General features: G+C 44.5%; 46 protein-coding genes and 1 riboswitch. Of the genes, 6 read left to right on the forward strand and 40 right to left on the reverse strand.

All coding sequences use genetic code 11. The annotated features are described in order from the left end of the window. Positions 1-235 precede the first annotated feature (235 nt). From IFO66_RS16060 to metA, 19 genes are all read right to left on the reverse strand, one after another. Complete coding sequence (locus tag IFO66_RS16060; RefSeq protein ID WP_192026138.1) at positions 236-2,695, reverse strand: S-layer homology domain-containing protein; 2,460 nt, start codon at positions 2,693-2,695, stop codon at positions 236-238. A gap of 341 nt (positions 2,696-3,036) precedes the next feature. Beyond that, entirely contained in the window at positions 3,037-4,131 is a 1,095-nt protein-coding gene (serC, locus tag IFO66_RS16065; protein WP_192026139.1) for a 3-phosphoserine/phosphohydroxythreonine transaminase, read from the reverse strand. A 330-nt stretch (positions 4,132-4,461) separates the two neighbouring features. Beyond that, positions 4,462-5,886, reverse strand: coding sequence for a type I glutamate--ammonia ligase (gene glnA / locus IFO66_RS16070; protein ID WP_192026140.1), 1,425 nt, complete (start codon positions 5,884-5,886; stop codon positions 4,462-4,464). 332 nt (positions 5,887-6,218) lie between these two features. Continuing rightward, a complete protein-coding gene (gene aroF, locus IFO66_RS16075; RefSeq protein WP_192026176.1) occupies positions 6,219-7,268 on the reverse strand; it encodes a 3-deoxy-7-phosphoheptulonate synthase in 1,050 nt (349 codons plus the stop codon). Positions 7,269-7,479: 211 nt separating this feature from the next. Further along, positions 7,480-8,448 carry a 4-hydroxy-3-methylbut-2-enyl diphosphate reductase gene (locus IFO66_RS16080; RefSeq protein WP_192026141.1) on the reverse strand — a complete coding sequence of 323 codons (969 nt, stop codon included), beginning with the start codon at positions 8,446-8,448 and terminating at the stop codon, positions 7,480-7,482. A gap of 69 nt (positions 8,449-8,517) precedes the next feature. Beyond that, positions 8,518-10,023, reverse strand: coding sequence for a sensor histidine kinase (locus tag IFO66_RS16085; RefSeq protein ID WP_192026142.1), 1,506 nt, complete (start codon positions 10,021-10,023; stop codon positions 8,518-8,520). Positions 10,024-10,026: 3 nt separating this feature from the next. After that, positions 10,027-10,710 carry a response regulator transcription factor gene (locus IFO66_RS16090; protein ID WP_028593010.1) on the reverse strand — a complete coding sequence of 228 codons (684 nt, stop codon included), beginning with the start codon at positions 10,708-10,710 and terminating at the stop codon, positions 10,027-10,029. A 226-nt stretch (positions 10,711-10,936) separates the two neighbouring features. Then, the gene (locus tag IFO66_RS16095; RefSeq protein ID WP_192026143.1) at positions 10,937-12,562 is read right to left on the reverse strand and encodes a S1C family serine protease; all 1,626 of its coding nucleotides are present in this window, start codon (positions 12,560-12,562) and stop codon (positions 10,937-10,939) included. Positions 12,563-12,809: 247 nt separating this feature from the next. Further along, positions 12,810-13,454 carry a response regulator gene (locus IFO66_RS16100; RefSeq protein ID WP_192026144.1) on the reverse strand — a complete coding sequence of 215 codons (645 nt, stop codon included), beginning with the start codon at positions 13,452-13,454 and terminating at the stop codon, positions 12,810-12,812. Beyond that, positions 13,423-14,502, reverse strand: coding sequence for a HAMP domain-containing sensor histidine kinase (locus IFO66_RS16105; RefSeq protein WP_192026145.1), 1,080 nt, complete (start codon positions 14,500-14,502; stop codon positions 13,423-13,425). The genes IFO66_RS16100 and IFO66_RS16105 overlap by 32 nt, the downstream gene beginning before the upstream one ends. A gap of 3 nt (positions 14,503-14,505) precedes the next feature. Beyond that, positions 14,506-15,603: a cell wall-active antibiotics response protein LiaF gene (liaF, locus tag IFO66_RS16110; RefSeq protein WP_192026146.1), complete on the reverse strand. Its 1,098-nt coding sequence runs from the start codon at positions 15,601-15,603 to the stop codon at positions 14,506-14,508. Positions 15,604-15,834: 231 nt separating this feature from the next. Then, the gene (locus tag IFO66_RS16115; RefSeq protein ID WP_192026147.1) at positions 15,835-16,005 is read right to left on the reverse strand and encodes a hypothetical protein; all 171 of its coding nucleotides are present in this window, start codon (positions 16,003-16,005) and stop codon (positions 15,835-15,837) included. A 137-nt stretch (positions 16,006-16,142) separates the two neighbouring features. Continuing rightward, positions 16,143-16,916 (reverse strand): 3D domain-containing protein, encoded by a 774-nt coding sequence (locus tag IFO66_RS16120; protein WP_337913208.1) that lies wholly within the window; start codon positions 16,914-16,916, stop codon positions 16,143-16,145. A gap of 191 nt (positions 16,917-17,107) precedes the next feature. Continuing rightward, positions 17,108-19,072: a threonine--tRNA ligase gene (gene thrS, locus IFO66_RS16125; protein ID WP_028593014.1), complete on the reverse strand. Its 1,965-nt coding sequence runs from the start codon at positions 19,070-19,072 to the stop codon at positions 17,108-17,110. Between the two features lie 450 nt (positions 19,073-19,522). Continuing rightward, positions 19,523-20,449, reverse strand: a complete 927-nt coding sequence (gene ytxC, locus IFO66_RS16130) for a putative sporulation protein YtxC (protein ID WP_192026148.1) — start codon at positions 20,447-20,449, stop codon at positions 19,523-19,525. Positions 20,450-20,600: 151 nt separating this feature from the next. Further along, positions 20,601-21,743 (reverse strand): cyclic dehypoxanthinyl futalosine synthase, encoded by a 1,143-nt coding sequence (mqnC, locus tag IFO66_RS16135; RefSeq protein WP_192026149.1) that lies wholly within the window; start codon positions 21,741-21,743, stop codon positions 20,601-20,603. Between the two features lie 257 nt (positions 21,744-22,000). Continuing rightward, positions 22,001-23,158 carry a trans-sulfuration enzyme family protein gene (locus IFO66_RS16140; protein WP_192026150.1) on the reverse strand — a complete coding sequence of 386 codons (1,158 nt, stop codon included), beginning with the start codon at positions 23,156-23,158 and terminating at the stop codon, positions 22,001-22,003. A 2-nt stretch (positions 23,159-23,160) separates the two neighbouring features. Then, positions 23,161-24,396 (reverse strand): aminotransferase class I/II-fold pyridoxal phosphate-dependent enzyme, encoded by a 1,236-nt coding sequence (locus tag IFO66_RS16145; RefSeq protein ID WP_192026151.1) that lies wholly within the window; start codon positions 24,394-24,396, stop codon positions 23,161-23,163. Then, the gene (gene metA / locus IFO66_RS16150; RefSeq protein WP_192026152.1) at positions 24,393-25,337 is read right to left on the reverse strand and encodes a homoserine O-acetyltransferase MetA; all 945 of its coding nucleotides are present in this window, start codon (positions 25,335-25,337) and stop codon (positions 24,393-24,395) included. Before metA ends, IFO66_RS16145 begins: the two co-directional genes overlap by 4 nt. A 148-nt stretch (positions 25,338-25,485) precedes the next feature. Continuing rightward, a riboswitch (SAM riboswitch) is annotated at positions 25,486-25,619 on the reverse strand. A gap of 558 nt (positions 25,620-26,177) precedes the next feature. Here metA and corA point away from each other — a divergent pair. Next, on the forward strand, positions 26,178-27,113 hold the full coding sequence (gene corA / locus IFO66_RS16155; protein WP_192026178.1) for a magnesium/cobalt transporter CorA: 936 nt from the start codon (positions 26,178-26,180) through the stop codon (positions 27,111-27,113). 69 nt (positions 27,114-27,182) lie between these two features. Here corA and IFO66_RS16160 read toward each other — a convergent pair whose 3' ends face one another. Continuing rightward, positions 27,183-28,253, reverse strand: a complete 1,071-nt coding sequence (locus IFO66_RS16160) for an HRDC domain-containing protein (protein WP_192026153.1) — start codon at positions 28,251-28,253, stop codon at positions 27,183-27,185. Positions 28,254-28,508: 255 nt separating this feature from the next. Between IFO66_RS16160 and IFO66_RS16165 the strand changes: the two genes are divergently transcribed. Further along, positions 28,509-28,805 (forward strand): DUF3055 domain-containing protein, encoded by a 297-nt coding sequence (locus IFO66_RS16165; protein ID WP_192026154.1) that lies wholly within the window; start codon positions 28,509-28,511, stop codon positions 28,803-28,805. A gap of 135 nt (positions 28,806-28,940) precedes the next feature. On the opposite strand, the gene IFO66_RS16170 is transcribed toward IFO66_RS16165, so the two are convergent. The 12 genes from IFO66_RS16170 to IFO66_RS16225 all read right to left on the reverse strand — a co-directional run bounded on the left by IFO66_RS16170 (position 28,941) and on the right by IFO66_RS16225 (position 37,758). Next, positions 28,941-30,137, reverse strand: a complete 1,197-nt coding sequence (locus IFO66_RS16170; RefSeq protein WP_225445820.1) for a phosphodiester glycosidase family protein — start codon at positions 30,135-30,137, stop codon at positions 28,941-28,943. 89 nt (positions 30,138-30,226) lie between these two features. Beyond that, positions 30,227-31,123, reverse strand: a complete 897-nt coding sequence (locus IFO66_RS16175) for a 5'-3' exonuclease (RefSeq protein ID WP_192026155.1) — start codon at positions 31,121-31,123, stop codon at positions 30,227-30,229. A 124-nt stretch (positions 31,124-31,247) separates the two neighbouring features. Beyond that, the gene (locus IFO66_RS16180) at positions 31,248-31,604 is read right to left on the reverse strand and encodes an arsenate reductase family protein (protein WP_192026156.1); all 357 of its coding nucleotides are present in this window, start codon (positions 31,602-31,604) and stop codon (positions 31,248-31,250) included. A gap of 72 nt (positions 31,605-31,676) precedes the next feature. Further along, positions 31,677-32,681, reverse strand: a complete 1,005-nt coding sequence (locus IFO66_RS16185; RefSeq protein WP_337913213.1) for an RluA family pseudouridine synthase — start codon at positions 32,679-32,681, stop codon at positions 31,677-31,679. Continuing rightward, on the reverse strand, positions 32,674-33,267 hold the full coding sequence (locus tag IFO66_RS16190) for a cob(I)yrinic acid a,c-diamide adenosyltransferase (RefSeq protein ID WP_192026157.1): 594 nt from the start codon (positions 33,265-33,267) through the stop codon (positions 32,674-32,676). Before IFO66_RS16190 ends, IFO66_RS16185 begins: the two co-directional genes overlap by 8 nt. A gap of 77 nt (positions 33,268-33,344) precedes the next feature. After that, positions 33,345-33,911 carry a bifunctional adenosylcobinamide kinase/adenosylcobinamide-phosphate guanylyltransferase gene (locus IFO66_RS16195; RefSeq protein WP_192026158.1) on the reverse strand — a complete coding sequence of 189 codons (567 nt, stop codon included), beginning with the start codon at positions 33,909-33,911 and terminating at the stop codon, positions 33,345-33,347. A gap of 95 nt (positions 33,912-34,006) precedes the next feature. Beyond that, entirely contained in the window at positions 34,007-34,567 is a 561-nt protein-coding gene (locus tag IFO66_RS16200; RefSeq protein ID WP_192026159.1) for a hypothetical protein, read from the reverse strand. Positions 34,568-34,663: 96 nt separating this feature from the next. Continuing rightward, positions 34,664-34,933, reverse strand: coding sequence for an aspartyl-phosphate phosphatase Spo0E family protein (locus tag IFO66_RS16205; protein ID WP_225445821.1), 270 nt, complete (start codon positions 34,931-34,933; stop codon positions 34,664-34,666). Between the two features lie 141 nt (positions 34,934-35,074). Next, the gene (locus IFO66_RS16210) at positions 35,075-36,283 is read right to left on the reverse strand and encodes an aminotransferase class I/II-fold pyridoxal phosphate-dependent enzyme (RefSeq protein ID WP_273015534.1); all 1,209 of its coding nucleotides are present in this window, start codon (positions 36,281-36,283) and stop codon (positions 35,075-35,077) included. Between the two features lie 11 nt (positions 36,284-36,294). Continuing rightward, positions 36,295-36,795, reverse strand: a complete 501-nt coding sequence (locus IFO66_RS16215) for an Lrp/AsnC family transcriptional regulator (RefSeq protein WP_192026161.1) — start codon at positions 36,793-36,795, stop codon at positions 36,295-36,297. A gap of 216 nt (positions 36,796-37,011) precedes the next feature. Beyond that, positions 37,012-37,437 carry a spore coat protein gene (locus IFO66_RS16220; RefSeq protein ID WP_192026162.1) on the reverse strand — a complete coding sequence of 142 codons (426 nt, stop codon included), beginning with the start codon at positions 37,435-37,437 and terminating at the stop codon, positions 37,012-37,014. Positions 37,438-37,515: 78 nt separating this feature from the next. Then, positions 37,516-37,758 (reverse strand): hypothetical protein, encoded by a 243-nt coding sequence (locus tag IFO66_RS16225; protein WP_192026163.1) that lies wholly within the window; start codon positions 37,756-37,758, stop codon positions 37,516-37,518. Positions 37,759-37,842: 84 nt separating this feature from the next. Here IFO66_RS16225 and IFO66_RS16230 point away from each other — a divergent pair, with 84 nt between their 5' ends. Further along, positions 37,843-39,081 (forward strand): NAD(P)/FAD-dependent oxidoreductase, encoded by a 1,239-nt coding sequence (locus IFO66_RS16230; protein ID WP_192026164.1) that lies wholly within the window; start codon positions 37,843-37,845, stop codon positions 39,079-39,081. 51 nt (positions 39,082-39,132) lie between these two features. On the opposite strand, the gene IFO66_RS16235 is transcribed toward IFO66_RS16230, so the two are convergent. The 4 genes from IFO66_RS16235 to IFO66_RS16250 form a co-directional block, all read right to left on the reverse strand. Beyond that, on the reverse strand, positions 39,133-40,329 hold the full coding sequence (locus IFO66_RS16235; protein ID WP_192026165.1) for an MFS transporter: 1,197 nt from the start codon (positions 40,327-40,329) through the stop codon (positions 39,133-39,135). Positions 40,330-40,418: 89 nt separating this feature from the next. Further along, complete coding sequence (locus IFO66_RS16240; RefSeq protein WP_192026166.1) at positions 40,419-40,976, reverse strand: hypothetical protein; 558 nt, start codon at positions 40,974-40,976, stop codon at positions 40,419-40,421. A gap of 207 nt (positions 40,977-41,183) precedes the next feature. After that, a complete protein-coding gene (locus IFO66_RS16245; RefSeq protein WP_192026167.1) occupies positions 41,184-41,606 on the reverse strand; it encodes a DUF350 domain-containing protein in 423 nt (140 codons plus the stop codon). 37 nt (positions 41,607-41,643) lie between these two features. Next, entirely contained in the window at positions 41,644-44,004 is a 2,361-nt protein-coding gene (locus tag IFO66_RS16250) for an endonuclease MutS2 (RefSeq protein ID WP_192026168.1), read from the reverse strand. A gap of 153 nt (positions 44,005-44,157) precedes the next feature. On the opposite strand from IFO66_RS16250, the gene IFO66_RS16255 reads away from it, so the two are divergent. Together IFO66_RS16255 and IFO66_RS16260 are read left to right on the forward strand one after the other, a co-directional pair. Then, positions 44,158-44,520 (forward strand): phage holin family protein, encoded by a 363-nt coding sequence (locus IFO66_RS16255; RefSeq protein ID WP_028593036.1) that lies wholly within the window; start codon positions 44,158-44,160, stop codon positions 44,518-44,520. A 209-nt stretch (positions 44,521-44,729) separates the two neighbouring features. Then, positions 44,730-45,089 carry a cupredoxin domain-containing protein gene (locus IFO66_RS16260; protein ID WP_192026169.1) on the forward strand — a complete coding sequence of 120 codons (360 nt, stop codon included), beginning with the start codon at positions 44,730-44,732 and terminating at the stop codon, positions 45,087-45,089. Between the two features lie 100 nt (positions 45,090-45,189). Here the strand turns inward: IFO66_RS16260 and IFO66_RS16265 are convergent, their stop codons facing one another. The 4 genes from IFO66_RS16265 to pheS all read right to left on the reverse strand — a co-directional run bounded on the left by IFO66_RS16265 (position 45,190) and on the right by pheS (position 53,044). Further along, on the reverse strand, positions 45,190-45,810 hold the full coding sequence (locus tag IFO66_RS16265; RefSeq protein WP_192026170.1) for a CvpA family protein: 621 nt from the start codon (positions 45,808-45,810) through the stop codon (positions 45,190-45,192). A gap of 25 nt (positions 45,811-45,835) precedes the next feature. Then, positions 45,836-49,207, reverse strand: coding sequence for a cell division protein ZapA (gene zapA, locus IFO66_RS16270; RefSeq protein ID WP_192026171.1), 3,372 nt, complete (start codon positions 49,205-49,207; stop codon positions 45,836-45,838). A gap of 334 nt (positions 49,208-49,541) precedes the next feature. Then, positions 49,542-51,980 carry a phenylalanine--tRNA ligase subunit beta gene (pheT, locus tag IFO66_RS16275; RefSeq protein ID WP_192026172.1) on the reverse strand — a complete coding sequence of 813 codons (2,439 nt, stop codon included), beginning with the start codon at positions 51,978-51,980 and terminating at the stop codon, positions 49,542-49,544. A 32-nt stretch (positions 51,981-52,012) separates the two neighbouring features. Continuing rightward, a complete protein-coding gene (pheS, locus tag IFO66_RS16280) occupies positions 52,013-53,044 on the reverse strand; it encodes a phenylalanine--tRNA ligase subunit alpha (protein ID WP_192026173.1) in 1,032 nt (343 codons plus the stop codon). A 634-nt stretch (positions 53,045-53,678) separates the two neighbouring features. Here pheS and IFO66_RS16285 point away from each other — a divergent pair. Then, entirely contained in the window at positions 53,679-55,013 is a 1,335-nt protein-coding gene (locus tag IFO66_RS16285; protein WP_225445822.1) for an NCS2 family permease, read from the forward strand. Positions 55,014-55,145 lie beyond the last annotated feature (132 nt).

Here is a 55,145-nt window from a genome sequence, read left to right on the forward strand (position 1 = left end):
ACGATACTCAAATATAAACAATGACTCGTGAGATTTCTTTTCCTCTACATCCATTCCTGACTCATCGTATCCAGTTATACCCAAATTATACTTCCATTTTTTATAATTCACAAGCATTTTCTAAAAAAACTTGCATTTCGAATAATTATCAATTCCTTAAGGCATTCCAGATACGCCATTAAAAAAGCCACCTCTTCATCTATTCAGACAGAGAGGCGGCCTCTTCAACTCAACCTTATTTATTTAATAAACGATACAAAATAACTGCGGACTCTGCACGATTCGTAGAATCGTTTGGTTTCAACTTGCCTTTGTCGCCCACGAGAATACCTTTCTCAACCGCTAGTGCTACATCTGCTTTGAGAGAAGGATGAATCGACTTGTAATCTTTGTACTGCTTCAATACTTGGTCTGGGTTCGCAACATCTTGCCAACCATTTTTCTGCTGCAACAAGCGTACTGCGATAGCTGCGAATTCCGCACGGCTAATCTTCGTATCTGGTCTGAACGTACCGTTCGGGTAACCGCTCAAGATACCTTGATCCGCTGCTGCACGAATGTACTTCGCATACCATTTCGAACTACTTACATCCGTAAATGTTTTTGAACCTTCCTTCTCCTTCAGGTCAAAACCAAGTACGAACATTTTTGCCACTTCACCACGTGTAGTTGGTGATTTAGGTGCAAAGCGATTACTACCTACACCTTCCATAATGCCCAACGCAGAGATAAAGTCGATCTTCGGACCAGCCCATGCACGGACTTTGCTAATATCGTTGTAAGATACACTGCGTCCTGTGATTGCAAGCTCTTCATTACCACTCTTAAGTGCATACTCGTAGCTGCCATTAACAGGCTTCACAGCAGTACCACCCACAGCCGCTACAACCAATGCACGGCTAGGCAGCTTGAACGATGTACTCAATGGAAGTGTCGCTTTTACAGCACCGCTAGGCAATGTCTTACCGTCTTTCAATACAAACTCGTATTTATATACATCGGAAGCAACAATCGGGCTATTATTGAAGCGATTCTCTTGTCTCGATGTCGTTTTCCATTCTACATCTTGTTGTAAGGAAGCTACATTCGAAGTCGTGCGCAAGCTGTTCGTCAATACGGATACGTCTGCTGCTTGCTTGGACTTGAAGTGCTCTTGCAATGATTTACTTAAAGATACATGGTACTTCTTCACATCATGTGTTCCCGCGTCCAAAGTAAGAGCGAATGACGGAATCGTAATATCGGACTTCACATTTTTGAACAATCCAGCCCACTTCTTGAACTGAGTTTCTACTTCATTTACATAGTTCTTCAGATCGCTGTCTGTCAGCTTCAATGTTGCCACTCCGTCTTTCACAACGACAAAGCGCTTCACATTAAGCTTCGTTACTTCAGCAAACGACTTGTTCAGCAGCGCATTTAATTCGTCTAGTACACGATTTTTCTCTTCTGTGGAAACAGCGCTAGTAAGACGCGACTTAAGTGCAGCCAATTGCTTCTCAAGCTCTTTAAAGTAGTTGTTATAATCGATGAGGACGCCATCCGAGATGCTACCGCCTCCGCCACCTGGGAAGTAGCCGCCGCCAGGGTTATTACCATTGTTAGATCCAGGAGCAATGTAACGAACAGGAATTTGTACGTTGCTGAACAATACTTCATTTCCACTAAAGCTTCCCGTTTTTCTAATATAAGCAGTAACAACAGCAACACCATCTTTGTTACCAGTAGTTTTCAGCGTACCGCCTTCTAACTTAACACCAGTACTCTTATTCTCGTCGAGATCCAACTCAAGATAGCGGTTGTAATCAGAATATGTGACAGTAGTTACACCGCTATACACATCTGTATACACACTTTCCGTCACATTTCCGTATACAGCCCCATATACACTAAGCACAACATTTGTGCCTTCTTTTGTATCATTTCCAATTAGGTTCGCATGTGCACGCACTGCTGCTACAGCCAATGATTCAACAGCTTTATTATAAGTGGACACTTTAGCAGCCAATTGCTTATCTGCTTCGTTTACAGTGCTCCAATCCAACTTGTACGTATTTGCGATCGCATTGAACTTGTCGGATTCCTTAATTGCGGATTGAACAACTTTCTGCAACTTCGCATTGAAATTCTTACCGATATCTGCTGGATTTCTGAGCAATTCTGCGATTTCTTTACTTTGGAACTCTTTTAAGAAGTTGCCCTTAACTTTCGCTGCCAGATCCTCGTAATCTGCCTTGCTCAACCCGGTTGTTATACCTGCGTCTAGGGCTGCTTGCTGCAACACCTTGTCATATGTAGTACTCAAAGCACCCAAAGCCTGTGGATCACCAAGCGCAAACAACTTCAACTGCTTGTAGATGCCAAATACATTTTCTTTCGTTAGGTCACCCTTGTCCCGATATTTTTCAGGGATGCTATTCCAGATCGGGTCAACAACTCCTTGATACGTTGCATACGTAACAGAAGTTACAGTACTATTATAAGTCGCCTTCACAACAGAAGCCTCTTCAGCGCTCAGTGCAGCATGAATTTGCTTATTTTTATTTTCCAGCCAAATAATTGGCGACTTGGATTCCTGCGCAGCTTGAACTTTGCTAAGTACCTCAGCAGTCGACAATGCATTAACAGGAATACCTGCGAGTGAACCAACTACTAAGCTCGCAGCTAAGGCTGTACTTACGATTTTTTTCTTCATGAAACCTTTTCCCTCCACGATTGTTATTTATGGATAACTTATTGCAATAATAAGTTTCCAACGATCCTATAAGTGAATCAGCCACAATCTAGATGTCAAAGTGCTTAAAATGAAGGCTTTTTCACCATTCCAGAATATACCTCAAAATGTTTATATTCATCTTTTCATATAAAGTTTCTCTTATTATCCAAATTAGCGGAAACTTTTTATGTTCCTTACTAGATTGACATCCATTTTTTACACGTATTACAGGAAAATGAAACAAAAATAAAAAAGAAGAAATCCAACGTCTAACTATAAGACGCAGATTTCTTCCATTTAGTTGCAAGTCTGAGTAAAAATTATCCGTTTTTAAGTCTAAAGTCTTCCATAAACTGTACTAAAGCCTCACAACTAGAGCGTGGAACCGCGTTGTAAATAGAGGCCCGAAGCCCCCCTACACTACGATGCCCTTTCAACCCTACGAAGCCAGCTTGCTCCGCTTGAGCAGCAAATGCCTTCTCCAACTCTTCGGTGGCAAGACGGAAGGTAACGTTCATAATTGAACGACTAGCTTGCTCTGCACAACCACGATAGAAGCCATCACTGTTATCAATCGCGTTATAAATAAGCTGCGCTTTATATTCATTGGCCACTTGAACCGCACTCAAGCCACCTTGCTCTTTAAGCCATTCCAATACAAGCTTCACCATATAAATAGAGAAAGATGGAGGTGTGTTGTACAACGAATTGTTTTTGTAAGCTGTGCTGTAACGCATCATAGTTGGTATTGTCTTTGGACTATTAGCTATGAGCTCTTCCTTCGCAATGACAACGGTAACGCCAGATGGACCAAGATTTTTCTGTGCACCCGCATAAATCATCCCAAACTGAGATACATCGATAGGACGACACAATATATCACTGGACATATCTACGATGAGCGGCACATCACCTGTATTAGGGTAAGCATGGAACTGAGTACCTTCAATCGTTTCGTTGGATGTGAGATGCAAATAAGCAGCTTGTTCTGGCAATTGTAGATCAGATAAGGATGGAATACTCATAAATTTATCCGCTTCAGATGACGAAACAACTTGTATTTCTCCCACCAACTGTGCTTCTTGGATCGCCTTCGTTGCCCAGCTACCAGTGTTCACATACGCACCGACTTTGCCCGTGGCGAGTAAATTAAGCGGAATCATCGCAAATTGGGTACTTGCTCCACCTTGCATGAACAGCACATCATATCCCGCAGGAATATTAAGCAGTTCCTTCATTAAAGACTTCGCTTCATTGTGCACACCTTCATACACGCCGCCGCGATGTGACATTTCCATAATCGACATGCCTGTGCCTGCAAATTCGACGAATTCCGTCTGCGCACGCTCCAGCACTTCAAGCGGCAATGCTGCTGGTCCAGCATTGAAGTTATAAGCTCGTTGACGTTGATCCATATGTCCTCCACCTTTTCCCCATTATAGCTTCCGAAATATTATTGTAATGATATCAGGTAATGACATCTCCTTCAACCACATATTTTACGAAAAATAGAATGAATCCATATCTATATTGTTCGGTTATAAGCAAATATCGCGAATGATTTCTCTATAACTTCGTTCTGCAGACTACTTATTTCCGAAATAAAAGAACCCCTCCTTGAGATTGTCGCTACGAACGGCATTTTCACTCAAAGAGGGGTATATTGTGTACATTTTGAAAACTTATTCGAATGATTCCAACTTCATAAAACGCCCAGCTCTGTACTAAGCCAAACTACCTATTTATTAGCAATCGAAGTAGAGGCTGTACTCTTGCGGATGAATACGAATCGCTACTGACTTCGCTTCACCACGTTTGAAGTTGATATAGTTATTGATGAAGTCTTTGGAGAATACGCCACCATCGAGCAAGAACTCGTGATCAGCTTCAAGTGCCGCAAGCGCTTCTTCCATTGTACCTGGTACGCTGCGAATCTCATGCTTCTCCGCATCAGACAATTCGTAAATGTTTTTATCAAATGGACCATAGCCAAGTGCACGCGGATCCAACTTACGCTTAATTCCATCCAAGCCAGCCATCAACATAGCTGCGAATGCCAAGTATGGGTTAGCTGTGGAGTCAGGCGTACGGAACTCGATACGGCAGCCTTTTGGCGTTACCGCTGCAACTGGAATACGGATCGCAGCAGAACGGTTACCTTTAGAGAATACCAAGTTAACTGGTGCCTCATAACCAGGAACGAGGCGCTTAAAGGAGTTCGTTGACGGATTCGTAATCGCAAGCAATGCTGGTGCATGGTGCAAAATACCGCCGATATAGTGCAACGCCATTTCGCTCAAGTTTGCATAACCGCCTTTTTCATAGAACAACGGTGTGTCACCATCAAAGATCGATTGGTGAACGTGCATGCCGCTACCGTTATCACCGAACAATGGCTTAGGCATAAATGTTGCTACTTTGCCGAATTGACGAGCCGTATTGTGAACGATGTATTTGTATGTCAACAAGTTATCAGCTGTTTTTCTTAATGTATCGAAGCGGAAGTTGATCTCGCCTTGACCTGCTGTTGCAACCTCATGGTGATGACGCTCAACACGAAGGCCAGCATCTTGCAACAAGCGGCAAATTTCACTGCGCAAGTCTTGTTGTGTGTCAACAGGAGCTACAGGCACATAACCGCCTTTTGTAGGAATCTTGAAGCCAAGGTTACCGCCTTCTTCTTTGCGGTTCGTGTTCCATGCAGCTTCTTCGGAATCAACAAAGAACGAAGAGCTGTTCATGGAAGTCTCGTAGCGTACATCATCGAAAATAAAGAACTCGGACTCAGGAGCGAAGTAAGCTGCAGTGCCAACACCAGCTGTTTGCAAAAATTGTTCTGCTTTCTCTGCAATACTGCGCGGGTCACGATCATAACGTTCGCCATCTGGTGTATGAATGTTACACATAATGATAAGCGTAGCATGGGAAGTGAACGGATCAACATAACAGCTATCTGTATCAGGCATCATAACCATATCGGATTCCTCGATACCGCGGAAGCCTGGAATCGAAGAACCATCAAAAGCAACACCATTTACGAACGTTTCAGCATCTACTTCTGTTGCAGGCAAGCTAATATGGTGTGCACGACCACTTAAGTCCACAAAACGGAAATCTACAAACTCAATAGCTTTTTCCTTCATTAATTCCAATACACGGTTGACTGACATCTCAATTCCTCCCCAATTCCGAACATTAATATAGTTTATTAGTTAAATTGTTCATTTCGTTTTTGATATTGAAGTTATTATAGAGCCACGCAATATCGTCCGTCAATACTCATGTCAGGTATTTTTTTATTTTATGTAAGGTTTCCTAACACCCTTATTTAGGAAGTATTTAACCACCGTATAATTCTATCTTGAAAACGCCTTATACCTCCCACATTCCGCATTCTTATCAAGCAAAAAAACGACCCATTTACAGGTCGTTTTTTGTCATTCTTTAGTCATCAAATTACGTGCCATACGCTCGAACTAAATGATTATTCAAACCATCCAACCTACACGAAGTAAGCAGCCTCTTGCTTCTCTGTGTTAAATGTACTTCCGCACAAAGGAGCAAGCTGCTCCAGTTCACGAAGCAAACGAGCAAACTGATCCGGGAACAAAGATTGAACGCCGTCTCCCGTCATCGAGTTGTCGGGATCTGTATGCATTTCGATAATGAGACCATCTGCCCCAGCTGCTACAGACGCCTTCGTCATAGGCTCTACCAACTCACGGCGACCTGTTCCATGGCTCGGATCAGAGATAACAGGTAAGTGAGTCAGCTGTTTCATAACCGGAATAGCAGCCAAATCCAATGTATTGCGCGTGTAAGATTCAAATGTGCGAATACCACGCTCGCATAACATAACGTTCGGATTGCCGCCTGCCAAGATGTATTCCGCAGCATTCAACCACTCATCATACGTTGCACTGAGACCTCTCTTCAACAGCACAGCGCGATTGCATTCGCCAAGCTTGCGCAGCAAATCGAAGTTCTGCATGTTGCGCGTTCCGACTTGCAAAATATCCGCATATTGCGCGCAAACATCTACATATTCGGGTGACATAACTTCGGTAATGGTGAGCAAGCCATGTTTCTTGCCCGTTTCCGCCATCATCTCCAACCCTTCCACACCAATGCCTTGGAAGCTGTATGGACCTGTACGCGGTTTAAATGCTCCGCCACGAAGCACTTGGCCACCCGCAGCCTTTACAAGACGAGCAATCTCATCTATTTGTTCTGGAGACTCAACCGCGCATGGGCCGCCCATTACGACAAGCTCTCCGCCTCCGATACGTACATCGCCAATTTCAATAACCGTGTCTGCTGGATGGAAGTCTCTACTTGCCATCTTGTATGACTTTGTAATCTTCACGACTTGCTCTACACCTTTCATCTGACGCAACTGTTCTGCTGTCTTCGGATCTACTCCACCTACGAGCCCGATTACCGTTTGCTCTGTGCCTCGCGACAAATGAGCTTGCAGTCCTTTGCTTTCAATAAATGTAATAATCTCTTCTATTCGTTCATCTGAAATACGATTGGATACAACAACGATCATGGGGCTCACCTTCGATTCTACGTTATTTTCTTCCATACTTAAACGCTTGTTCGCGTTTACGCTTTTATCCATTAAAGATATTCTATGTTGATATTCCATTTTCGTCAAGGGTAAAACCACCATTTCACATTGTTGTCATATTATTATCCAAATATAAAATAACCGCCTTAGAATAAATTCTAAGGCGATTATCGTATGGTTGTTCCATTGTTTAGTTCGTTGTTTCAACTTTATTAATAGTCTTCGCACGCGCTGGCGGAAGGAGCTTCTGCATATTTACCGTACGCTCAAGTGGCCATGTAGATTCATCATCTTTGTCGTACTGCTCCAAATAGGCCACAACTTCCTTCGTTATCGGAGTTGGGGTGGAAGCTCCAGACGTTATACCGACTATTTCTACACCTTCCAGCCATTCCTGCTTAAACTCAGACAAATCCGAAATCCGATATGCACGTGTACCAGCGATTTCTTCAGATACTTGTGCAAGACGGTTAGAGTTGTTACTGCGCGGATCACCTACAACGATAACAAGATCACACTGCGATGCCTGCTCAGCTACAGCCTGCTGACGCACCTGTGTCGCCATACAGATTTCGTTATGAATTTCCGCATGTGGATAGCGCTGTATAAGCTTATTCATAATATGCTTAATATCCCATTGGCTCATCGTCGTCTGATTCGTAATGATGATGCGCTCCGCATTAACCATCAGTTGGTCAATTTCCTCTTCATTCTCGATAAGATGAACGTGTTCAGGAGCGACACCGATAGCACCTTCCGGCTCAGGATGCCCTTTTTTACCGATATAAATGACTTCATAGCCCTGTTCCGTCATTTCCTTAATCAGCGTATGGGTACGTGTTACATCCGGACAAGTAGCATCTACTGTCGTCAATCCTTTTTCACGCGCTCTACGGCGCACTTCAGGAGATACACCATGCGCCGTGAAAATAATCGTCCCAGACTCAACTTGATCTAGAATTTCCAAGCGATTCGCGCCATCCAACGTAATAATGCCCGCATCTTCGAACGCATCAGTAACATGACTATTATGAACAATCATGCCCAGTATATATATAGGACGGGGCAAATCCAAATTACGTGCTGTCTGCTGCGCGATAACCATCGCATCTACAACACCATAACAATATCCCCGCGGTGTAATCTTATGAACTTTCATTCTGTTCACCAGCTTTCTATGTGAATCCCCTCAAAGGAGCCTTTCACTCTATTATACCGGAAATATTCCCTATTGTCCTTCATCGCTTTTGACATCGCCCACTTCTGTAGGCTCCATGATCCACTCATCTGGAATATGGACAAGAGGCAGCCAAACGATAAATGTAGTACCTTCCCCAGGCTGCGTCATGACCTCAACAGAGCCTCCATGCTCATCAATAATCCATTTGGCAATCGATAAGCCTAGGCCAGTTCCCGATGTGATGCCACGAGATACATCAGCACGATAAAAGCGCTCGAAAATATGCGGCACTTCATGCTCATCCATTCCGATACCACTGTCCTTGATACGTAGTCCCAGTTGGTCGTTCTGAACAACCGCTATTAGCTCCACACTTCCGGAAGGCGTGTATTTGAACGCATTTTCAATAAAGATGAACAGCATTTGCTGCAAGTAATCTTTGTTGCCTCGAACAAACTTATTAGATAGCTCTGCATTTTCTTCAAAAATCCAATCCGATGTTCTTGGCAGGAACTGTGCCCTACGTACGACCTCTTCGATAAGCCCCTTTACTTCAACGACTTCTTTCTCCACTTTATAACCTGCATCTGCACGCGCTAAAGAGAGCATGTCGTTTACAAGATTACTCATTCGTCGTGCTTCATCTCCAATATCACGCAATGCCTCCTCAGACATTTGCTCGCGCTCATCTTCCGTCAATGGCAATTCATTCGTATTTTTCGTAGACCACATCTTCTCTAACAAATCGACATTGCCTCGAATGGTAGTAAGCGGTGTTCTGAGCTCATGCGATGCATCCGATACAAATCGACGCTGCGCCCGATAAGCATCATCTAACTCATTATAAAAGGTCTCCATCCGACCTAACATACTATTAATCGTTTCCGTCAGCTGGCCAATTTCATCTTCAGGAGGACCTTCGCGCGGAATACGGACACTCAGATCCGCCCCCTTCTGTACACGATTGGTTGCACGAATGATATTCTCAATTGGGCGCAGTGACTTTTGTGCTAGGAACAATCCTAACGAGAAGGCAATCACGACGGTCACCATCGATGCAAAAATAAGAATCGTGCGAAGCAATTTGAAGAAGGCAGCATGGTCACCCGTATAGGCACCTACTTGAATGAGTCCAACAACCTCTCCACCAATATCGATTGGTTGGTGATAAACGTAGAACTCATTCCCACTCACGTTCAATCGCTTATATCCTTCCTGCACATCTTTAGGTGATGAAGGGTAAGGAAACTTCATTCGCAAATCCTGAAGATTTTCGGAAAACCTATACTCCTTGCTTGTATAGTTGTAGGTTTGGATATACAACTCTTCAAAAGAATTATCTGAGTTAGGAGGTACAAAAATATCAAAAGAGATATCTCCGTTCCATTTTACCGTGCTTTGAACCGACATTTGTTTCGTTTGGTGCTTAAGGCGATTTTTGATATCACTGTAAATATTGTAGTCAACAAACGCATAGATCGAAATGCCGAACACAAACAATGTAAATGCCAACAATGCTGAATACCATACTGTAAGCCTAAGGCGAATCGACATTCACTAGTCCCCTCTCAATACGTAACCAGTACCGCGAATCGTTTGAATAAGACGCTTATCGCCATGCTCTTCCGTCTTTTGGCGCAGCATCGCAATATACACCTCAAGCACATTTGATTCCCCGCTATAATCATAGCCCCAAATTTTCTCCATAATGACATCTCTCGGCAATACTCGCTTCGGATTCTGCATGAACAGATGGAGCAATTCGAACTCTTTTGCTGTCAGTTCTACTGGTTTGCCATCCCGCTTCACTTCACGAGTATGTAAATCTAACAAAAGATCTTCAAACGTCAAACGATGGCCTCCGCCTTCTTGCTCTGGACGACGACGCAGCAATGCTCTCACGCGAGCTAACAATTCTTCCAACGCAAACGGCTTCACGAGATAATCATCTGCTCCCGTATCTAAGCCTTTCACTCGATCCTGCACTTCATCTTTCGCCGTCAGCATCAACACAGGGACACTGATTTCCGCTTCCCGCAGTCGTCGACATACTTCCCAACCATCCACTTCCGGCATCATGACGTCAAGAATAACAAGATCTGGCTCTCTAATAATAACTTGGCGCAAGCCCTCCGCACCGTTTGGTGCCGTCTGTACCTCATAGCCATCAAATACGAGTCCGCGTCTCAACATCGACGTTATTTTTTCATCATCATCTACAATTAAAATATAAGGCCTCATATGAAATATTCTTCCTTTCATCCTTAACGTTTATGAATAGCTTCAACGATGAGCTCTTTGACTCATACGTATTACATCGTCGTATTACTTTTAGAACTTACTCTGTACCCTAGCTCAGACTTATATTGTACCATGACGCGCGGACAAGCGAAAAGAAAGCGAAGGATACACTTCATATCACCTCGCTTTCTTCTCTCTGTATATCTTTATAACTAACGTTTACGATTTAAGGCTGGAGCTGTTCTTGTGCCGCTTGTTGGAATTTGTTCTTGTCACCAATCTTCACGTCTACACTTGTTTTTTTGCCTTTACGAACAACCTCGAGTTTAACCGTATCGCCCACTTTTTTCGTTAAAATCTGTTCACTCAACTCTTCCTTCGTTGCTATCTCCTTGCCATCAATAGTCGTGATGACATCATAAGCGCGTAGCTCTGCATCATAAGCTGGAGAACCAAACACAACCGTATGCACTAGCGCACCAGGTGTATTTTCGATACCAATACTTTTCGCAATTTCTTCCGTCATTGTAATCAAGTTCGTTCCGATAAATGGAACTGGCTCTTTTGGAATTTCTTTGTTCTGTTTCAGCGGTTCCACGACATTCAAGATAACATTAGCAGGAATGGCGAAGCCGATACCTTGTGCTTCCTTACTTACTGCTACGTTCATCCCGATAACTTCGCCCTTCATATTTAAGAGCGGGCCGCCAGAGTTACCTGGGTTAATGGATGCATCCGTTTGAAGCAAATGTTCGTAGGTGCGCGGCTGGCCGTTATCATTCACGGTAATCGAACGCTCCCTAGCACTCAATACGCCCGTAGTTACCGTGTGATCGAATCCAGACGGATTGCCGATTGCAACCAACTGCTCTCCTACTTCCGTTGCATCGGAGTTACCAAGCTTGATTGTCGGGAAGTCAGAATCTCCTTCAATTTTCAATACAGCCAAATCAAGATCACGGCTCTTGCCTAATACTTGAGCTTTAAAAGGCTTTGTATAGCCTTCTATATTAACTTGTACCACTTCAGCACCTTCGATAACGTGCTGGTTCGTTAAAATAAATCCATCTTTTTCAAAAATAAAGCCTGTGCCCAGCCCTAGCGGCTGAAGAGCTTTTTCGGATGGCGTGTTGCTGTGCTGACTTTCAGGATTACCTCCGAAAAACTGTCTGAAGAACGGATCATCCATCCATGAACCTCTTCCACCCGTACTACTAGGTGTACCGTATGTGTCAATTTTCACTACCGCTGGGCTTGCCATTTTCACGACATCAGACACAGCGGCTGTTCCTTCAGGGAATGGTGCAGGACGTTTATCTACTACTTGCTGAGCAGCTTCTTTACGTTCAGTTACACCCGACAGAAGTGCATCCTCTCCTGTAAACCAGTTGTAGTAATCAGATGCTCCCATTAGGCCGCCAATTGCAATAACCCCTGCCATAAAGGAAGCAACCACCGTACGGAACGAGGTACGACGACGTTCTGGCTTCTGTTGGAACTGCCATTGTTGGTTAGCTCGTTCACCGTCTTTATAGCCGCCACCTCCATTAGATGAAGCTCCTCCTGCAAACGTAGGACCATTATGCGTTGCACTTGAGAATGGCATCGGCTTAATTGCCTGAGGCGGAGTTACCGGTACATCGCTTGCTCTGCCAGATGAATCACGTGATACTGTAGAATCTTGCTCGCTTCGTGAAGATTGATATGGCCCGTAAGCATAATAGTAAGGCTGTTGCTTATTATCTTGTTCCTTGGAAGCTGCTTGCTCATGTCCTGCTTGATTGGCCTCAGATTGAGGTCCTGTATAAGAACCCTTGTCGGGATGAGAAAAAGAATTACGTTGATCGCTCATGTGATCTCCTCCATTACTGTTAATGTTGCTGTTTCCATATTCCCTTCATTTTCGGGAAGCTCAATACCTTATGTAGTTATAATGGACTAGTAACCTTAAGCACACCTTAAAAACTTTATAAAACGGAATAAAACCGATATTCCCATTCTTTTTTTACTATTTACATAACAATAGCCCATTCGACTGCATCCGAATAGGCGATTAACTCCGATATGTTTGATGTGTTTGTTCCTTAGCCGTTCTATCACTATGCCCAGCCTTTGCGATGTGCAAACACGGCTAACTGCGTTCGATCCTGCAGCTCACATTTCATTAATAGATTTGATACGTGTGTTTTTACCGTTTTAATACTTATATGCAGCTCATCTGCTATGTCTTTGTTTGTTTTGCCATCTGCGATAAGCAGCAGTACTTCCTTTTCGCGCTCAGTCAAGCCATCATGCTCAGGCTCTGCGGCCCGCTTGCGCAATCCACGAGTCAGTGCTTGAGAAACTTCTCCACTCATGACAGGCATACCTCGATAAGCACCGCGAATTGCATAGCATAGTTCTTCGGCAGATATGGTCTTTAGTACGTAGCTAACCGCACCCGCTTGAATTGCAGAAACGACTTGCTCATCTTCCATAAAGCTCGTTAACATGACAATCCGTAGCTGCGGATAACGCGCAATCAATCTGCTCGTCGTTTCCACTCCATCCATGTCAGGCATCATCAAATCCATTAATACGACGTCAGGGAGATTGTCTTCCATCGCTTCGAGCTTATTCAGAGCATCATGCCCTCCACTCGCCTCCCCCAACACATCGATTTCCGAATCAAGCATCAAGTACGTCTTCAAACCTAGTCGAACCATTTCATGATCATCTACAAGAAAGACTTTCATCTTGTTCATCCTGATTCATCCCCTCAGCTTCAAACAGTGGAATATATACCCGAATTGTCGTACCCGCACCTGGTTGGCTGATCAACTCCATATGACCCCCAAGCTTATCAGCACGTTCCTGCATCGTCGTTAAACCATAACTGCCAGCAAAAGAACTCTTATTATTGCGATCGAATCCCACACCATCATCTGCAATTGACAGCAACATGCGATTCGCAGATTCCTGCATACTAAGTGTAACCTGATCGGCCTTAGCATGCTTAACAACATTCGCCATTGCTTCTTGTATCATTAAGAAGCATTGATGTTCTTTTGCTTCAGATAAATCATTTTCAATATGGATATCGATCTTGCCCTGCAAACCGTTTTGACGGCAATAGTCAGGAAACCACACCCCTAGCGCTTCTTGTAGGGATCGCCCATCCAACTCAATCGGACGGAGCTGTGAAATTAAAGCTCGCATTTGACGCTGAGCATTATGCGACATTTCAATTAATTGTGTGACAACGAGCTTCGCGCGCTCTTCATCCAGTTCCATCACTTTTGGCAATGAAGCGGAAGACATATGAATCGCGAACAACTGTTGACTAACCGAATCATGAAGGTCACGCGCCAATCGCTTTCTTTCTTCTTGCACAATCTGTTCATTGAAGATTTCACGCTCAATAACTTGCTGTTCGGTCAACTTCTGCAACAATTTTAACTTCTGTTCTGTTGTCTGCATCATCGTATTAAAATGCTCATACAGCGCATCAAACGATGTATGCTCACTTTCTTGAATTCGAACCGACCAGTTCCCCTTGGCCACCTGCATCATACTTTCATTAAGCGTGTCGAGCTTGCGTTGGATTCTCAATCCTGTGACGTAACCTGTTATTAATGAGACGATAAGTACCGTCAAAATACCAAACAGCCACTGAACCCACCCCGTAAACCATCCATCCCCAAAGCTAAAGGCAAGCCATAAGCTAGCAACGATAATACTTCCTGAAATGATAAAGGAGCATAGCAGTTCCCATTTCAGATTATTGGCACGCCACAAGCGTATATATCCCATGCATTAGCCCACCCTTATCACTTTTACATCACCAATAAAACTGTTAACCTCGATCAGAACCTTTTTACTGGATTCGTGGAAAAATGGTGTTTTGGCTTCGAGATCACGCATAAAACCGGAGTACTTCTGATCAAACACTTTCATATCTCCTAAGAAAGAATGCGAAGATACGAACACGCCTAAGTCCATATCGTTTGGCACGTACACTTTGACATCACCGATAAAGCTGCTTACATTTATAATCGTTTTTCCATAAGGCACTTGCGCCTTCGTTAAATCGATAATCGTATCCCCAACAAAGTTCGACACATTTGCCGGACGCAGCTCCCAATAATCATGTCCTAAATGAATATCCCCGATAAAGCAGGATTTTTCAATCCTCCCTTTTTTCTTCTTCATTTTTTTAGCAGCATGCTTTAGCTTCTTCTTATATGTTTTGTAATCGTAATCGCCTTGGCCACTATAATCATCATCATAGTCGTAATCGTCATCATCCATATCAAAATCAAGATCTAACTCATCGTCGAAGTCATTCTTTTTGTTATACGTCTTATAATGAGGTGGCTTAGGTGGTTGGGGAGGCTTCGGTATGTTCATCTTAAGGTGATTTATTCCTCCATCCTCTTTATATCCATCTACGTCATTAGAAATTGGATGCTGCTCAGCATTTAAGTTTTTTACATAATCGGCAAATGGATCTTCGTATTCAGGCTTCTTCCATTCCGTTGATGTCGAAGATGGATTCCATTCCGGTTCTTTATGTTTGGACGATTTGAATTTGCCCTTAACACCAAAGAGCACAATAAGACCAATCGCTATAATAATCAACGGAAACGCTCTTCGAATCGCTTCCCCGAGAGACATGTGGATAATTTCTAAATTCGAAAGTAAAAAGAAACCACCAATGCCTAACACAATCAAACCTGCCCAAGTACCACTCACGAGCATGCTGACACCAACAAACAATAAGATGAGCGGCCAAAATATAGATACAAGATCTCCGATATTAAAATGCAAGAATCCCCACTGCTGGAGCATAAACAGTACGCCAACCGTAACAAGTATTGACCCGCCAATCCAGCGCCCTTTGTTGCCTGTCATCTTTATCCCTCATTTCTTATTGCAGACCATTTTCTGCAATTGAACTTGTTCAATACTTGTATTGTATAGCAGTACCAATACTTGTAACAGATCCGAGAGGTTGAACTTTATCTCAGTCTAGAGACTGAGACGTTCCTCTTCGCATCCATTTCAACTCACAAAAAAAGAAGGCAATCTGCTGTTTCCAGCATGATTGCCTTCTTTTGCCGCTTTTAACGGTTTCACGCGATGTTACTGTTGTGCCTTTTGGGACTGGCCTTTCGCTGCTTTACCAGCAGCACCAGCTGTTCCAGCCACACCAGCACCTGCTTCCGCTGCAAACTCAGCATCAAAATTGTTTTGTTGCTGTTGATTCTGAGAAGAAAATGCACCAAACTTGTTCTTTTGGTTATGGTTGCTCATCGCATTTCACCTCCTGCGGCTCGCCCTTCATCCCTGATGAAGATTGCGAAGTATATGAAGGAAACATCTCGTTTCCACATCAAATATTATGCGATTAGCAACACCACATTATGCACCATGAAAGCGATTGACATGAATTACATATTTAGCTTTGATAATCGTTTATTCTTTATAACAGTCGCATTTAATTCATCAATCATACGCTCTGTTACTTTCCCACTTCCTCTACGAATCACTTGAACCTCTACGTTCTTCTTGCCCCACTGCTTATATACCTGTTTCGTTGTGTCAAAATAAAGATCAATATGGGAACCTTTAATTTTACCGCCTATGTCTGCCACAATGCCGTATCCATACCCAGGGATATACAAGATGGACCCTAACGGAAATACACCGAGGTCGGCTGCTATCGTCGATACATAGCCACGACGCACTTTCACCCCAGAATAAGTTATGCCATACGACGGATGACCTGGCAGCTTGCCTGTGGATTCAATGCCAGCCGTATAGCCAGTCGCTGTAACGGTCATTGCACGAAGTACTTGTTCTTGCTGCGGAGCTAGCAGCTTGTCTGCAAATAAGACAGCCGTAGTCGTTGCCGCCTTACTGTTTTCCTCGTCACTCACTCGTTTCCGATCGGCACTTTTTGCCGATACCACCTTGGCTTTTTCTTCAACAGAAGGTTTTAGGTTGCATGCAATGGATTGAAGTTTCATTTGTATCGAGCTTAAACGATGTTCTGCCATCGTCTTGATAAATGGTGTATTCCAACTATTCCAGCTCCAATCACTGTATACCCCTATTGGCATCGTACCTAGCTGAGCCTCCGCTTGTCCTTCCCAGCTAAATGTTATAGCTATCATAATCGTCGCCATTACTGCGACCCAACTTAACCATTTCTTCATCTTCACGCTGCTGTCACTCCGTCTTGTTGATATGGATTAAAGAATCGAGACTATCGTAAGAACTAGCATATAACTTTAGTTGTAAACAAATGGTTATACACTTCTTTAATCGGAAGGATTTCCTGCAACGTGAAAAATTATGCATCGAAAAATGTAAAATAAAAACCCGCCCTATTGAAACATAGGACGGGTATATATTACTTCTCTTCTGTTGGAATAGTTGGAAGTACGCGACGACGAATCTCGTCTTGAAGCTTCTCAACCGCCGCTTGAACAGACATGACACCAAGGTCGCCTTCACCGCGCTTACGTACGGATACAGCACCTTCGTTTTTCTCATTTTCACCTACTACGAGCATGTATGTTACCTTCTCCAGCTGTGCTTCACGGATCTTGTAGCCAAGCTTCTCATTGCGCAGATCTGCATCTACACGAATACCAGCTTCACGCATTTGCTCTGCAACTTCTTTTGCATAAGCTTCATACGTTGGCGATACTGGAATCACTTTCGCTTGAACCGGAGCAAGCCAGAGCGGCAAGGAGCCCGCGAAGTTCTCAAGCAAGAATGCAGTCATACGCTCCATCGTACTAATGATACCGCGGTGAATAACGACAGGACGATGCTTATTGCCATCTTCCCCTACATACTCAAGCTCGAAGCGCTCAGGAAGCAAGAAATCAAGCTGAGCTGTAGACAATGTCTCTTCCTTACCAAGCGCAGTCTTGATCTGTACGTCAAGCTTCGGACCGTAGAATGCCGCTTCGCCTTCTGCTTCATAGAACGGCAAGCCAAGCTCTTCTACTACTTCACGCAGCATACGTTGGGACATTTCCCACATCGCATCATCTTGGAAGTACTTCTCTGTATCTTGCGGATCACGGTAGGACAGACGGAAGCGATAGTCCTCGATACCGAAATCTTTGTAAACGCGTTGTATCAATTGAACAACACGAGCGAATTCTTCTTTAATTTGATCTGGACGGCAGAAAATATGTGCATCGTTCAATGTCATTGCACGTACACGATGCAAACCAGTCAAAGCTCCAGACATTTCATAACGGTGCATTGTGCCCAATTCCGCTACACGGATTGGCAATTCACGATAGCTGTGCGGCTCACTCTTGTACACCATCATATGGTGAGGACAGTTCATTGGGCGAAGCACAAGCTCCTCGTTATCCATCGTCATTTTAGGGAACATATCTTCACTATAGTGTTCCCAGTGACCAGAGATTTTGTACAATTCTACGTTCGCCAATACCGGCGTGTACACATGGCTGTAGCCCAAACGCTCTTCCATATCTACAATGTAGCGCTCCATCGTACGGCGCAATGTAGCACCGTTTGGCAGCCAGATCGGTAGACCTTGTCCAACTTCACGAGAGAATGTAAATATTTTCAGTTCTTTACCAAGCTTACGATGGTCACGTTTCTTCGCTTCTTCTAGAAGGCGCAAGTACTCGTCCAATTGAGCTTTCTTCGGGAAAGCAGTACCGTAAATACGCTGAAGCATTTTGTTCTTGGAATCTCCACGCCAGTATGCACCAGCAAGGTTCAACAACTTGAACACTTTCAACTTGCTTGTAGATGGTACGTGAGATCCACGGCACAAGTCGAAGAACTCGCCTTGATCATAAATCGTAATTTCGGAGTCTGCTGGCAAATCATTAATCAACTCAAGCTTCAAGTTGTCACCTAGCTCCTCATAAATACGAAGTGCTTCTTCGCGGGAAACAACACGGCGGCGAACTGGCAAGTTCTCCGAAACGATGCGATCCATTTCTTTCTCGATCTTTGGCAAATCTTCAGGTGTCAACGAAATATCCATATCGATATCGTAGTAGAAGCCATCTTCAATAACAGGACCGATACCAAGTTTCACATTTGCATCTTTGTACAAACGTTTGATCGCTTGAGCCATCAAGTGCGCTGTACTGTGGCGGATTACTTCTAGTCCTTCTGCGGATTCAGGCATAATAATTTCTACTGCCGCATCTGCTTCGATTGCAGTGTACAAATCAACCACTTTGCCGTCCAATTTACCAGCGACTGCATTTTTCTTCAACCCGCTGCTAATCGAAGCAGCCACATCTTCAATTGTGCTTCCTTGTGCGTATTCACGCACAGAACCATCAGGAAGCGTTACTTTTACGATAGACATCTTTATATCCCCCTTATTGATGAGTCGCAAAACAGCATCATTAACGACACCGCCCTACAACATTGACTCTTCACTACTGCACACGTTAACCTTCATTAAACACACAAAAAACACCCATCCCTTAAAAAGGGACGAGTGTTGTTATATACCCGTGGTTCCACCCTCATTCAACAGCAATACGTACTCTGCACTAAACATCATACAATGTAGACCATTTGCTGCCCTTGAGTCATTCGATATCGGAAATGAACCGTCGAACGTTACTACTGATACTAACTGAAGATGTAAAAATGCTCAGTTCGTCAGGTTCCCGCTCAAAGCTCAGAAGTGGTAAATGTAGATGTGCACCGAAAGGATTTGCAGCCTTGATCCTTCTCTCTGTACGGTTCCATTCCGCATTCATGTCTTCGTCAACGCTATAACGTATTAATATCCGATATTATATGTGATTCAATCAGCTAGGTCAAGTGTTAAGCCTTTACCTGCAACAAAGAACGATTGGCACGAACTGCAATATTCACACACATCAACTCTGGCTTCAAATATTTGCTGAATCGTTTTAATGACTTGGGACTCAGCATCTCTCGTATGGATGACAATTCGTCCTGGGGATACGTTAATGAGCGTACTCACGATCATATCCTCCATCTCCATATCACCATCAAGCATTTCCACAATCATGCCCTCAACGACATGCATAGGCTCAAGAGGTTCCCATTTCTCATTCATCAGCTCAAATTCATGCCCACCTTTATGCACAAGATGAGCAAGTGGAATTTTCGTATCTTGGATAAACACAAAATATTTCAATAAACTGATAAATTCTTGATATTGTCGCTCCAAAATAAATTCGTCTACTGCATATTCCACTACTTCTCGAAGCTCAGATAGATAGCTCTCCATCCGAAACCGAATAAACCCGTCTAAATGCAGTGTCGTGTATTCAGATAGGTAAGCATGAATCAGTCGAACAAGCTTTGCTTTGCGACGCTGCCTAGATTCACGTCCACCGATATCTTCAGCACCATTTAACAAATGCATGCAATATTCTTGAATTTTATCGTATTCTGATTCGTCAAGCTGCTTTACTTTGCTAATGATGGAACGAACGAGCGGTTCCTCTTTTACAGTCAATACATATTCCGCCAACGCTTGTGCTGCACGCTGCCATACTTGCTCACCTTGTTTAGACAACTGAAATCCTGGAAGCACTCCTCTGCACGCAATCCAATCTACAGGAGAAGACTGCCCTCCCTCTTCGATCAATACGCCTTGTGGATGTGTATGTAAATCGCCCAGTTCCTGTTGTAGTAAGCCTTTTAATTGCTGCGGCTCATGATTATCAGCACGGGGAATAATGATGGTGAACAGTTCCATGAACTCACTCCTTTCTGTTCCTTATCAGTATATGGGGGGGAACAGAGAGATATACGAAGTGGGTTTTGGCAGTATAACCAAATTAAAAAGGTCTTCCAGAAATCAATCCGGAAGACCTTAAACCTTATACTATGCAATCCAATACATCACATTAGTTCTGCATTACAAAATCGCGCTCAACATTCGTCACGTCTTCTTCAAAGACGCGCAATATATCATACTTCGTATTACGCTGTGCTGGTGTTTTGCCTGCTTCACGAATGAGACGAAGAATACTCTCGATATTTACTTTGTGAGTAGCTCCTGCTGCAGATACTACATTTTCTTCAATCATCGTACTACCAAAGTCATTACAGCCGAAGCTCAATGTCTTCTTTCCAATCTCTGGCCCCATTGTAACCCAGGAAGATTGGAAGTTCGGAATGTTATCCAAGAACAAGCGACTAATCGCTAATGTTTTCAAATACTCTTCCGGGCTAACACGCTCCGCCTTCATATTCGTATTGTCTGGCTGGAATGTCCAAGGAATGAACGCAAGGAATCCTTTGGAAGGATATTTCTGATCCAAGCATTCATCTTGTGCAATGCGTACCCGCTCTAAGTGAAGCGCTCGTTCTTCCATCGCTTCGCCGAACCCGATAACCATCGTAGCGGTTGTGTTCATGCCGTCACGATGCGCAGTCTGCATGACATCCATCCAATCACGCCACGAGCCTTTTAGGCGGCTAATCTTGCGACGTGTACGGTCATCAAGAATCTCGGCACCGCCGCCAGGCAAAGAATCAAGGCCAGCTTCATGAATTTGTCGCACGACTTCTTCTAATGACAGCCCATCAGATACTTCCTTCATCTTCATAATCTCAGCAGGAGAGAAGGAATGCATCGTAATGTTCGGGAAACGAACTTTGATCTCTTTAAGCAAATCCGTATAATACGAGAACGGCAAATTCGGGTTCGTTCCACCCTGCATTAATATCTCGGTACCGCCAACGTCAATTGTCTCTTGAATCTTTTGGAAAATAACTTCATCAGGAAGGACATATCCTTCTCCCGACTTCGGTGAGCGATAGAACGCACAGAAGCGACAAAATACATCACACACGTTTGTGTAGTTAATGTTCCGTCCAATAACAAAGGTTGTAATTGGATCTGGATGCCACTTCTCCATCATTTTATTGGCTGCGTAGCCCATCTTCTCTATTTGGTCGGATTCAAACAGCGTGACACACTCATCCGTATCTATGCGTTCGCCGCGCAAAGCCTTGTCTAAAATGCGGTCAATCGATGAACTCATCGTTACCGTCACTTCCTCTCATGTTAGGATGTACGGAGACGACAGAAACAATCTGCCGAACATGAATGTTAACGTGCAGGTTGGTATATGACCCTGATGTCGCGGGTCTATTTCGATTCCATAAACCAAGCCTGCCTTTCCTTCATCCTATCATAGATTTCTTTATAAAAATACCCCTCCCATCCCTTTCAAAACGTCATTTTGGTGTCAACTTTTCCATATATAAAAGGGGTGGAGGGGCTGTATTCAATTGATTATTACTTAGACAAGGACAAAGCTTGATCCAAATCTGCAATCAAATCATCAATATGTTCCAAGCCAACAGAGAAGCGAAGTACTCCGTCGGTAATGCCTCGCTCAGCTCTGACATGCGGAGGCATAGCGGCATGTGACATCATAGCCGGATATGACAAAATACTTTCCACAGCTCCAAGGCTCACTGCTACAAGCGGTAGCTGTACAGCATTAAGCACTTGCTTCGCACGCTCACCTGAACCAACATCGAACGATACAACTGCACCATATCCTAGCGATTGACGCTCATGAATTGCTCTGCCTGGATGATTCGGCAAGCCTGGATAAAAGACTTGCGTAATATCGTTCCGCTCACTCAGCCATTGTGCTAGCTTCCCCGCGCTTGTCTCGCTGTGGCGCATGCGAGCTTCAAGTGTCTTCATCCCGCGCATAAGCAGCCAGCTGTCTTGAACACCTAACACGGTGCCTAGACCATTTTGTAGCATTTTCACACGCTCCCCTAGCTCTTCATCGTTCGTCACTGCTAAGCCTGCTAACACATCACTGTGCCCACCAAGGAATTTGGTTGCGCTATGAAGAACGATATCGACGCCATGCTCAATTGGGCGTTGGTGATATGGTGTCATAAAGGTATTATCGAGCAGCGTCAACAACCCTTTCGACTTCGCCCATGCGGTAACAGCAGCAATATCCGTAATTTTCAATGTAGGATTAGATGGTGTTTCCATATAAATTGCTTTTGTATTTGAACGATAGGCAGCTTCGACTTGATTCAGATCTGTCATATCCACAAAAGTCGTTTCAATTTGCATCCGATCAAGAATAGAAGTTAATAAACGATAGGTACCGCCATATACATCCTCTGTCACGATCACATGATCTCCAGCCGACAACAGCAGCAGTGTAGAAGAAATGGCCGCCATACCAGATGCAAATGCGAATCCACGTGTCCCGCCTTCTAGCAGGGCGATATATCCTTCCAACGCCTCGCGTGTCGGATTGCCGGAACGAGAATAATCATGAGCAGGAGGATTAAATATATCTTCATGATGGAATGTACTCGCTTGATATATCGGTACACTTGATGCACCTGTATGCTCGCAAACTTCTTTGCCAAAGTGAATGAGCTTCGTAGAAAATTGATTGTGATCGCGGCTCATACCTACACCCCTTTTCCTTCGGCAGCAGGTTCTTTTGCATCAACTGAAACTGAATCAAGCTCGGCTATTTCTGCCTTCGCTTTGCTCAACGCTTGGTCAAGATCCGCAATAAGGTCATCTATATGTTCAATGCCGACAGAGAAGCGCAGCAATCGATCGTCTACACCAATGGCTTCACGAATCTCTTGCGGGATGTCAGCATGTGTTTGGACAGCCGGGTATGTCATCAACGATTCCACTCCGCCGAGACTCTCTGCGAAAGCAATTAATCGAATATGACGCAAAATAGGCTCCACATAACGAGCGTCTTTTAACCGGAATGAGAAGATACCCGTATTACCAGAAGATTGGCTCTGCTGAATCTCATATCCAGGATGATCTTCTAGTGCGGGATAATACACGGCATCGACGGATTCATGATCACGAAGCCACACTGCCAACCTTGTTGCATTGTATTCATGGCGCTCCATTCGAATGGCAAGCGTCTTCATACCACGCATTAATTGATAGGCATCAGTTGGGCTTAATGTAGCTCCGATGGAATTGTGCAAGAACGCTATCTCCTCAGACAGTTCCTTACCTTTTGTTACAATTAATCCTGCGAGTACATCATTATGGCCGCCCAAATATTTTGTCGCGCTATGTACGACAATATCAGCCCCCTGCTCTATTGGACGTTGGAAAAATGGAGTAAGCAAGGTATTGTCTACGATTGTGAGCAAGTTGTGCGACTTTGCCCACTTTGCAACAGCTTCTACATCCGTAATCATCATCAATGGGTTTGTAGGTGTCTCGATTACAACTGCCTTTGTAGCTGGCGTACGCACAGCCTCCATTGCTTCGATATCATTGGTATCTACATAGGAAGCATCTACACCAAAGCGCTTCATAATGCGCTCTAGCAAGCGATACGTACCTCCGTACAAGTCTAAGGAAACGATCAAATGATCGCCTTGGCTGAAAAGGGCAAAGACGGTCTGAAGCGCCGCCATGCCCGAACTACAGGCAAAGCCTGCATCTCCACGCTCTAACAATGCTGCTGCATCCTCAAGCACAGAACGAGTTGGATTTTTCGTACGCGTATAGTCGAATCCCGTACTTTGACCAAGACGCGGGTGACGGTAAGCTGTCGCATGATAGATCGGAAAGTTCACCGCACCTGTCTTTGGCTCTGCAATCGAGCCGATTTGCGCTAACTGACTTTCAATTTTATATCCATTCTCATCACGTTCAATCATTTTGCTCCCGCTCCTTCCATTCGATCAGCTGTCACACCAAGTTGAAATGGCGTCTCTTGGTAGACATAGTAGTTCAACCAGTTCGAAAATAACAAATTCGCATGCGCTCTCCATGTAGAATAAGGGCGCTTTGTCGGATCATCTTTCGGGTAATAGTTCACCGGAATGTCCATTGCCATGCCTTTTTGAATATCACGGTCATATTCCCATTTCAACGTTTCCGCGTCATATTCGGAATGACCTGTAACAAACACTTGCTTACCGTCTTTGCTAGCCGCCAAATACACGCCTGCTTCTTCAGACGTAGATATGAGTTCCAAGCCTGGCACTTTTTCCATATCTTCAACACGAACTTCTGTATGACGAGATTGCGGCACGAAGAACTGCTCGTCGAAGCCACGAGTTAAGCGGACATTTTGAGTACAGAGTGTATGGTTAAATACACCGAAACATTTCTTCTCCAACGGATGTTTAGGAACGCCAAAGTGGTAATACAACCCTGCTTGAGAAGCCCAACAGATGTGCAGCGTCGATGTTACATGGTGTTTAGACCATTCCATGATCTTGCATAGCTCCTGCCAATAGGTCACCTCGTGGAATTCCAGCTGTTCTACCGGAGCTCCCGTAATAACTAGGCCATCGAACAATTCATCCTGTATATCTTCAAATGTTTTGTAAAACAATGATAGATGCTCAGCAGATGTATTTTTAGAAGTATGTGTTGCAGGATGGAGCAATGTAACATCGACTTGCAGCGGGGTATTTCCTATTAATCTCAACAACTGCGTCTCCGTCGTTTCCTTGGTTGGCATCAAGTTCAAAATGATAATCTTCAGAGGTCGAATATCTTGTTGATAAGCACGTGTCTCATCCATCACAAAAATATTCTCTTGGGACAAAACTTCTTTAGCCGGCAAATGATCAGGAACTTTAATGGGCATAGCAAAAACCTCCTAAATCGATATGTCGTCCCTCATCTTGGACACCATGTTTTGCACAATCTGTTTAGAGGAGAAGTCACGGTGGTAAATGAAACAAAAAAGACCTTTCTCTAGTAAGAAAGGTCGCTACTTATACATACTTGCGCCTCTCTCATCTCTCAGAACGACCAAATGTCTGTGACATCGGTATTCTGCAAGAATTAGCACCGCTGCGTTTCGCAATTGCTAACGCCGGTTGCCGGGTATCATCGGGCTTGTCCCTCCACCTACTCTTGATAAGATTGCATATGTTATGGAATTGTCTTCATGTGGACTTGGTAATAATTTAAAGCATGGGAAATGATTCCGTCAAGGGGGAAGAACCAAAAATCGTAAAAAATCATACAGTACTACTGTATACTTACGAATTTTCCAAGCACATCTGTAACGGAATATACGTAGTTGGCATTTGTTTAGTTCTTGAAACTAGGCAATCAAGGCGTATATACTAGACAAGTGCCAGATGACTATCCAACTGCACAAATATGAGGAAAGACACAAATAACAGAGGTGAGTTCGCATGGAAGGCGACCCGAGGATAAGCAGTCGCGATTACGGACAACCGAATATGACGATTCGACGAGGACGTGCTGCATTTGCACACGGTTGTCGTCCAATGTTCGTGGGCACATTATGTTTGTGTCACCTTTATGCTTAGTCTGATTACTCATCCATGATTAAATGTATTGTTTCTGTATTTAAGCGTAGGCAAGACGAACGGACCGACATCACTCCGGATGAATCGTCAAGTACAAGACGACACAAGCTACCAATGTAAGGTGGCAAGAAGGAGTGATTATGATGAAGATTCGTCTCGTCAACGAAGGTATATTTACACCCATTGATGATATTAATACTACATTAACCGCACCAGAAGAAGGTTTTTACTGGATTGATGCGGATTTGGATGACCTTGTCATACTCCAGCCATTATTTCAAATGCACGACTTGGCTGTAGAGGACTGTTTAAATGATGAGGAACAGCGTCCAAAAATGGAAATATATGAAGGTCATTATTTTATCGTTATCAACAGCATCCGATTTGACGATGAAGAAATCTTTCTTCGGGCCTTGAACATATTTTTAGGCAAACACTATATCATCACCATTACCAAACAAAAAATTAATGAACTCCGTACAGTTAAGCCTCTCTTGTGGGAGCAAGAAGTAAGCTCCGCTGACCGGATGTTATATCTTGTTATAGATACGGTAGTTGACAGCTACTTCAAAGTTGGCGATCGGATTGAAGCTAAGATCGAAAATTTGGAAGAAGAAGTGCTTGTGAATGCTAAAAAATCGCATTTGAACGAAATCATCAGTCTACGCAGTGAAATATTGTGGGTGAAGAAAGAATTAGCACCTCAGAAAGAGCTGCTGCTTGTCCTTTACCGCAAAGATTTGCGTTTAATTGATGACAACTTGCAGAAATATTTCAGGGATATTTATGAAGATGCCGTTAAAGTTGCCGAGACATTCGATACATTCCGCGACTTGATGGCGAACTTACGAGAATCTTATCAATCCAGCATTGCCAACCGCGCGAATGAAATTATGCGTGTATTTACAGCAATGACAACGATATTCATGCCACTGACGTTCATTACCGGCATATACGGAATGAACTTCGATAATATTCCATTTATTCATTATAAATATGGAGCTGTGTTCCTGATCGGATTTATGTTCATACTTGGGACCATTATGCTCATCTGGTTCAAGAAGAAAGACTGGCTCTAATCATACAGGAACTATAGCCCGCGATAAAGCGGGCTTTTTTCAATATCTGAATCATCCATTAAGTATTTATTATACAGCTTTCGCTTCTACATCCACTCGCGACCTCGTTGAACTAGGTCGTGCGGAGCCCTGCTCTGTGCGGCTGCTATTACGTATTTGCATACGAACGAGCCGTATGTATTCATAGCGTCGCTGAATAATGGCGGAGGCATCCTTCAACGCTTCTTGGCCAAAAGTTTGAATATAGATCGGCTTCAAATAATCCATACCTAGCTGCTGCAGCGAATCCCCAATTCGGGTGCGCATCTCCGTATCAATCTCACTCAGGACATGCTCTGCATAAGACATCATGTCATATCCTTCTTCAGACAATGCTTCAATACGAACAAGCAATTCGCGACGATCAACGTTCAAACGCTCCATAATCACTTCTGGCTCCAATTTTTGCTGGACAGCTTCGATTAGTGTTCGTTTATCAACAAGGCGATTGAATTCACCAGACATTTTCTGCTCTTCCTGCTGATATACCCATTGCAAAAATGCCGCAGGACCTACCGCCGCACTTACCCAGTCCAATGGGAATGTCGTCCTGCGTGGAATCGGTGCTGTGATCGCTATAATGGCTTCACCATAGGTATGAACCTTAGCCTCGCCAAATCCAGGGAGCTGCTTCAACTCCTCCACCGTTTGTGGGACGAATGCACTTACAAGCCGAAGCATACGATTCGTCGTAATCCAGTAAGGCGCGCGGCGAATGGAAGAAGCGACTTCTTTGCGCCATTGCACCAGCTTCTGATACAGCTCCTCATCTACATGTAAGTCTCCAAAACAATGAATCCATTCGTTACGCTCCTTCATCCGACGTTCATGCTGCTGCGTATCCGGTGTAAATCCAAGTGTCGGCTCATAGCCTTTGCGCATTAAGCTTGCAACACCTCGTCTAAGTGCCGCACACATCTCCGCCCATATATCTCCCTCATACCAAGTCGAATTGGCATCCTCTGTCTGATGATCCCAATCACCATCTTGTTCCCATAAAACGAGCCACTTCCCTTCTTCTTCACCCACCGTAACTAATCCACTCCGCACTTGCCCGGACACCTCTGCCCTTTCTAATCGCGACATCCATACAATGATCATGCTCATTCTCCTTTTCATCCATAATAATGTGTCATTCGTAACGCATCACAACGAAGGAATGATGCATAAAAAAAGAAGCACCTCTCCTATGTCATCAGACATAAAAGAGGTGCTTCCTCATTCCGGTTATGAATTTATTTCCATTATAGGCAATCACAGCATTGCTGTCAACGCTCTTTCTAACCTACGAGATTCCCAATTCAACTCTGCTTATGCTATGATGGAACGTATTGAGAATGAGGAGGTACCAACCTTATGAGCGCTGAGCCATTGGATTTCTTATCAGACTTTACCGAACAAACATCCACCCGCTTTGTCACGTTCATCGGTGAAAGTATGCATCGTTTCGATCTAGCTGTCACAACAACAAGCCGCTTCTACGGCAAGAAGCTTGTAACCGATCTCCAATCAGGATTGACTGCTATTCTTGGACAAGACGACCTTGAAGAGGAAGGATATTTGGAATCATTTTATCGCCTTGAGGAAGATGCAGCAGAAGATTTGCGACGATTCCTAGCTCTCGTCATCGGAGAGGCACACTTCACAGATTAATTGACGTGATAAGGCACAGCATGAAAGTGAATATCTCAGGGGTATGAACATAATAAGAGCCTAATCGCATTAGTCTTGATGCAGCAATTATAGTTGCATCTTGTCTAGCGCGACTAGGCTCTTCGCCGATTTTATTTATGATTTCGGTTGTTTAAACATAAGTACGTTACTAAGCAATCTTCCTGGTGAAGTAATCACTTTATTGTTTGCATACAAACCAGTTGAAGCACCACCGTCCAAGTTCATTGCCTGCTTAGCGCCGAGCTGCTTCCATACTTCTGCCCATTGTTTCATCGTAGCGCTACCTGTTGTCGCAAGCATAATCGAACCGTCTGGCATAATACCAATTCCGCTTCGAGTAGCAGATAAGGTAAGTATTTTGTCTTGCTGGAAACCTTCCGCCTTTGGTTGAAGTGCAACACGGCCATCTTTCACTAAGCGAGGTCCTGCTCCTACCGCAGTCTGAACATCATGCCAGTCGACGGCTTGTCCGTCTTTATTCGTATATTCGAAGGCTTGCGTTACTTTGTCGCCTTTCTTGAAACGCTCTGCCATCTTCTTCTCTTTACCTGTATAAACGAGTACATAACCATCTTTAGGAATCGGAACATTTTGACCGCTAGTTACCGAGGTTACTTGGCCATTGCGAACGGTAACCGCATTACCGTATGCAAATCCGAGATGAGAACCGCGCATAGTCGTGAACATGATGGCCGAAGAGCTATTTTTAGCTGGCGTCCGATTGACGAAATAAGCATACCAGCCTTGCTCACGCGCCGTCTTCTCATTTGTCACGGTTCCACGCAATATAACCCGCAGCGTGTCCATCAACGCAGAACCGTCTTGTCGGAATCCAATCGTAGTTCCGTGGTTACCCACATGCTCAATACGACCGTTAATAATAACCGTGCCCCATGGCTCTGGTGCGCCATTGTACGCTTCAAAGTAAGTCGCATTAATACCAGCAACTGCTCGATGATTGCGCATCATTTCATTTAAGCTGGCAGCTGCCCCGTACTTTCCTTTACCAAATGCCGCGGTAGGCACGTAGCCTTTAGGAACATGGACGGTTTGCACAGCCATCGAACGACTGCCCACCTTTATAGACTTTGAGGACACACGTGGCGCAGCCAGTTTGGGTTTGCTTGCGATGGCAGTAGACATTTCAACTTTCCCAGCAATATTGCTTGATGCTGTAGGTACTGCGTACGCATTCATACTCGGCACGAGTAACATCGACAGTACTGCTACCATAGTTAACGATTTGAATATGGGATTTACTCGATTTCTACGTTCAGACATTTCCTTGTACATTTCATCTCTACCTTCCAAGTATATACTCATATGTACATATAGTATAAACAAAAAGACAGCACATGTCTTCCAAAATGTGCTGTCTCTATAAAGGACCACCTCAAGGATTAAGATGTCATACCCAAGTAAGAAATCATACTTTTCATTTCCAAGCGTTCGAACATCGTTCCAACTAGATCTCGATCAGGCTCGAAAAGACAAGATTCAATTTCACATTGCAGTGGGACATCACATTCAATACGAGCTAAGGAACGTGACAGATGCATCATCTCAAGGTCAGACTCGATCTTCGTTCGAACCCCTTTAGCCAACTCAGGCAAATTGCCCAGTATGCCTTCAATGCTTCCATACTGCTGGATAAGCTTCATAGCTGTCTTCTCGCCAATGCCTCGTACGCCCGGATAGTTATCAGATGGATCACCCATAAGTGCCTTCACATCAATAACTTGTTCGGATGTCAACTGACGCTCCTCCATTAAGAAATCAGGGCTATACACGGCATAGTTGCCTTGCCCCTTTTTCATAATGATAACTTTCGTATGTTCATGAACCAACTGCAGCATATCCTGATCACCGGTCAGAACCAACACGTTGAATTGTTCACGATACTGACGAGCCAATGTACCTATACAATCGTCAGCCTCATAACCTTCACGAGAAATATTAGGAATATGGAAGGAATCCATCACATCTCGAATAAGTTGGAACTGCGGCACAAGATCTTCAGGACATTCTGGACGATTCGCTTTATAATCTGTAAATTGCTCTGAACGGAACGTCTTGCTGCTCAAGTCCCAACAACAAGCTATGTGTGTTGGTTTAAACCGTTGTACAGCGTCCCAGAAATAACGCATAAAACCAAAAACAGCATTTGTAGGCGTGCCGTCTTGCATACGACGGATTGATCCGCCATAGGCTGTTGCATAATAAGCTCTAAATAATAAAGCCATCCCGTCGACTAGAAGCAGGGAAGGTCTTTGTTCATTCAATTCATTTGTATTCATCGTTGTAGGCGGCTCCTCTCTACTATCGTTGCATTAGTATAACATAGGCACTACGCTTGATCCGATAGAGGATGTTGCCAATAGCGATACCATTATCCATACACTTGTTATTATTATTTGACTACTATGACCATACATCCGCATATTGCTCTTCTTTGAAGCCAATCGTCGTCTTATTTCCATCCGTCACAATGGGGCGCTTAAGCAACTTTCCATTTTCAGATAACAACTTATACTGCTCTTCAATCGCCATCCCCGGCAGCTTGTCCTTCAATTGCAGCGCTTTGTATACTTCACCAGACGTATTAAACCATTTCTTAAGCTCCAAGCCACTGCTTGCAACAAGCTTCTCCAACTCTTGAACAGTAGGAGGTTCCTCTACAATTGGAATTTGCTTGACGTTATGACCTTGATCCTTAAGCCATTTTACGGCTTTGCGGCATGTACTGCATTTCGAGTATTCATAAATAGTTAGATCCATCGTACATTCTCCTCCCGAATGTGCCACTACACGCGGCTCCGTGTTGCTAGCGCTCATAACCTTACTGTATGCTTACTGTTCTTGTCGTTCTGCTCTTTGTTCTAGCTCCTGCTCCAATTGGACCAAGTCCGCGGGCAGCGGTGCCGTAAAACAAACCCGTTCCCCTGTCATCGGATGATAGAAATGAAGCTCCGCTGCGTGCAAGGCATGTCGCTTCATCGATGTAAGTAGCTTCGTATCTGGGTTATAAAATTTATCGCCAATGAGCGGACAGCCAATATGTTTCATATGTACACGGATTTGGTGCGTTCGTCCGGTCTCTAGTACACATTTAATCTTAGCTGCCTCACCATTATAATTGGTAATCGTCTCGTAATGTGTCGTAGAAGGATACCCTTCCGGTGTAACAATGCGTAAATGACGCTCCTCAGGATCACGATCAATCGGTGCATGGACAGTCCCTTGAGCTGGTTGTGGATTACCTTCTACATACGCAACATAACGCTTAAATACATCGCCGCGCTGCAATTGTTCGGACAATTGCTGATGTGCATAGGCATGCTTGGCAATAAGTAATACACCCGATGTCTCTTGATCCAATCGGTGCACAGGTCGAAAACGTGTCTGCTCACCTCGGCTGCGCCAGTAATGGACAATACCATTGGCTAAAGTGCCGTTTGGGAAACCATACGTAGGATGTACCACCAGATTTGGCGGCTTATGAACAACAAGAATATCTTGATCTTCATAGATAACCTCAATTGGTATCGGTTCAGGCTGTATACTTTCTACTTGAGGTTCTGCAATACGGACACGAACAACATCTCCTGCCTGCAGTGGCTTATGACCGTAAGTAGAGCTTCCATTTACCGTTAGCCCTCCCTCGACACGCTTCAAACGCGTTATAAGTCGTCGTGACATGTTCAAGCGAGAAAGAAGCACTGTACGAAGCATAATACCTGCTTCATCCTCAGAAATGCAATAGGTTAGCTCGGCAGCATCCCATGTCTCTGGTTGCACATCAGTCATTTCCTCTGAGCGATTATCATCCTGCTGATCATTGAATGGATTACTCATGCTGTCCCTTCTTCACTCCGGTGCGAAATACATGAGCACTCCTTGCATATTCCACGTCTTCCACCATTGTCAATCCATTTACTCGTCGTGCCGCTGTAAAGAAATAATCAGACAAGCGATTCACATACTTCAGCACTTCTTGGTGGATGGACTCCTGGTGAGACAATGTCACAATGCTGCGTTCTGCACGTCTGCATACCGTCCTACACACGTGAAGTGCTGCTGCTGCTGGATGACCTCCTGGCAAAATAAATCGGGTTAGGGGAGCATTGTCTGCCTCATGCTGATCAATCCACTTCTCTAAATTCGTCACCATCTCTGGCATAACTTTGAACACAGCTTTTCCTTGCGATTCATCAGCAAAGGCAAGATCCGATCCACAATCAAACAATTCATGCTGAATTTGCAGCAATTGTTCACGAAGCCCTTGCAATCGTTCATCATCACAAGCTGCATGTGCAACTGCAGTAAATGCATTTAGTTCATCTAATTCCCCATATGTATGTACACGGATATGATCCTTGGCTACGCGTCCACCCTTCAAAGCCGTTAATCCTTGGTCACCCGTGCGTGTATAAATATTCATCCGATCCATCTCCTTACTCTCCTTGGTTGTCTCAGTAACTTGTAAACGAATGGTTCGCTACCGTACGCTGTGCTCCACTATCCGCGGAACTTGTTCGCGCGCAATTCATGGGCAAGCCCTGCACTCATACGAAACCATTGATGGGATTGTTCTGCAAGCATGCGATTAAACTGGGCAAGCTGCATGTGATAGCAGCGTTCTCGTTGCGTCATAAAAGGGGTTATCGTCCCTGGTTCACCTGTTACAACGAATAACTTCCCCTGATAGGAAGAAATCGCATATTCCAATAAGTGACGCTTTTCATTCATGAACTGCTCATATTGTTCATCTGATAAATCTTCCTGCTCTGACAGTTGCTCATGAACAGCTGTAAAATATCGGTCAGCTCCGTCAACAACAACGACTCGCCGATCCGCCCTGAACACGTTCGATTCACGATTAATAACGTCCATAACTTGCGGCAATAACGTATCCGCCTTCACTGTCTTCCAGCGGAAACCACGCTCCCCTTCGAATACCTCTTGCTCAGATGACGAGGAACTGCCAACCACAACAAAAAGGCCTTCTCTGCCAAAGGACGCCGCATAACGGAGTATAAAAAACGTCTTGCCGCTAGCGACATGGCCCGTAACCCCGATTATCATATGTCATCCCTCCGTCCAGCCTTATCCATAACCATAATCAAATTCCATCGCCATATTTCATTATGTATCGTCTCAAGCTGCACGTTCTTTATTCATTAATTGCCTTCCAATACCTTCATTACTTCCATGGATTGTTCAGCATTCGGCGTATGTACGGGCACTACCAGTGACAGTCCATCTGCAGGAAGACCTAACTTCTTCAACCCTGCCAATGCATCAGCAGGCAAAGCATATAAATGAGATTCTACAATATTCGTCTTAGAATCTCCTTCTTCCTTCACAACAATACCATCCATGACGCCTGTTGGGTATTGGCTGCTGTCAAAATGTCCATCGAGCGGCAGTGTTCCTCCATTTTTGACATAACCTTGTATATCTTCGGAAGGAGCTAAAATAAGACTCTTTTCACCTACCATAAACTCTACCATCAGCTTCTGATGGCTGTATGTTGGAGCTACAACTACATCCACGGTAAATTTGTCTTTGAACTGATCATTCAAGCTGGTTTCTAACGAATCTACAACCTCGGCTGGCAGTGTAGTATGATTCATAATAAACATTGTTACATCCGCTTTGTCCTTACCACAACCACTTAACATCGTTACAAACAGAAGCATCAGCATCGCGCTAATGATTCCCCTCTTCTGTCTACACATGATGGCGTCTCCTCTCTCCAATACGAATCACCATAATTCATTTCATCATACCATACAATTTACATACAAAAAAAGAAGACCCCTTAAAGGGGTCTCTTATGGATATGTTTTGTACGCATTAGATTTCATATATTCATTGATCTTGATATCAAGCATACTGCTGATTTCAATTACATTATGTGCCGTAAACGATTGTTCTTCTTGAAACATTTGTTCCATCTGCTTGCGAAGTAGACAGATTTCTTGCTCAAGCATAAGCAGCTTTGACGAAACGTCCCTTGTTCTGCCCGACCATTTCGGATGATCGTTCACGTCTCGAAATATGGAATGTGTATAACGGTTTAACGTAAAGTCCGAACAAAACAAGCCTTTTCCCCCCTTCGCTGCTAAGCATGTAACGGAATCTTTCATTTATTCCATAACTAAGAAAAATGTAAAGATCCATGTTATATTATAGCAGACTAAGACAAGAGAAACCAGTTTTTTCTATCCTATCCATCATCGTTTTCACATTTCATGTTTAATTTTCGCCACAATTTTCCCCATACGTTCAATCGCTTCTGTCAGTTGCGCAACAGATGTCGCATAAGAGCAGCGGATGAATCCTTCGCCACCTTTACCGAACACATTTCCTGGTACCGCAGCTACTTTACCTTCGAACAACAAGCGTTCAGCAAAAGCTTCAGAAGATAATCCTGTCGATTCGATCGATGGGAACGCGTAAAATGCCCCCTGAGGTTCATGGCATTCCAAGCCGATCTCTCTAAATCCTTTAACAACAAGCCTTCTGCGCATGTTATAGGACTCTACCATTCGATCTTTTTCTTCCTTGCCATTTTTCAAAGCTTCAAGCGCAGCGATTTGACCCATAACAGGAGCACACATAACCGTGTATTGATGAATTTTCAGCATAGCATCAATAAGATCACGATGTCCGCAAGCATAGCCCATACGCCAACCGGTCATGGCAAACGCTTTTGAGAAACCGCTTACTAGAATCGTACGATCTTTCATTCCAGGTAATGATGCAAAGCTTATATGCTTTTGTTCATACGTTAATTCTGCATAAATTTCATCCGAGATAACGATAAGATCATTATCTTCAACAATTTTAGCAATCGGCAAATAATCCTCATAAGTCATCGTTCCGCCTGTCGGGTTGCTCGGGAAACAGAGAATAAGAACTTTTGACTTTGGAGTAATTGCCGCTTGCAGCGCTTCAGCTGTCAGCTTGAACTCATCTTTAGCCACAGTCTCAATCCCTACGGGAACTCCGCCACCAATAGAAATAATCGGTGAATAGGATATGTAACTAGGCTCAGGAATAAGGATTTCGTCCCCAGGATTCACAAGGGTGCGCAATGCCAAATCAATCGCTTCTGAACCGCCCACCGTAACCATAATTTCATTAGCAGGGTTATATTCGACATGGAACGAGTCGCTCAAATACTGGCCGATCTCTTCACGCAGTTCAGGAATACCCGCGTTGGACGTATACTTTGTCATACCTCGCTCTAACGAATATACGCACGCCTCACGAACATGCCAAGGTGTACAGAAATCAGGCTCACCAACACCCAGTGTAATAATATCTTTACTGCCGCTTACCAAATCAAAAAATTTGCGAATACCAGACGGCGGAATGGATCGAACTAACGGGTTAATATAATGCTGCATACCGGTAGGATTCTCCGCTTTCACTGATTGGTTTACCATCGTCATTCACCTCACGGAGAAATAGCGAGACGGTGATCTTCCTCATGCTCTTCGAAGATAATTCCATCCTGCTTGTATTTTTTGAGAATAAAATGTGTCTTGGTCGAAAGAACAGCCTCAATCGGTGATAACTTATCAGATACAAAAGAAGCAACTTCTCTTAAGTGCCTACCTTCAACCTCAACAAGCAGGTCATAAGCGCCAGACATTAAATAAACAGACTTCACTTGCGGGAACAAATAGATGCGTTCGGCAATGCTATCAAAGCCACGCCCACGTTCAGGCGTAATTTGAACTTCTATAAGTGCAGTAACCTTTTCCTCTTCCACCTTACTCCAGTTCACTACAGTGGCGTATTTCACGATAACATGATCATCTTCCAATTCCTTGATCGCCGTGCGAACTTCTTCTTCTTGCACACCTAACAAAGTTGCGATCAGGTCAGAAGAACGACGCGCATCTTCCTTCAACAGCTGTAAAATGTTTACCTTTAATTCGCTTAGCTCTTTCATCTCTTGATCCTCCCGCGATGCTGCGGCGCTTTAACTTAGTAAACGGACCGTGCATCGTTAGTCGTGATATGAAATTATGATACACCCAATACAACTTATTGCCAACAGCGATCCGAGAGATATACATACTTTTATATAAAAAATACCCCCATCTTGTAATTAAGCCACATTTTGTAACTTAAATCATAAGATTGGGAGTATTTCAATCGTTTCCGCTTATTGCTGCGTATAGTATGGGTTATGCACATGCGCACCATACGGAGCATAGTAAGCGGCATGATGGCCATGCGAAGCTTGCTGCTGTTGTCCATGCTGCTGCGTATGCGCAGGGTGTGCAAACTTCTGTTTGACAAGCTGACTTGTCTGCTGCAGCATTTTTTGACTTGATTGCAGTTGCTTCTGGACTTCTTTTTGCTGCACTGGAGAAGGTGCCTCGTACATATTGTGTTGCGACATGAAATAATACAAATTACCTTGCAGCGTCAATGTTCGATTCGTTAAATCCGTAAACAATTGACGCACAGCTACACAATTCGCCTCTGTCGCTGCCGTTGTGTACTCTCTGACGGTTCGCTTGAGATCTGCCAGTATCGTATAGAGCAAATCTTTATCCGGCAAAAATTGTTGAGATGCATGTGGCATATAACCAAGTCCTTTTCCGCAATAGTAGTTAGTCTAATACAGGTCGTTCATCACCATAAACGCAAACGTTGAGACAATCTATGCTTGAGGCTGTGTTGGAGCCAGCTGTACATGCTGTTGTAGCGATTCATGGAGCATGTTATAGTGCTGCTGATGTGCGTTAGCTTCCTGCGTCAAAAATTGATAAACAGCCTGATTCGATGTTTGTGAAGCTGCAGCGGCACATTGCTTCAACAGCAAATCTTCATTCGTTAAGCAATCCACTACATATTCCAATTCCTTGCTCGTTAAAGGCTGCATCTGGCCTCCGAAATGAGTCATCCTTATTTCTCCTTTCTCATCATTCTTTTGTGTATTATGAGCGATTTAACAGGGAAATATGTAGAGCGAAAGGAGAGAATGAGGATGGATCTGAAGGCCGGTTCGTTAGCTTGGCCTGTGACGTTGGAGCAAATAAGCACATATCCCCCTATAAGCCAGGATGAGCAGTGTGACATCGTCGTTGTTGGAGGAGGAATGAGCGGAGCACTTACTGCCTACGAATTAAGTCGCCAAGGCTACCGAACGATTGTTGTTGACAAACGGAGTATAGGAACGGGTAGTACTTGCGCGAATACAGGGCTACTTCAATTTTGCAATGATAAGATGCTGACCGCATGCATACATACTTTCGGCCAAGAAAGTGGCGTGCGATTTTATACTTTGTGCAAGCAAGCTGTGCAGCGTTTATTTGACATCAGACAAGATTTAATTACGGATCCTGAGCTTTACGAGCGAAGCAGTTTGTACTATGCCAGTACAGAAGAAGATGTGCCTATACTGGAACAAGAGTTTAACACTTTGACTCATTACGGATTTACTGTTGAATGGTGGGATAAAGAAAAAATACAGCAGCATTTTGGATTTACAAAGCCTGCTGCCTTACTTACACATGGCGATGCAGAAGTAAATCCATTTAAAATGGTACATGCCTTGTTGGAAACTTCCGTTGCGAAATACAACCTTCGCATATTTGAGCACACACGTATTCTGCGCCATCAATCTGAGCAACCAAATGAAATTATTTTATACACAGACCAAGGCCATCATATTAAGGCGCGGCATGCTGTGTTTGCTACGGGCTATGAAACACAAGAGATGAAGCATGATCGAAATGCTGTGATGGAAAGCACCTTTGCAATCGTTACGCAACCAATTCCAAATCTAGAGCAGCTATGGCATAAACGAATGCTCATATGGGAAACAGCAAGACCTTATTTGTATATGCGGACAACACCAGATAATCGCATCGTAGCGGGTGGCTTGGATGAAAACACGACCATTATTGAAGAACGAAATCGAATGCTTCCTAACAAATCGAAACAGCTAGTCCAAGAAATTGAACAGCTATTTCCAGACATCGCTCCTATTGAAGCCGAATATGAATGGGCCGCCTTGTTTGGCTCCACTCACGATGGATATCCTATGATCGGACCACATCCCAAATATTCGAATTGCACTTTTATTGAAGTGTATGGAGGTAATGGTACTGTGTATAGCTCCATTGCTGCAAGCATGATCATTGACCTAGTCGAAAATGGAACACACCCTGATGCAGATCTGTTCACGTTCCAACGCTCCAACCACCCTTCGCCTCCTCATTGAGTGTAATAGAAATGGCTCCTTTGACAAAGGAGCCATTTTCTATAATTAGAATTATGATTTTGTTACGATAAGTGGCCTCATTAACAATGAACTGACCAAAGGCATACATCCGATAACAGCTAAATATAAAATAATTACCCAAGATTGTTGCGACCACCATACGACACCAATGAACATCGTAATACTCAGTATTCGCCCCAAGCAAAGTCCACATTCCCGCAGTATCGTCAGCTCGACCCGGTTTTTTGCTGCTTCATCATCCCTACCCATCAAATCAAAGACAGAAGAAGTCATCGGAACGATAAATAATGGTGAAAAAGAGGACATAATCAATCCATATAGTAACAAGCTAATATAATTGACACCGAACAGTAAAGGAACTACAGCAGCTCCCATGCAAATGGTTCCAATCATCATCGTCCTAGCACGCCACACGCCTGACAACCATTTTCCAACGACATAGAATACGATTAATGAAGCAAAGGAAGTAAGCATCGTATAGGTGCCAAGCTTCAACTCATTACTAGTCGCTATATATACTAGCAATCCAATGAGAAACATATACACACCGTCTCTTAAACCTTGTGCCATCATCGCGAAAAATACGGATCTCCATGAATTATGCTTGTCACGTAACGAATGAAGTGGAACGCTCCAATCGAATGCAGCACCCGGTGGTCTTTTCGACAGCTTGAAACTTAACAAGATACCGCAGGCAAAAATAAACAACGATACACTGAACATAATTGTATAACCTGTTGATCCATACGTAGTGATGACTAATCCAGACAGCCAAGGCGCTATCATCGTACAAGAAGAAGCCACAATCCCCGCTCCACCATTATACGAATCGCGTGTAGATGCATTAGTTACTTCAAAATAAATGACGTTATAGGATAGCCAAAAGCAGCCTAACGAAGCTCCAAGTACGATACCAAGCAATTCAACGCAATGTATCGTATATTCTCCCAACACAAGTACTAACGTGTAAAATGCGCCCGATAGGACCATACCCGCCCTCAGCCAAATCATTTTATTTTTTTCTTTAACCCATTTACCCCCTAATAAGAAGACCGCGCCCAGGGATAGCTGCTGAACAAGAGCAAACCATCCAATGAGCGCGTAATCGGGTTTCATTTTCCATAAGTATATATTTACATATGTGCCGGAGCATGCGTTAGCCAACGCAAACAAACTATATACAGCAAACAGCAGTTTGGTCTGGTTGTCCCACTGTGTTGTTGGCATGAGTTACTTCCCCCTTCACAGCTGCTAAGTACGTTACTTATAACATACCCTGAAGGGGGAACGCCCATGAACAACAAGCTTAAGGTAGTTTACACCTTTTCGTTGTTTGCTTCTAAGTCGCTCATTGCTTGCAATTTTACAGTCACTGCTTCACGTCCTGTATGATTCAACATGCGTTGTACATGGAAGCATGACGTACAAACATATACATCTAACTTAAATGGAGCCGTTAACAACGGCTGACTCATTCCTTCGTGCACATGCGGCTCAAAGGAGCTGCTCGCTACTGTTTCTTGCCCTGTCAGCAGCATGTATTCGCGACAATGCGAACATTCTGGCACATCAGCTTGATGGTGAATCAATTTATCCGCGCTTTCTTGAAGCTTCAGTTTATCAGGACTTCCCCATTGCATATTGTCTTCATCCCAACCGAAATTAGACCAGCCCTTGTCATCCTCACTAACTGTTCCATTTTCCTCAGCTTCCATTCTACGAAGCCTCTTGTCATCCTCATCAATTTCTAAATCAACGGAAAGAGAACGATAAGCATTAAGCTCATTCATACAATGCGGGCATTCCTCTTCTGGTCCTAGCACTTCATCCCATACAATTTCCGTATCACACCACGGACATACTTGTGTTGACATATTTCTTTACCTGCCTCTCTTGCTTAAGCACTGCAAATAAAAGCTTATAGCAGTCCTTCAACAACCTGTTTATGTTAAGCATACTCAATCCAATAATAAATACCAATTGCCAAAAAGAGCGCCGCAAGGGCGAATAATGTTCCCCATAAATATTTCATCTCGGCAACCTCCCTTTTCGTTCACCATCTGCCATTCAGATCGAAATCATTAGGTTTCCAAGCTTGCCCCGATAATGTAAGACAGTGAAATGGATATAACCATCGCAAGAAATCCGACTGCACGGTTATCTCGTTCAATTTCTTCATCAAGCTTAAAAAATGGCATCAAAAATCCAAACAAAAAGTAAGCCGAAAGCAATAAAACATATCCTAGTACAGCCCACTGTAGTGACGTATACAGCGAATCATAGGATTGGATGCCAAAACGAAAAATGTTGCATATCCCAAATATTTTTCCACCCGTTGCCATTGCCACGCTCATATTACCGCGTTTGATCTCATCCCAGCATTTATAGCGTGTGACCGCTTCAAACAATACGAGCAGAACAATAAGCGCCAAGCAAGCTACCGAGAAATAGGCGAGCATCTTAAAGTACGGGTTTAACAACCACTCTCCAACTAGCGTTTCCATGTTCTTCATCCTCTGTACTGTTACTCTTTACTTTCCTCTATTTCAATTCTGCTACCGTAACGCCAGCTCCGCCTTCACCATATTGACCAAGTCGGAAGCTTTTTACATGTCTATGCCTGCGTAGGAACTCTTGTACTCCCGTACGAAGTACGCCTGTGCCCATGCCGTGAATGATATACACCTGTCCAAGATTACTGAGCAAAGCCTCGTCTAGGAAGCGATCCACTTCAATAATGGCTTCCTCTACATTTTCTCCGCGTAGATCAAGTTCAGAACGAACATGCTCATCTCGGGATCGTTTCACTTTGGAGCCTGATTTCTGCTTCTCATACTCCATCGGCTTTGCAGCTGCAATTAGTTCAAGATCGTCTTTACGAACTTTCATTTTCATAATGCCAAGTTGAACAATTGCTTCAGTAGCACCAGCCATTTCCACCACATGACCTTTTTGGTTTAGGCTGTATACTCTAACTTCATCGCCAGGTCCAATTTCACGCGGTGCCTTCGCTTGCTTGTTCTGGACGCCAAGCTTCTTAGCAGGAGCTGCTTCATCCAGTTTCTTGCGAGCTTCCGTCATCCGATGATCTTGCAGCTTCGCGCCTTCCTGCGCTAACTTGCGCAGTTCCTCGATCGCTACCTCTGCTTCTTTTCTTGCTTTGTCCACAATTGCACGAGCTTCATCTTCGGCACGTTCGATTCGTTTCTCACGTTCCGCTTCATATTTAGCTCGTTCAGCTTCAAGTTCTCCTCGTAAAGCTTCGTTGTTACGACGAAGCTGCTCAGCTGAATGTCGCTCTTCTTCTGCACGCAAACGGTTCTGCTCCAAAGAAGCAATCATCGTTTCAATCCTCAAATCTTCTTCCGTAACTTCACCCTTCGCATGCTCAATAATGGAAGAAGGTAGACCTAGGCGCTCCGCAATAGCAAACGCATTACTACGTCCAGGCACCCCAATTAATAGTCGATACGTTGGTCGAAGCGTCTGCACATCAAATTCCATACTAGCATTAATAATGCCTTTACGTTCATACGCATACGCCTTTAGCTCCGAGTAATGCGTTGTTGCTACGATACGACAGCCCATGCGATGCATATGCTCCAATAAAGCGATTGCCAATGCTGAGCCTTCAGCAGGGTCAGTACCTGCACCTAATTCATCCATCAGCACGAGACTTTTCGGTGTCATTTGCTTCAAGATGCGGATAATATTCGTAAGATGGCTTGAGAAGGTACTCAAGCTCTGTTCAATACTCTGTTCATCACCGATATCAGCATAAATCGCGTCGAATACACACATTTGACTACCTTCATTAGCAGGTATGAATAGACCTGACATCGCCATTAAGCTCAACAGCCCAACTGTTTTCAAGCTGACTGTCTTACCGCCTGTGTTAGGACCTGTTACGATAATGGTTGTGTAGTCATTGCCCAATTCGATATCCGTCGGCACGACGATCTCTCGTGAAATAAGCGGATGTCTGCCCCGCTTCAACTTGATATAGCCACGATCATTCATAATCGGTAAAACCGACTTGGATTCATGAGCATAACGAGCTTTGGCAAAAATAAAGTCCAGTAATGCAATCGTGTCCGTGTCATACATAAGCAGATCAACTTGTTCACCGACTCGATCCGTTAATCGGGACAATATACGTTCCACTTCACGATCTTCTTGCATCTTCGTTTCTCTAAGCTTGTTGTTCATAGTCACGATAGCTTCTGGTTCGATAAATAAAGTAGCTCCTGAACTAGACTGATCATGAACAATGCCGCCAAAATGACCACGATATTCTTGCTTAACCGGTATTACATAACGGTCATTACGGATTGTAACGAGTTGGTCTTGAAGCATTTTGGCTGTACTCTGGGAACGAATCATGGATTCCAGCTTCTCACGAATTCGCGTCTCTCCAATACGAAGCTCACGTCTAATCGTTGCAAGCTCAGCACTTGCCTGATCAAGGACATCTCCTTGATTATCGACGCATTGACGAATATCATCTTCTAGCGCCTTCTGATCACTGATCGAATCGACAAGCTGATTCAATAAAGGCACTGGGTGATCTTCGTGCACACTATTCACATATCGATTCATGCGGCGTCCCGCATTCGTTAACGCTGATATTTCCCATAGCTCCAGTGCATTCAGGATCGCACCGATACGAGCTCGCTGCAGGGCAGGGCGAATATTTTTCACACCTGATAACGGTGCGCCCCCCTTAAGACGGTCTACGGTATAAGCCTCATCTGTAGCTTGCAGACTGCGTTTTACTTCTTCCAGATCCGAACTTGGCTGCAAATTAAGCGCCAGTTCTTCTCCAAGATCTGTAGCAGTATATTGCGACAAGCTTTGCGTGATTTTGGTATATTCTAAAGTTTTAAATATTTTGGTATCCAATCGAAGTCACGACTCCTCTCGGTTTCTCATTATATCCTATCTCATGGATGAAGGCGATGCTGTCAAATGTTGTCATCATGAAGATGACAGATGTGGTTACACTAATTGTTGCACAATCTGTACCCTTTATAAACGAAAAAGGAGGATTCCCACATGAGTATTTTAGGTCACATCGTTCGATTTATCGTAGCTGCCTTTGTTATTATGGTTACGGCGTGGCTCGTACCAGCCTTCTCCGTTGGCGGTTTCTGGAGTGCCCTATTCTTGGCCCTTGCTATTGCCATACTGGGATGGGTTGCAGAGGCTATCTTTGGCGGCCGCGTTACTCCATTTGGCAGAGGCATAGTCGGCTTTCTAGTCAGTGCGCTCATCATCTATGTCGCTCAGTTCTTTGTCGGCGGTGTATCCGTGTCGATATTCGGCGCATTAATTGCAGCACTTGTGATTGGATTGATTGACCTGTTCATTCCAGTTGCTACACCGTACGAAGCTGGACGCAGCAAAGAAACCAAATAACGCAACATGCGATGCAATTTTAAAATGCAGGCAGCGCATGCATACTTTGTTCACATAATGTTCATAACAGGCAACAAATCATGACAAAATATCCCTTCCTCACAACGTATACTTATGAAAATGTAAGTATGCCACCCATCCAACAGCACTAAGCATCTAAGCAGTAACAAGTAACCACTGTTGGAGCAAGTGAGGAAGGGAGAACTTTTATGTTAAGACGAATAGCACTCGTTTGTGCTGCCGGTATCATGGTAGTCTTTATCTTGTCAGCTTGCGGTACGGAAAAAGCAAATCAAGAGCAGCAAACTGCTGATGTTAAACTGATCATAAAAGCATCAGACTATAAGTTTGACCAAACTGAATATCGTGTAAAAGGAAATCAACCTATACAATTCAGCCTCGAATCAACCGGTAATCACGGCATTACTATTGATAAATTGGATTTATCGCTGGATCCAACAAATCCAAATCAAGTCATCACTCCTACGGCTGGTACTTATACGTTTGAGTGCAGCATCGCATGCGGACTAGGGCACAAAGACATGAAAGCAACCTTAATTGTAGAATAGAACAATCGAGTACATATACACGCCAAAGCAGCCGCCATGCTCCGATTTTTTTCGGCACGGCGGCTTTGTCCATAATACGCAGCTTTTTTCAAACTAACTTCTATAACCATTGTGCCCAACGTATGGACTCAGCAATAACAGTAGGTAGCCATTCACTCGTTTTGATTGCCCATTGGGATTGCTCAATGACCTGACGAACTAAAGGCTGCGGCCAACTTTTTAAGAGCACATACCCGATTCCCCATACGATAAAAAACTGCATGACGCCAATAAATGCTCCGCCTAAGCGATCTAAGACACGGACGGATCGAACATGCGACATTCGAGCAACAAAATACTTTAGTAGCAACAATCCAATCCAAGTAAAGCCAAACATAATCCCAAACGAAAGTCCAGCATGCAGCATCTGTTCACCGTATTGCTGAGCAGATTGCAGCCCATCTATCCCGACTGCCCCTTCATCAATAGTTGAAGTACGTACTCCAAATAGTTGTTTGCGCACCCATGGTATTAAGTATTCATACGTACGTGAAGCCACGATAAAGGCAATAAGCCAGCCTAACAACGATAGTGCTTTTGCTTTGAATCCACGAACGGCACCAATAAGACCGAACACAACAACAATGATAGTCAAAAGGAGGTCTAAACTATTCCATGGACCCACTTTCAGCATCAGAGCTACACCGACAGTATTAGAAGTCTGTAACCAGTCTGTCCACATACTTGTAGTACCTTTCTGTCAGACGTTACATCATTTCCAACCATTCGTTAAATTCACTCTTCAGCTTTCCATACTCCTCCTGCAAAGAATCCAACTCTCCCTGTACTTGGCGAGCTTTGTTCTGTTCCATTTCACGCTCGATCTGGGCAAGACGGAATTGATGGGAGAGCAGCTCAAACTGTTCCTGCATCATAGCAGTCTCCTCATCACGAAGCGTAGATACATTGGTCGTTGCGCTGTCCGCCGCTTCTTTCAACGCCTCCACCGCAGTTGCAGCCTCAGCTGCTGCTTCTCGTTGCTCTTGCAGTTGAGCTATTAATTCAGCTTTCTCTTGTTCCCAAGTTTGCTGTATAGCTACTTGTTCACGCAGCAGCTCCAATTCCGCGTTGAGCTTGTCTTGATCAAGCTTCCATGCATGTTCTTGATCCAACCACTGCTGGTTCAACGATTGCTGCTGTACCCGGGTTTGCTCTGTTATACGCTCAACAGACGCTCGTAGTTCGATTATCTGCTGCTCATTTTCTACTTGTAGTTTCGATTGACGTTCCTCTGTATCCGCTCGATATTCAGCCAACTGCTGAACTGCCAGTTCCACCTCTTGAGCGTGACCGTCAGACTGTGCTCGCAGCAAGTCTAGTTCTTTCTCCTGCTTAGTAAGCTGTTCTGTAGCTTGCTTATATTGTCGCTTAAGATCAGATAGATTGGTTGACAATGCATTTCGTTCAGCAATAACAGAGCGGAGGTTACCTGACATTTTCTCCTCCAGCTCACGCGCACTCTTACGTAGTCTAGAATCCAGCTGCTGTCGAAGGCACTCGTACTTTTCATTCGTTTCACGCTCTGCCTCCATACGTGCAGCTTGCTCTTCTGCTAGTGCTTCCACTGCTGCCGCCGCCTCTGTCCGAACCGATTCTACCTCTTCCACCAGCTTCATCTCAGACTGACGCAGCTGGTGTAATTGCTCTTCTAAAACTTGACGAAGCTCTTGCCCTTCTTCATCAACTCGTTTAAGTTCCTTCACCTGTGCATCCAATCGTTCAACTTGCTCGACTGAAGCTTCGTATTGCTGCTCCAATTCGGTACGCTGCTCACGCACTTGCCCCAGTTCAACCTCTAACGCATCTTTATGCTGAGAATTCTCTTCAAGCAATTGTCTCTGCTGGAGCAGTTCACCCTGAACTTGTTCTAGCGTCCCTTGCACATCAGCAACCCCTTGCAGGGCTTCGTCTCTTGTACAAATAAGACGTTCCATCTCAACTTGTCGCGCGCGATCAAGCTCTTCTGCCCGCTTCAAATGACCTTCGAGTTGACGAGTTCGTGCCTCGCTTTTCGTTTTCTCAGCTTGCAGCTGCTCAAATTGCTCTATAAGGGACTCTTGCTCCGCAAGATGGGATTGTTTGCACTGTGCAACCTCTTGCTCATAATGAACTTGCTGAGCTTGCCATTCGGATTGCATCTCCGCCTGCTCTTGCTGGCGCTTCTGCTCCCACTCTGCTCGTTCTGCATGCAACTGCTCTTCCCATTGCGTGTTATTGTTTGTCCATTTTTGTTCCCAATCCAAAATTACATTTGCTAGTTTCTGTTCCCATGTCGAACTTTCACCAGCCAACTTTTCTTCCCATTCAGATCGCTCGCTGGATAGCTGCTCCGCCCATTCTGTCCGTTCACTCGACAATTGCTGCTCCCAATCCGCTCGCTCATTCGACAATCGCGCTTCCCACTCTGAACGCTCATCCGACAATTTCTGTTCCCATTGAGAGCGCTCAACCGTCAATTGCTGCTCCGACTGGGATTGCTCATGGTGAAGCTTCTGTTCCCATTCCGCACGCTCCGACTCCAATTGATGCTCCAAGCTAGAAACAACCGTTACATGCTCATCTAGAGCTTCTTCGAGCTTCGTTTCCAGCTGATTGCGAATATCAGTTATGCTTTGCTCATGTCGGCCGCTCAGCTGTTCCAACTCATCTTCATGTTGAAGCAGCAATTGTTGAAGCTCATCATCATGTTTCAAGCGTGCTAATTCAGCTGCCGCTGTGTGCTCATCACGTAGAGCTGCAATCGCAGCCTGATGTTCGTCAGACATAGCTGCCTGATTGCCTTCCAGCTCTTCACGAAGTCGATTCAACGCTGCTTCATGCTGCTGAATCAAGGCAGCTTCTGCCGTTTGACGCTTCTCTTCAGCTGCTGCAATCACATCCTGATGCTCCAGTTGCATAAGCTCTAGCAGCTCTTGCTGTTCTTCCTTGGACTGCAATAACTCTTCTTGAAACTTCGTACGATCTTCCTCTAAAGAAGAGCAGCGTTGCTCCCATTTATTTGTTAATTCCTGCTTCTCTTGATCATGCTTTACCTTAAGCTTGGATAATTCTTGTTCATGCTCTTGCTGAAGAATCGTTAGCAGCTGTTCATGCTCTTGTTTAAGCGTTGTCTCTACAAATTCATGCTCCTCTTTCAATAGCGCGAGCTGCTCATCCCGTTCTGTCGAAACTGCGTGAACACGCTCTTGCAGTTCTTCCGCATGCTGTTGACGCAGTTGCTCCGCTGCCTCGACCGCTGCGCTTACCTGCTGTTCCGCAAGCTCAAGACGACGCTTCATCTCTTGCTCGCCATTACGCGCAGCTTGAAGCTTGCCCTCGACTTCCTTAAGCTGCTCTTGAAGCTTGGCATACTTGCTATCAACAAGTTTGCGTTCTTCTCTGAGCTGTCTAACAGATTGATTCGTCATATCTACTTGCTTGCGCAGCTCAGCTACTTCCTTAGCATGGCTTTCTTTATCAAGCTGCTGCTGTTTCACATGCTTATTAAGTTTGTCGCGCTCCGTTTGGATTTGTGCTGCATAGTTATTCTTCTCCATTTGCAGCTGCTTTGCAGTTTTGTCCTGCTCCGCTTGCAAAATCTTAGCATGCTTATCCTGTTCATCCCTGAGCAACTTAGCATGCTTGTCCTGCTCATCCTTAGTTCGCTTCGCAGCGTTTTCCCGTTCTACTTGCAATTGCTTGGCATACTTATCCTGCTCTACTTGCATCAGCTTAGAAGCAGCACTCTTCTCATCGGCAACTTTTTTCTCCAACAGCTCCAGCTGCTGTTTCAATTCCGTCTCGGTGCGCTTTAAAGACTGCTCCAGTCGTTGCTTCTCTGCATCTGTCACTTCGATTGCATCAACAAGCTGCTGCTCCTGATCTTTAATACGTTGAATTTCTTCCGCTATATGTACAGCAGACAACACCGCAATTCTTGGAATGTCCAATCTTGGGTTACCTTCCGCGATGGTCCGCATCCGCTCATCCACATAGTCGGCAATATTACGCATATATTCTTTACTTGTTGTACCTGCTAATTTATACTGTGTTCCATATATTTCAACGGTTACCCGGTGCTTATCATTTGACGTCATCATAACGTCCTCCTTCAATTCCATTCCGCTAACTGCAGCATGATTGCGATTGCGCTTGGCATCTAACATCCTAACAAATATTGTAGGAACTGCTGCGAATATGTAAAATTTGCTTCACCCAAGCACAGAAATGCACGCTGTAAAATAGCGTTTGCAACTATTTCGATATAGACACACCTATCTCCTGCTGCAAAAGGGCTTTCCGTGAAGTTTAGCACCTTTCGAAGATAATGGTCAAATTCAAAAAGAACCTATTCGCCATACCGAAATTCTCCGGATGACAAATAGGTTCTTTATTATTTTCAAATTATTCAATTAATAGGATTTGTTGGTTGTATTATTTACGAAGCTCAGCGCCTTCAGCTTCAATCGCTGCAATGACACGACCATGAATCTCTGTAATTTCCTCATCTGTAAACGTACGCTCAGGATGACGGTATACGAGAGAAATGGCAACGCTCTTCTTGTCGCTTGCAATGCGATCTCCTGTATACACATCAAATACGCGAATCGATTCCAACCATGAATCTGCAGCAGCAGTAGCTTGATCTAGGATGCGTCCCATTTCAGCTTGACGATCCATTACGATAGCTAGATCACGCTCTACGGATGGGAAGCGCGGCAGCGTTTTGTATTCGATCGTGAAGTCTGCTTGAGCAACTAAAGCTTCGATCTCCAACTCAGCCACGAACGTATCCGCAAGATCCTTACTGCGCTGCAAGTCAGGATGAATCTGACCAAGCGTTCCAAGCAACTGCTCTCCATCGTTCGTCTTCAAGTACAACGATGCGGAGCGACCTGGGTGGTAACCAACAGGACGGTTTGCTTCATAACGTACGCGACCGCTAAGGCCAAGGTAGCTAACCACACTGTCTACGATACCTTTTAGATCAAAGAAATCAACCGCTTCAGGCTTCACATTCCATTGAGCTTGCTGACGATTGCCCGTAAGAAGAACAGCCAATACTAGCTTCTCTTCTGGCTGCTTCGTCAACTCAGACTCTTCCGTCAAGTACAAGCTGCTCATTTCGAACAAATGAACATCTTCTTGCTTGCGATTGCGGTTGTGCGTAGCTACGTCTAGCAAGCTTGGAATCAAGCTTGTGCGCAGCACGCTGCGATCTTCACTCATCGGCATTGCAAGTGCAATCGGCTTCGCATTCCCTGCCAATGCAGGGAACAGCTTCGTCTCTTCTGGATGCGTGAAGGAATACGTCAAGGCCTCATGCAAGCCGCCATCCGTCAGCAAACGGCGAATCGCACGACGAACGCGCTGCGACTTCGTCAAGCTGCCTGGCGTCGTTGCGCCTTCGATTGGTGTTGTTGGGATGTTATCATAGCCGAATAGACGAGCTACTTCTTCAATTAGATCTACATCGAGCGTAATATCACCGCGACGAGAAGGTACTGTTACTTCAAACACACCTTCTTCAACGGACTTAACATCAAACACAAGACGCTCCAAAATAGACTGTACCTCAACAGCTGTTAAAGACGTACCAAGCATGCGATTCGTTTTTTCCAAAGATAGACGAACGACTTTACGCTCATGTGTACCTACTTGCTGCTGTACGACACCACTTGCAACCGTTCCACCTGCAATTGTGCGAATAAGCTCTGCTGCACGGTCAATCGCCGGCACAACATGCTCAAGGTTGACACTCTTCTCAAAGCGAAGTGATGCTTCTGAGCGAAGACCCAATTGTCTGGACGTCTTGCGTACGATACCACCATCGAACTTCGCGGATTCAAGCACGATATCTACCGTGGATTCCGTTACTTCGGAGTTCTCGCCGCCCATAACACCAGCAAGTGCAATTGCTTTCTCCGCGTCTGCGATCACGAGCATATGCGGCTCCAACTTGCGCTCTTGGCCATCAAGCGTAACAAGTGTTTCGCCTTCACGAGCCATACGAACGTCGATGCTGCTGCCAGCAATTTGAGCTGCATCAAAAGCATGTAATGGCTGACCGTACTCAAGCATAACGAAATTCGTTACGTCGACGATATTGTTGATTGGTCTTACGCCTGCAGCAAGCAAACGATTTTGCAACCACAGTGGAGATTGACCTACTTTAACACCCTTCACATAACGAGCTGTATAAAGGCTGCAAGCGTGACCCGCACTAATATTTACGCGAATCTTCTCGGAAGCTGCTTCACCTGTTTCTTCAACAGAAGTCGTCGGCAATGCTACAGGACGATTCAAAATCGCACCAACTTCATAAGCAGCACCAATCATACTCAAGCAGTCCGAACGATTCGGCGTCAAGTCAAATTCCATTACATGATCATTTAGATCCAACACATCTGCAATTAGAGTACCAATTGTCAAATCTGAAGGCAATACAAGAATACCCTCTTGCATATGCTTCGGCAGCAATTTGTCATTCAAGCCAAGCTCTTTAGCGGAACAGATCATCCCTTGGGATTCTACACCACGAAGCTTGGCACGTTTGATCTTCATACCACCTGGCATAACAGCGCCGATTTGAGCTACAGGAACATGCTGTCCTGCGTCCACGTTCGCTGCGCCGCATACGATTTGTACATGCTCTTCTGCACCTACGTCTACTTTACATACATTCAGCTTATCTGCATCTGGATGTTTCTCACGAGATACAACATAGCCGACTACAATATGATCCAAACCTTGATTACGGTTCTGTACAACATCAATTTCGATACCAGCACGCGTAATACGTTCTGCTAATTCATCGGCGCTAACGCCAGATACATCTATATATTGAGATAACCATTGATAGGATACGTTCATCGTTGGTCCCCTTCCTTCTTCATTACCGTCGCTTACATGCGGTCGAACTGCTGTAAGAATCGGACATCATTCGTATAGAAATGGCGAATATCATCAATGCCGTACTTCAAGAGCGCAATACGCTCGATACCCATACCGAAAGCAAAACCAGAGTACTCTTCAGGGTCATAGCCGCCCATTTCCAACACTTTTGGATGAACCATGCCGCAGCCGAGAATTTCCAACCAGCCCGTTTGCTTACACATTCTGCATCCGTTACCTTTGCACTGTACGCAAGTTACGTCAACTTCAACGCTCGGTTCTGTGAACGGGAAGAAGCTTGGACGCAGGCGAATTTGCATATGAGAACCGAACATTTCTTTTACAAATTGAAGCAATGTTCCCTTCAAGTCACTCATACGGATATTACGATCGATGACCAATCCTTCGATCTGATGGAACATGAAGGAATGTGTTGCATCGTCATCATCACGACGATAAACACGTCCCGGGCATACCACTTTAACCGGCTTGCCGTTCATCAATTCCATTGTGCGCACCTGAACAGGAGATGTTTGCGTACGCATCAGCAGTTCTTCTGTAATATAGAAGGAATCCTGCATATCGCGAGCTGGGTGATCTTTTGGCAAGTTCAGCGCTTCGAAGTTATAGTAATCCTGCTCCACTTCTGGACCTTCTGCCACTTGGTAACCCATGCCGATGAAAATATCTTCTAGCTCTTGTGTTACTTTGCTCAATGGATGAACGCTGCCGCGTGCCATCGGACGTCCTGGCAAGGTAACATCAATCGTTTCCGCTTGCAACTTGCGTTCTGTTTCTTCACGAATAAACGCTTCTTGCAATTCCTGCAAACGACCCTCAATGGAATCGCGAACGACATTCGCCACTTGACCGATCACTGGACGCTCTTCTGCACTAAGACTACCCATCCCGCGCAGTATTTCTGTAAGCGCACCTTTTTTTCCTAGGTACTTAATGCGAAGATCGTTCAATTGCTGCACATCCTGCACTTGCTCCAGCATTGCCAACGCTTCTGTGCGCAGCGCCTCCAAACGCTCTTTCATGGTACATCCTCCTTCAATCTTTCATCTGTAATCAACCCGGTAACACAAAAAGGCCTTCCATCCCGAAGGGACGAAAGACCGTGGTACCACCCTTATTAGAAATACCGTCAACGCTCCATTGCCAACTGCCTACCAGCAGTGGGAAAATGAATCAAATAGGCATTCTCACTCAAAACGGCTGTAACGGACCGCATCCGGGACACTCTACTGACAAGACACAACGATCATGATCGCCATCTTCATGTGTTCAAGCTCCTGCTCCAGAGTGAATTTCGTAAGCCCATGCTTCAGATACGCTCTCAATCTATGGCGCATCCTCCCTGGCAAGCGGTACTGACTACTTATCTCTTTCAAGGCAGTTGAATATCGACTATTTACATTTCAAATATTATATAGAATAGCATATACTTTTGCAACAATTGTATGCCCCATTATGTATCTCATTATATATGATTAAGCGCTTCCAATATTTCGTTATTGAACCTATGCGAAATAATTGATTACAAATGATCACATTATGCTATAATAACCGATGGCGTCGATTAGGTTTGGATAATAATTCGGCGTCATCTTTCATATTTTATTAATATGCAAAGGGTAGGGTGAGGGGCTACGATGGAAAGCAGGTATGAGATTGGTCCAACAACAACAAAAGAAGCAAGACGACAAACAGGGCCAAGCTACGACCGCCCAAGTTAAACATACACTAAGTGTTGATGACTGGAAGCGCGAGAGCTTAGCCGGTATTGTCTCCTTCTTCGCAATCGTGTATATCGTTATCGTCAACGCATCAATATTGGCAGACGCAGGCATTCCACAGCAAGCAGGCATTATTGCAACCGTATTAGCATCCGCTGTCGGCTGCTTCTTGATGGGATTCTGGGCTAAGGTTCCGATCATCCTAGTACCAGGTATGGGTATCAACGCAATGTTTACCTACACATTGGTACAAGGCATGGGAATGACTTGGCAGCAAGCACTAACGATCGTTGTGCTTTCAGGCTTATGCTTTATTGCGATCAGCTTTACAACGCTAGCAGGCAAGATTCGTAACGCAATTCCTACTTCGCTGCAAGAAGCGATTACCGTCGGTATCGGCTTAATGCTCGTTCTGATCGGTCTTCACAAAGGCGGCGTCATCGTTGCTAACGAAGCTACCATTATTAGCTTCCGCAGCTTCGCTGAACCAGAAGCATTGGTTACGTTAATCACGTTAGCGATCACGTGCATTTTGTTTATTCGCAACGTCCCTGGTCATTTGCTCATCGCAATGATTACGGGTACGGTGCTTGCCTACTTGCTCGGCGCCGTTTCAACGGATGCTGCAGCAACGACGGAAGGCTTCTCTTGGGCAAGCTATGCTGATGTATTCGGACAGTTCACGTTCCAAGACTTGCCTCTAACGGCACTTGCAGTTGGTGTGTTCTCCTTAACGCTCGTAATCGTGTTCGAAAATGTAGGACTTATTAACGCACATTTGAACATGATCAACAAGCCTGAGCAATTCAATCGCGCGATGCAGGCAAATGCAATTTCTGTTTTGACTTGCGGATTACTGGGCACGAGCCCAACCGTTTCAACAGTCGAAACAGCAGCAGGAATCTCAGCTGGAGGCCGCACTGGCGTAACTTCAATCGTTACAGGAGCATTATTCCTAGTTACTTTGGTTGCGCTGCCCGTTCTTACACTTGTACCAGATCCAGCAGTAGCGCCGATCTTGATCTTTATCGGCGGACTGATGATGCCAAGTGTGAAGCACATTAAGTTCGAGCCATTCTCTGTAGGACTTCCGGCATTTTTCATTATTGCGTTCATTCCATTGCTACACAGCATTGTGGATGGTATCGCAATCGGCTTTATCAGCTATGCACTCTTCCAAGTTGCAGCTGGCAAAGCTCGCGAAGTGAAGCCGTTGTTCTATGTCATTGCATTGCTGTTTGTTGCACATTTTGTGCTTCAGGCCTTGTAATTTCAAGTTAATCGAGTAGGAGGGGGCGCCTAGCCCCCGTCCTCTCACACCACCGTACATGCGGGTCCGCATACGGCGGTTCCAAAAGGTTAACAAAGTTCTACATAACGAGTAACTAAACTTCTCAGCCCT

It is taken from the genome of Paenibacillus arenosi, assembly GCF_014841135.1.
GTDB lineage: Bacteria > Bacillota > Bacilli > Paenibacillales > Paenibacillaceae > Paenibacillus_B > Paenibacillus_B arenosi.

Bases quoted from the DNA above. Each gene is read 5' to 3' on its own strand.
- IFO66_RS16060 (WP_192026138.1), bottom strand. From the start codon at position 2,695: ATGAAGAAAAAAATCGTAAGTACAGCCTTAGCTGCGAGCTTAGTAGTT.
- serC (WP_192026139.1), bottom strand. From the start codon at position 4,131: ATGGATCAACGTCAACGAGCTTATAACTTCAATGCTGGACCAGCAGCA.
- glnA (WP_192026140.1), bottom strand. From the start codon at position 5,886: ATGTCAGTCAACCGTGTATTGGAATTAATGAAGGAAAAAGCTATTGAG.
- aroF (WP_192026176.1), bottom strand. From the start codon at position 7,268: ATGATCGTTGTTGTATCCAATCGTATTTCAGATGAACGAATAGAAGAG.
- IFO66_RS16080 (WP_192026141.1), bottom strand. From the start codon at position 8,448: ATGAAAGTTCATAAGATTACACCGCGGGGATATTGTTATGGTGTTGTA.
- IFO66_RS16085 (WP_192026142.1), bottom strand. From the start codon at position 10,023: ATGTCGATTCGCCTTAGGCTTACAGTATGGTATTCAGCATTGTTGGCA.
- IFO66_RS16090 (WP_028593010.1), bottom strand. From the start codon at position 10,710: ATGAGGCCTTATATTTTAATTGTAGATGATGATGAAAAAATAACGTCG.
- IFO66_RS16095 (WP_192026143.1), bottom strand. From the start codon at position 12,562: ATGAGCGATCAACGTAATTCTTTTTCTCATCCCGACAAGGGTTCTTAT.
- IFO66_RS16100 (WP_192026144.1), bottom strand. From the start codon at position 13,454: ATGAACAAGATGAAAGTCTTTCTTGTAGATGATCATGAAATGGTTCGA.
- IFO66_RS16105 (WP_192026145.1), bottom strand. From the start codon at position 14,502: ATGGGATATATACGCTTGTGGCGTGCCAATAATCTGAAATGGGAACTG.
- liaF (WP_192026146.1), bottom strand. From the start codon at position 15,603: ATGACAGGCAACAAAGGGCGCTGGATTGGCGGGTCAATACTTGTTACG.
- IFO66_RS16115 (WP_192026147.1), bottom strand. From the start codon at position 16,005: ATGAGCAACCATAACCAAAAGAACAAGTTTGGTGCATTTTCTTCTCAG.
- thrS (WP_028593014.1), bottom strand. From the start codon at position 19,072: ATGTCTATCGTAAAAGTAACGCTTCCTGATGGTTCTGTGCGTGAATAC.
- ytxC (WP_192026148.1), bottom strand. From the start codon at position 20,449: ATGGAACTGTTCACCATCATTATTCCCCGTGCTGATAATCATGAGCCG.
- mqnC (WP_192026149.1), bottom strand. From the start codon at position 21,743: ATGAGTTCATCGATTGACCGCATTTTAGACAAGGCTTTGCGCGGCGAA.
- IFO66_RS16140 (WP_192026150.1), bottom strand. From the start codon at position 23,158: ATGAGCCGCGATCACAATCAATTTTCTACGAAGCTCATTCACTTTGGC.
- IFO66_RS16145 (WP_192026151.1), bottom strand. From the start codon at position 24,396: ATGATTGAACGTGATGAGAATGGATATAAAATTGAAAGTCAGTTAGCG.
- metA (WP_192026152.1), bottom strand. From the start codon at position 25,337: ATGCCCATTAAAGTTCCTGATCATTTGCCGGCTAAAGAAGTTTTGTCC.
- corA (WP_192026178.1), top strand. From the start codon at position 26,178: ATGAAGATTCGTCTCGTCAACGAAGGTATATTTACACCCATTGATGAT.
- IFO66_RS16160 (WP_192026153.1), bottom strand. From the start codon at position 28,253: ATGATCATTGTATGGATGTCGCGATTAGAAAGGGCAGAGGTGTCCGGG.
- IFO66_RS16165 (WP_192026154.1), top strand. From the start codon at position 28,509: ATGAGCGCTGAGCCATTGGATTTCTTATCAGACTTTACCGAACAAACA.
- IFO66_RS16175 (WP_192026155.1), bottom strand. From the start codon at position 31,123: ATGAATACAAATGAATTGAATGAACAAAGACCTTCCCTGCTTCTAGTC.
- IFO66_RS16180 (WP_192026156.1), bottom strand. From the start codon at position 31,604: ATGGATCTAACTATTTATGAATACTCGAAATGCAGTACATGCCGCAAA.
- IFO66_RS16185 (WP_337913213.1), bottom strand. From the start codon at position 32,681: ATGAGTAATCCATTCAATGATCAGCAGGATGATAATCGCTCAGAGGAA.
- IFO66_RS16190 (WP_192026157.1), bottom strand. From the start codon at position 33,267: ATGAATATTTATACACGCACGGGTGACCAAGGATTAACGGCTTTGAAG.
- IFO66_RS16195 (WP_192026158.1), bottom strand. From the start codon at position 33,911: ATGATAATCGGGGTTACGGGCCATGTCGCTAGCGGCAAGACGTTTTTT.
- IFO66_RS16200 (WP_192026159.1), bottom strand. From the start codon at position 34,567: ATGTGTAGACAGAAGAGGGGAATCATTAGCGCGATGCTGATGCTTCTG.
- IFO66_RS16210 (WP_273015534.1), bottom strand. From the start codon at position 36,283: ATGGTAAACCAATCAGTGAAAGCGGAGAATCCTACCGGTATGCAGCAT.
- IFO66_RS16215 (WP_192026161.1), bottom strand. From the start codon at position 36,795: ATGAAAGAGCTAAGCGAATTAAAGGTAAACATTTTACAGCTGTTGAAG.
- IFO66_RS16220 (WP_192026162.1), bottom strand. From the start codon at position 37,437: ATGCCACATGCATCTCAACAATTTTTGCCGGATAAAGATTTGCTCTAT.
- IFO66_RS16225 (WP_192026163.1), bottom strand. From the start codon at position 37,758: ATGACTCATTTCGGAGGCCAGATGCAGCCTTTAACGAGCAAGGAATTG.
- IFO66_RS16230 (WP_192026164.1), top strand. From the start codon at position 37,843: ATGGATCTGAAGGCCGGTTCGTTAGCTTGGCCTGTGACGTTGGAGCAA.
- IFO66_RS16235 (WP_192026165.1), bottom strand. From the start codon at position 40,329: ATGCCAACAACACAGTGGGACAACCAGACCAAACTGCTGTTTGCTGTA.
- IFO66_RS16240 (WP_192026166.1), bottom strand. From the start codon at position 40,976: ATGTCAACACAAGTATGTCCGTGGTGTGATACGGAAATTGTATGGGAT.
- IFO66_RS16245 (WP_192026167.1), bottom strand. From the start codon at position 41,606: ATGGAAACGCTAGTTGGAGAGTGGTTGTTAAACCCGTACTTTAAGATG.
- IFO66_RS16255 (WP_028593036.1), top strand. From the start codon at position 44,158: ATGAGTATTTTAGGTCACATCGTTCGATTTATCGTAGCTGCCTTTGTT.
- IFO66_RS16260 (WP_192026169.1), top strand. From the start codon at position 44,730: ATGTTAAGACGAATAGCACTCGTTTGTGCTGCCGGTATCATGGTAGTC.
- IFO66_RS16265 (WP_192026170.1), bottom strand. From the start codon at position 45,810: ATGTGGACAGACTGGTTACAGACTTCTAATACTGTCGGTGTAGCTCTG.
- zapA (WP_192026171.1), bottom strand. From the start codon at position 49,207: ATGATGACGTCAAATGATAAGCACCGGGTAACCGTTGAAATATATGGA.
- pheT (WP_192026172.1), bottom strand. From the start codon at position 51,980: ATGAACGTATCCTATCAATGGTTATCTCAATATATAGATGTATCTGGC.
- pheS (WP_192026173.1), bottom strand. From the start codon at position 53,044: ATGAAAGAGCGTTTGGAGGCGCTGCGCACAGAAGCGTTGGCAATGCTG.